At 63.4% G+C, this 57,671-nt stretch carries 41 protein-coding genes, 5 pseudogenes and 1 riboswitch (1 of these 47 running past the window's edge); of the genes and pseudogenes, 31 read left to right on the top strand and 15 right to left on the bottom strand.

Going from position 1 to position 57,671, the window contains the following annotated elements; translation table 11 throughout:
• Both OKW38_RS12195 and OKW38_RS12190 read left to right on the top strand, forming a co-directional pair.
• A protein-coding gene (locus tag OKW38_RS12195; RefSeq protein ID WP_429361672.1) for an acyltransferase family protein crosses the window boundary here: on the top strand, positions 1-1,053 show its 3' portion. The gene continues 204 nt to the left of window position 1, outside the view; only the last 1,053 of its 1,257 coding nucleotides appear in the window; the start codon falls outside the window, past its left edge; it ends in the stop codon at positions 1,051-1,053.
• A gap of 23 nt (positions 1,054-1,076) precedes the next feature.
• A pseudogene (locus OKW38_RS12190) lies at positions 1,077-1,250 on the top strand (ubiquinone-dependent pyruvate dehydrogenase); the annotation flags it as partial.
• A 70-nt stretch (positions 1,251-1,320) separates the two neighbouring features.
• Here OKW38_RS12190 and crcB read toward each other — a convergent pair.
• Together crcB and OKW38_RS12180 are read right to left on the bottom strand one after the other, a co-directional pair.
• Complete coding sequence (gene crcB, locus OKW38_RS12185; protein WP_429361670.1) at positions 1,321-1,701, bottom strand: fluoride efflux transporter CrcB; 381 nt, start codon at positions 1,699-1,701, stop codon at positions 1,321-1,323.
• A 72-nt stretch (positions 1,702-1,773) separates the two neighbouring features.
• Positions 1,774-1,835: riboswitch (Fluoride riboswitch) on the bottom strand.
• A gap of 77 nt (positions 1,836-1,912) precedes the next feature.
• Complete coding sequence (locus OKW38_RS12180; protein WP_090804085.1) at positions 1,913-3,100, bottom strand: ammonium transporter; 1,188 nt, start codon at positions 3,098-3,100, stop codon at positions 1,913-1,915.
• A gap of 432 nt (positions 3,101-3,532) precedes the next feature.
• Here OKW38_RS12180 and OKW38_RS12175 point away from each other — a divergent pair, with 432 nt between their 5' ends.
• Positions 3,533-5,290: a sensor histidine kinase gene (locus OKW38_RS12175; protein WP_429361668.1), complete on the top strand. Its 1,758-nt coding sequence runs from the start codon at positions 3,533-3,535 to the stop codon at positions 5,288-5,290.
• Positions 5,291-5,332: 42 nt separating this feature from the next.
• Here the strand turns inward: OKW38_RS12175 and OKW38_RS12170 are convergent, their stop codons facing one another.
• Both OKW38_RS12170 and OKW38_RS12165 read right to left on the bottom strand, forming a co-directional pair.
• The gene (locus OKW38_RS12170; RefSeq protein ID WP_187610416.1) at positions 5,333-5,656 is read right to left on the bottom strand and encodes a hypothetical protein; all 324 of its coding nucleotides are present in this window, start codon (positions 5,654-5,656) and stop codon (positions 5,333-5,335) included.
• A gap of 173 nt (positions 5,657-5,829) precedes the next feature.
• Positions 5,830-6,012: pseudogene (locus tag OKW38_RS12165) on the bottom strand (SDR family NAD(P)-dependent oxidoreductase); the annotation flags it as partial.
• 214 nt (positions 6,013-6,226) lie between these two features.
• On the opposite strand from OKW38_RS12165, the gene OKW38_RS12160 reads away from it, so the two are divergent.
• The 10 genes from OKW38_RS12160 to OKW38_RS12115 all read left to right on the top strand — a co-directional run bounded on the left by OKW38_RS12160 (position 6,227) and on the right by OKW38_RS12115 (position 18,403).
• Positions 6,227-6,691 carry a hypothetical protein gene (locus OKW38_RS12160; protein ID WP_167368673.1) on the top strand — a complete coding sequence of 155 codons (465 nt, stop codon included), beginning with the start codon at positions 6,227-6,229 and terminating at the stop codon, positions 6,689-6,691.
• 90 nt (positions 6,692-6,781) lie between these two features.
• Complete coding sequence (locus OKW38_RS12155) at positions 6,782-7,231, top strand: Rrf2 family transcriptional regulator (RefSeq protein ID WP_429361666.1); 450 nt, start codon at positions 6,782-6,784, stop codon at positions 7,229-7,231.
• Positions 7,232-7,412: 181 nt separating this feature from the next.
• The gene (locus OKW38_RS12150; RefSeq protein ID WP_429361664.1) at positions 7,413-8,060 is read left to right on the top strand and encodes an NAD(P)-dependent oxidoreductase; all 648 of its coding nucleotides are present in this window, start codon (positions 7,413-7,415) and stop codon (positions 8,058-8,060) included.
• Between the two features lie 1,729 nt (positions 8,061-9,789).
• On the top strand, positions 9,790-11,136 hold the full coding sequence (locus OKW38_RS12145) for an HK97 family phage prohead protease (RefSeq protein ID WP_429361662.1): 1,347 nt from the start codon (positions 9,790-9,792) through the stop codon (positions 11,134-11,136).
• A gap of 54 nt (positions 11,137-11,190) precedes the next feature.
• A complete protein-coding gene (locus tag OKW38_RS12140; protein ID WP_429361660.1) occupies positions 11,191-11,661 on the top strand; it encodes a hypothetical protein in 471 nt (156 codons plus the stop codon).
• A complete protein-coding gene (locus OKW38_RS12135) occupies positions 11,658-11,846 on the top strand; it encodes a hypothetical protein (protein WP_429361658.1) in 189 nt (62 codons plus the stop codon). The genes OKW38_RS12140 and OKW38_RS12135 overlap by 4 nt, the downstream gene beginning before the upstream one ends.
• A gap of 1,899 nt (positions 11,847-13,745) precedes the next feature.
• Positions 13,746-14,192: an HNH endonuclease gene (locus OKW38_RS12130; RefSeq protein WP_429361656.1), complete on the top strand. Its 447-nt coding sequence runs from the start codon at positions 13,746-13,748 to the stop codon at positions 14,190-14,192.
• Positions 14,193-15,124: 932 nt separating this feature from the next.
• The gene (locus OKW38_RS12125; RefSeq protein WP_429361654.1) at positions 15,125-15,346 is read left to right on the top strand and encodes a helix-turn-helix domain-containing protein; all 222 of its coding nucleotides are present in this window, start codon (positions 15,125-15,127) and stop codon (positions 15,344-15,346) included.
• Positions 15,347-16,155: 809 nt separating this feature from the next.
• The gene (locus OKW38_RS12120; RefSeq protein ID WP_429361652.1) at positions 16,156-16,848 is read left to right on the top strand and encodes a hypothetical protein; all 693 of its coding nucleotides are present in this window, start codon (positions 16,156-16,158) and stop codon (positions 16,846-16,848) included.
• Between the two features lie 973 nt (positions 16,849-17,821).
• Complete coding sequence (locus OKW38_RS12115) at positions 17,822-18,403, top strand: hypothetical protein (protein ID WP_429361650.1); 582 nt, start codon at positions 17,822-17,824, stop codon at positions 18,401-18,403.
• Here OKW38_RS12115 and OKW38_RS12110 read toward each other — a convergent pair.
• A complete protein-coding gene (locus OKW38_RS12110; RefSeq protein ID WP_429361648.1) occupies positions 18,393-19,871 on the bottom strand; it encodes a DUF6538 domain-containing protein in 1,479 nt (492 codons plus the stop codon). The two genes, OKW38_RS12115 and OKW38_RS12110, sit on opposite strands and share 11 nt — an antisense overlap.
• A 206-nt stretch (positions 19,872-20,077) precedes the next feature.
• Here OKW38_RS12110 and OKW38_RS12105 point away from each other — a divergent pair, with 206 nt between their 5' ends.
• Complete coding sequence (locus OKW38_RS12105; protein WP_429361646.1) at positions 20,078-22,882, top strand: mechanosensitive ion channel family protein; 2,805 nt, start codon at positions 20,078-20,080, stop codon at positions 22,880-22,882.
• Positions 22,883-22,913: 31 nt separating this feature from the next.
• Here the strand turns inward: OKW38_RS12105 and OKW38_RS12100 are convergent, their stop codons facing one another.
• Positions 22,914-23,582, bottom strand: coding sequence for a cysteine dioxygenase (locus OKW38_RS12100; RefSeq protein ID WP_429361644.1), 669 nt, complete (start codon positions 23,580-23,582; stop codon positions 22,914-22,916).
• Positions 23,583-23,720: 138 nt separating this feature from the next.
• Between OKW38_RS12100 and OKW38_RS12095 the strand changes: the two genes are divergently transcribed.
• Both OKW38_RS12095 and OKW38_RS12090 read left to right on the top strand, forming a co-directional pair.
• Positions 23,721-24,206 (top strand): Lrp/AsnC family transcriptional regulator, encoded by a 486-nt coding sequence (locus tag OKW38_RS12095; RefSeq protein ID WP_090804098.1) that lies wholly within the window; start codon positions 23,721-23,723, stop codon positions 24,204-24,206.
• A gap of 287 nt (positions 24,207-24,493) precedes the next feature.
• Complete coding sequence (locus OKW38_RS12090; protein WP_090804099.1) at positions 24,494-24,703, top strand: hypothetical protein; 210 nt, start codon at positions 24,494-24,496, stop codon at positions 24,701-24,703.
• A gap of 19 nt (positions 24,704-24,722) precedes the next feature.
• On the opposite strand, the gene OKW38_RS12085 is transcribed toward OKW38_RS12090, so the two are convergent.
• Positions 24,723-27,245 carry an FUSC family protein gene (locus OKW38_RS12085; protein ID WP_429361642.1) on the bottom strand — a complete coding sequence of 841 codons (2,523 nt, stop codon included), beginning with the start codon at positions 27,243-27,245 and terminating at the stop codon, positions 24,723-24,725.
• A gap of 213 nt (positions 27,246-27,458) precedes the next feature.
• Between OKW38_RS12085 and recC the strand changes: the two genes are divergently transcribed.
• The 3 genes from recC to OKW38_RS12070 are packed head-to-tail and all read left to right on the top strand — an operon-like array spanning position 27,459 to position 36,669.
• A complete protein-coding gene (recC, locus tag OKW38_RS12080; protein ID WP_429361640.1) occupies positions 27,459-30,851 on the top strand; it encodes an exodeoxyribonuclease V subunit gamma in 3,393 nt (1,130 codons plus the stop codon).
• Positions 30,848-34,573 (top strand): exodeoxyribonuclease V subunit beta, encoded by a 3,726-nt coding sequence (gene recB / locus OKW38_RS12075; protein ID WP_429361638.1) that lies wholly within the window; start codon positions 30,848-30,850, stop codon positions 34,571-34,573. The genes recC and recB overlap by 4 nt, the downstream gene beginning before the upstream one ends.
• Positions 34,570-36,669, top strand: coding sequence for an AAA family ATPase (locus tag OKW38_RS12070; RefSeq protein ID WP_429361636.1), 2,100 nt, complete (start codon positions 34,570-34,572; stop codon positions 36,667-36,669). Before recB ends, OKW38_RS12070 begins: the two co-directional genes overlap by 4 nt.
• Positions 36,670-36,724: 55 nt before the next feature.
• On the opposite strand, the gene OKW38_RS12065 is transcribed toward OKW38_RS12070, so the two are convergent.
• Positions 36,725-37,366 carry a VC0807 family protein gene (locus OKW38_RS12065; protein ID WP_090804107.1) on the bottom strand — a complete coding sequence of 214 codons (642 nt, stop codon included), beginning with the start codon at positions 37,364-37,366 and terminating at the stop codon, positions 36,725-36,727.
• A gap of 198 nt (positions 37,367-37,564) precedes the next feature.
• Here OKW38_RS12065 and arfB point away from each other — a divergent pair, with 198 nt between their 5' ends.
• On the top strand, positions 37,565-37,969 hold the full coding sequence (arfB, locus tag OKW38_RS12060) for an alternative ribosome rescue aminoacyl-tRNA hydrolase ArfB (protein ID WP_429361634.1): 405 nt from the start codon (positions 37,565-37,567) through the stop codon (positions 37,967-37,969).
• 12 nt (positions 37,970-37,981) lie between these two features.
• Here arfB and OKW38_RS12055 read toward each other — a convergent pair whose 3' ends face one another.
• A complete protein-coding gene (locus OKW38_RS12055; protein ID WP_090804110.1) occupies positions 37,982-39,277 on the bottom strand; it encodes a sensor domain-containing phosphodiesterase in 1,296 nt (431 codons plus the stop codon).
• A 492-nt stretch (positions 39,278-39,769) separates the two neighbouring features.
• On the opposite strand from OKW38_RS12055, the pseudogene OKW38_RS12050 reads away from it, so the two are divergent.
• Positions 39,770-39,930 (top strand): annotated as a pseudogene (locus OKW38_RS12050) (putative quinol monooxygenase); the annotation flags it as partial.
• A gap of 80 nt (positions 39,931-40,010) precedes the next feature.
• Here OKW38_RS12050 and OKW38_RS12045 read toward each other — a convergent pair.
• From OKW38_RS12045 to OKW38_RS12035, 3 genes are all read right to left on the bottom strand, one after another.
• A complete protein-coding gene (locus tag OKW38_RS12045; RefSeq protein ID WP_090804111.1) occupies positions 40,011-40,268 on the bottom strand; it encodes a DNA-binding protein in 258 nt (85 codons plus the stop codon).
• Positions 40,269-40,503: 235 nt separating this feature from the next.
• Entirely contained in the window at positions 40,504-40,743 is a 240-nt protein-coding gene (locus OKW38_RS12040) for a hypothetical protein (protein WP_090804113.1), read from the bottom strand.
• Between the two features lie 199 nt (positions 40,744-40,942).
• Positions 40,943-41,662, bottom strand: coding sequence for a YdcF family protein (locus OKW38_RS12035; RefSeq protein WP_429361632.1), 720 nt, complete (start codon positions 41,660-41,662; stop codon positions 40,943-40,945).
• Between the two features lie 265 nt (positions 41,663-41,927).
• Here OKW38_RS12035 and OKW38_RS12030 point away from each other — a divergent pair, with 265 nt between their 5' ends.
• On the top strand, positions 41,928-42,251 hold the full coding sequence (locus tag OKW38_RS12030) for a hypothetical protein (protein ID WP_018418368.1): 324 nt from the start codon (positions 41,928-41,930) through the stop codon (positions 42,249-42,251).
• 371 nt (positions 42,252-42,622) lie between these two features.
• Here the strand turns inward: OKW38_RS12030 and OKW38_RS12025 are convergent, their stop codons facing one another.
• Together OKW38_RS12025 and OKW38_RS12020 are read right to left on the bottom strand one after the other, a co-directional pair.
• Positions 42,623-42,874, bottom strand: coding sequence for a hypothetical protein (locus tag OKW38_RS12025; RefSeq protein ID WP_090804114.1), 252 nt, complete (start codon positions 42,872-42,874; stop codon positions 42,623-42,625).
• Positions 42,875-43,207: 333 nt separating this feature from the next.
• Positions 43,208-43,603: pseudogene (locus OKW38_RS12020) on the bottom strand (transposase); the annotation flags it as partial.
• A gap of 403 nt (positions 43,604-44,006) precedes the next feature.
• Between OKW38_RS12020 and OKW38_RS12015 the strand changes: the two are divergent.
• The 4 genes from OKW38_RS12015 (at position 44,007) to rluB (ending at position 49,592) form a co-directional block, all read left to right on the top strand.
• The gene (locus tag OKW38_RS12015; protein WP_090804116.1) at positions 44,007-44,909 is read left to right on the top strand and encodes a LysR family transcriptional regulator; all 903 of its coding nucleotides are present in this window, start codon (positions 44,007-44,009) and stop codon (positions 44,907-44,909) included.
• A 190-nt stretch (positions 44,910-45,099) separates the two neighbouring features.
• Complete coding sequence (locus tag OKW38_RS12010; protein WP_429361630.1) at positions 45,100-46,320, top strand: pyridoxal phosphate-dependent aminotransferase; 1,221 nt, start codon at positions 45,100-45,102, stop codon at positions 46,318-46,320.
• 389 nt (positions 46,321-46,709) lie between these two features.
• The gene (scpB, locus tag OKW38_RS12005) at positions 46,710-47,753 is read left to right on the top strand and encodes an SMC-Scp complex subunit ScpB (RefSeq protein ID WP_429361628.1); all 1,044 of its coding nucleotides are present in this window, start codon (positions 46,710-46,712) and stop codon (positions 47,751-47,753) included.
• A 63-nt stretch (positions 47,754-47,816) separates the two neighbouring features.
• A complete protein-coding gene (gene rluB, locus OKW38_RS12000; protein ID WP_429336241.1) occupies positions 47,817-49,592 on the top strand; it encodes a 23S rRNA pseudouridine(2605) synthase RluB in 1,776 nt (591 codons plus the stop codon).
• A gap of 302 nt (positions 49,593-49,894) precedes the next feature.
• On the opposite strand, the pseudogene OKW38_RS11995 reads toward rluB, so the two are convergent.
• Positions 49,895-50,361: pseudogene (locus OKW38_RS11995) on the bottom strand (IS110 family transposase); the annotation flags it as partial.
• A 654-nt stretch (positions 50,362-51,015) separates the two neighbouring features.
• Between OKW38_RS11995 and rimP the strand changes: the two are divergent.
• From rimP to truB, 5 genes are all read left to right on the top strand, one after another.
• Positions 51,016-51,474, top strand: coding sequence for a ribosome maturation factor RimP (gene rimP, locus OKW38_RS11990; RefSeq protein ID WP_006052964.1), 459 nt, complete (start codon positions 51,016-51,018; stop codon positions 51,472-51,474).
• On the top strand, positions 51,471-52,946 hold the full coding sequence (gene nusA, locus OKW38_RS11985) for a transcription termination factor NusA (protein ID WP_090804122.1): 1,476 nt from the start codon (positions 51,471-51,473) through the stop codon (positions 52,944-52,946). The genes rimP and nusA overlap by 4 nt, the downstream gene beginning before the upstream one ends.
• A gap of 94 nt (positions 52,947-53,040) precedes the next feature.
• A complete protein-coding gene (gene infB, locus OKW38_RS11980) occupies positions 53,041-55,962 on the top strand; it encodes a translation initiation factor IF-2 (protein WP_429336242.1) in 2,922 nt (973 codons plus the stop codon).
• A 222-nt stretch (positions 55,963-56,184) separates the two neighbouring features.
• Positions 56,185-56,550 (top strand): 30S ribosome-binding factor RbfA, encoded by a 366-nt coding sequence (rbfA, locus tag OKW38_RS11975; RefSeq protein WP_008922231.1) that lies wholly within the window; start codon positions 56,185-56,187, stop codon positions 56,548-56,550.
• 78 nt (positions 56,551-56,628) lie between these two features.
• Positions 56,629-57,564, top strand: a complete 936-nt coding sequence (gene truB / locus OKW38_RS11970) for a tRNA pseudouridine(55) synthase TruB (protein WP_429361626.1) — start codon at positions 56,629-56,631, stop codon at positions 57,562-57,564.
• Positions 57,565-57,671 lie beyond the last annotated feature (107 nt).

The following is a 57,671-nucleotide window of genomic DNA, read 5'->3' as shown; positions in this document are numbered from 1 at the left end:
GAAGCGATGAAGGTTTCGGCATCGAAGTTTTTTATCAACCGTTTTAGCAATATTTATCCCATTCACATCGTTACGCTAGCGCTGAGCGTTGCATTAATGGCGGTAAATTCCCATCCCTTCGACACCGAACTGAGCAACCTCGATTCAGCACCGCCGATTGTGCACACCATGAGCGGTGTGGAAGTGGCGGTCAATGCGGTTTTACAGATCCTGTTATTGCAGGCCTGGAATCCCTTTTATCTGTCATTCAACATTCCGTCGTGGTCGTTGTCGACGCTGTTTTTTTTCTATTTATTGTTTCCGGCGCTCGCGCCACGCCTGCTGTCGATGCGCTGGAAGTCCACGATGCTGATGGCGATGTGGGGCGCCAGCCTGTTGCCGGCCGTGATCGTCGTTGCAGGCGGCTGGTATCAGGGGTGGCCGATCGGTGTGTTGCATACCAATCCGCTGGTGCGGCTTCCGGAGTTTCTGGCGGGCATTCTCGCTTACGGGATATTCGAGGCGAACGTCGAAAGCATTACCGGCATGATCGCGAGTTGCCGGTGGATCATATTCGCCGCTACAGGGGCACTTTTCATCGGCGCCACTTTTCTGTTTACGGCAGGAATGCGTTCGTGGGAGGTACTTCTTCACAACGGCGCACTCTTGCCCGCGCAAGTCGCGGTGATTTTTGTTTGCGCGAGCACACTGCAAAACGCGTCGCCGCGCGTGGCCGCCTGGACGAGACGGCTCGGCAACGCTTCGTTGTCGATCTTCGCGCTGCAATACCCGCTATTTATCGGCTTTCTCAAAGTGCAGAAGCTGCTTGGCATTCCGTATTCGCTGTTGTCATGCGTGCATCGACCGCATGTTTGCCGGGCGGCGGCAAGCCAGGTGCCCGTGCATTTTTCCGCCTATCCGGTCTATCTGATCCTGGTGCTGGTGGCGTCGGTGCTGTTTCAGGAGCGGGTCGTGTTGCCGCTCAGGACCAGGCTGCGCCGCGTGCTGAAGAGTCGCTGGGACGCAGCGCGGCCCGCGCCGCTGCCTGCGACGTCGGTGCCGAAGACACAGTGAGACGCGCTGCCGGCCAGGTGCAGGCGTTTGCGCATCCCGGTCCCGCACTCGTCGATGTGATCGCATCGAAGCATGAGCTTGCCATGCCTCCGAAGGTGGAACTTGCCCATGCGAAGGGATTCAGCCTTTATATGCTGCGTGCGATATTGAACGGACGCGGCGACGAGATCGTCGAGCTGGCTCGCACCGAGCTCAGATGCAAACGGGCGCTAGCCCAATTGCCGACGGCTCGGGCCCGCGTCCGTGATCCTCGTCAACGTGTTCGCCTCAGCGCGCCAGCAACGAAACCGTCGCGATGCCGAGAATCGTCATGATCAGCGAAGTGCTCAGGTGAATCGCCACTTCGCCCGCCGCCCAGCCGAACCGGCCGTCCTGCAGACGCTGCACGACCTCCGCGGAGAACGTCGAGAACGTCGACAGCCCGCCCATCAGACCGGTGATGACGAACAGCCGCCATTCCGGCGTGAGCTGGGGCACACGCGCGAAGCCCGCGACCGCCACGCCGATGAGGTAGCCGGCGATCACGTTGGCGGCGAGCGTGCCGAGCGGCAGATCGCTAAAGACCGGGTTAAGTCGAATGCCGAGGAACCAGCGAACCAGCGAGCCGAGTGCGCCGCCAATCGCGACAGCGAGAAAAGACCAATACATGGAAGAGGATCGAAACCGGAATGTCGACAGACCGGTTGATGCGGGCGAGCTGATGCCGCGTCCGCATAACCGGGCGTAGCAGGCATCATCAGCCCCAAGGGCGGTTAATGGAGAATGCCATCTCCAGCCGCGAAGTCTAACATCGGCGCGCGCATTTGGGGACAGGCGCGTGATTCGCGCCTCTCCCGTTTCCCGCGAGCGCCGCCTTCGTTCACTCCGGCGTTGCCGAAATCTTGTGAATCGACAGATCGGCGCCGTTGTATTCCTCTTCCTGGTCGAGGCGCAGACCGACCGTCATGCGGATCACGCCGTACACGACCGTGCCGCCGAGCCCCGACACGACGATTCCGCCGAGCGTGCCGATGACCTGCGAGGCGAACGACACACCACCCAGCCCGCCGAGCGAATGGATGCCGAAGATCCCGGCCGCGATGCCGCCCCATGCGCCGCACAGCCCGTGCAGCGGCCACACGCCGAGCACGTCGTCGATGCGCCAGCGGTTCTGCACGCAGGTGAACATGTAGACGAACAGCACGCCAGCGATACCGCCCGTGACCAGCGCGCCGAGCGGATGCATGATGTCCGAGCCTGCGCACACCGCGACGAGCCCGGCGAGCGGGCCGTTGTACGTGAAGCCCGGGTCGTTGCGGCCCGCGAACCACGCGCTCAGCGTGCCGCCGACCATCGCCATCAGCGAATTGACCGCGACGAGGCCGCTGATCTTGTCGAGCGTCTGCGAGCTCATCACGTTGAAGCCGAACCAGCCGACCGTCAGCACCCATGCGCCGAGCGCGAGAAACGGAATGTTCGATGGCGGATGCGCGGCGATGCCGCCGTCGCGGTGATAGCGACCGTGGCGCGCGCCGAGCAGCAGCACGGCCGGCAGCGCGACCCAGCCGCCGAACGCGTGCACCACCACCGAGCCCGCGAAGTCATGGAACGGCGCACCGAAAGCCTGCGTGAGCCAGTCCTGGATGCCGAAGCGGTCATTCCACGCGATGCCTTCGAAGAACGGATAGATGAAACCGACCAGCACGAACGTCGCGAACAGTTGCGGATTGAACTTGGAGCGCTCGGCGATGCCACCCGACACGATCGCGGGGATCGCGGCGGCGAACGTCAGCAGGAAGAAAAAGCGCACGAGCGCATAGCCGTTGTGCTGGGCGAGCGTCGCCGCGCTGTCGAAAAACTGCACGCCGTATGCGATCGTGTAGCCGATGAAGAAGTACGCGATCGTCGAGACCGCGAAGTCCACCAGAATTTTGACCAGCGCATTCACCTGATTCTTCTTGCGCACGGTGCCAAGCTCCAGGAAGGCGAATCCCGCGTGCATCGCCAGCACCATGGCGGCGCCGATCAAAAGAAACTCGGTATCGGCGCCGTATTTCAGACTTTCCATCGATATGTCCCGCTTATGCCAAAAAAGTGCGCTATGTGAGCAAGAAGCGGGCCAAAGCTGTGCTGGTCGCGTCGACACGGTGCAATCGGGCACCGGGATGGGTATCTGGTGGGTTCTGAGCCATGCGCCGCCCGAGCGCGTCATGCACCTGAACAGAGAGGAGTGGCACCATACAAGTGCATAAATCGACGCCCTTGCGCAGATTGACCCGGACGAGGGCGAAATATTCGATTTAAATTACATTTTCATTCGGCATCCTGACGCAGCGAGATGCTGGCTGGGCGCGTCGATGCCCATTTCTGGCGCAATGTGCGCGAACGGCAGAAGCTGCCGTCGACGCGTTCGTGTCCCTCTTTCTTTTCCCGCGCAAACGCCGACATAATGTGCCGACCCCGCGCACGATCCGCGGGCCAACCCCTCCCATGGGCACGCATGAGACTGACCACAAAAGGCCTGCTTCTGATCGCGATCCCGGCCGTTTTCGAACTCGCGCTGCTCACCGGTGTCGTGAAGGCCCAGACCGATGCGATGATGGCGGAGCGCTGGACGATGCATAGCGAGGAGGTGTTGCGCCAGACCACGGAGATTCTCGATCCGGTGCTGGCCGAATCGGTCGCGCTGCGGGGCGCGGTGCTCGCCAACGACGCGCATTTCACCACCCCGATCGCGGTATGGATGGACGTCGACCGGCGCATCGACGAGCTCGCCGAACTCGTCGCGGACGATCCGGCGCAGGTCGAGCGCGTGGTCGAGGTGCGCCAGGCGGTGCAGGCGTACCGCCAGTGGTCCGACCGGATCCAGGACATGCTGCACGCCGGGCGGACCGGCGAGATTCTCGCGCGCTTCCACGCTCTCGCCCAGGCCGACGTGCTCGATCATTTCCGTGTGGAGGTGACCGCGTTCCAGGCCGAGGAGCGCCGTCTCGATAGCTCGCGCTCGAATGCCGTCGCCGCCGTGCGCGAACGGGAACAGACGCTGATCGTCGCGGCCGCGTTGGGCTCGCTGGTGTTCGTCGCGCTCGCCGTCTGGATGTTCACGCGCGGCGTGCGCGGCCGGCTCGCGCTGCTGTCCGACAACGCGGGCCGGCTCGCCGGCAACGAGCCGCTCGCGCCGCTCGGCGCGGGTAGCGATGAAATCGCGCGGCTCGATCTGACCTTGCACGAGACGAGCCGCCGACTGCTCGAAGCCGAGCGCATCGAAGCTCGCTTTCACGCGGACCTCGAGCGGCGCGCCGCCGAGCTCGCGCGCAGCAACGAGACGCTGCGCCAGCAGACCCAGGAAAACGAAATGTTCATCTACAGCGTGTCGCACGACCTGCGCGCGCCGCTCGTGAACCTGCAGGGATTTTCCAGGGAGCTGATTCGCGCAAGCGACGAGTTGCGCGACGCGGTGCGCGGTTCGTCGCTCGCGATCAGCACGCGCGAGCGGATCGAGCGCATCGTCGACGAGGACATCGGCGAGGCGCTGCATTATCTGCAGACCGCGGTGCTGCGCGCGTCGCACATCATCGACGCGCTGCTGCGGCTCTCGCGGGTCGGGCGGGTCGAGTACCGGCGCCAGAATGTCGATGTGCGCGACATCGTGCAACCTGTCGTCGATGCGATGCAGGGCTCGATCCGTGCGCGGCGCGCGCGCGTGACGGTCGGCGAACTGCCCGCGGTATGGGGCGATCCGACCGCGCTCGAACAGATCTTCGCAAACCTGATTGGCAACGCGGTCAACTATCTGGACCCGGCGCGCGAGGGCAGCGTCGAAATCGGCACGACGCCTGCGCCGCCGGGCGTGCATTCGCTGCGGATCTTCTACGTGCGCGACAACGGCCTCGGTATCCCGGCGATCGCGCTGCCGCGCCTGTTCACCGCGTTCCAGCGGCTGCACGGCAATGCCGCGGCCGGCGAGGGCATCGGCCTCGCGCTCGTGCGGCGGATGGTCGAGCGACATGGCGGCCGCGTGTGGGCGGAATCGAAGGAGGGGGTAGGCACGACGTTCTATCTGTCGCTGCCAGAGGCGGGTGCCGCGGGCGCGAAACCGGCCGCGGCTGGCGCGGCTGCGCTCGCCGCGGCGGGTCCGGCTCCGGCGGCGCGCGGTGCGCGTCAGAGTGTGCCGGGCGCTGCGGGACCAGGCTTGGGCGCAGGCAGCGGGTCGTCCGCACGTTCGGTCCACGCGGTGCGAGGAATCAGCTCGCGGTAGGGGGCGCTCGATCGTGCGGCGCGGATGGCGCTCGCCCGCGCGTCAACCGGCGAAAATCCGCCGCGGCTTCAGCAGTCTTCTGCCGCGCACCGACCAGTAGCAACCGCATGCCAGCAGCACGGCGATGCCGGCGAACGTTTCGGCCGGTGTTGGCTGAATGCCGGCAAGACCCTCGACGGCAAACAGGCCGTGCGTGACACCCAGCAGCGCCGCCCACAGTGCACACGCAGCCTGCATCAGCAAACGGGTCCCTTTCATATGCCGAGCGCGGGTGTCGTGCGACCAGGTGGGCAGCCGGCGCGCGCAGAAAAAAACGATCGCCATCAGCATGATGACGAGGGTGACGATCCAGTCGATCAGTTTCATCGAAACAGCACTCCCCAAAAGCAGCCGCGACACTATACGGAGGTGTTTCGCCTGCAACTGTCGGAAGATTCTGAATTGTGGGGCGCTGTTGAGCGATGTTGAGGCGAGCGCCGCTGCAAGTCGACGCTCGTTGCTGCACGTGGTCTCGGGACTCGGTGCGCGATCCGCGTGCCGACTGTCGCGTGAATGCCCAGCGGTCTCAACTCGGCATGCAACGCTTCCGTGATGCCTTCGACGGCGAACTTCGTCGACGAATACACGCCAAAGCCCGCCGCGGCACGATAGCCGCCAATCGATGAAACATTGATCACGTGGCCCGAGCGGTTCGCGCGCATGGTCGGCAATACAGCGAGCGTGGGCTTCGCAATACTGCCGCGGCAAGAAGCGCGCGCCGAAGACGATCGTTGAGGGAAGGGCCGCCTTTTGAATCGCGCGGACGTCAGCTCCATCGGGTTCGACAGAACCGCGACCAACTCGCTGGGGCGATCCGAAGCGGGCGCGCCGCGCAACGGCGGTATCATGGGCACGTCTTCGCATGTGCGAGCCGCCCGACGCGGCTCCTTCCAGATCATGATTTCATCTGTTTCCTCATCGTTATTGCACCGCGCGGCGGTCGTGGTCCTCGTGTTCGGCGCGCTGGCCGCGTGCCAGAAGAACGACGCGTCGGCCGGCCAGGTCGCGGGCAAGCTGAACGACGCCGCGCAGCTTGCCGGTCAGAAGCTCGATCAGGCCGCGAGCTACGTCGGCCAACAGGTCGATGCGACCAAGGACGCCGCGCAACAGAACCTCGACTCGGCCTCCGCGCCGTCGCTCAAGATCGACCCCGCCGCGCTCGCGTCGAGCGCGCAGGCCAACCTGCAGAACGCGGCGAGCGCGGCCAACGCGCAGCTCGGCAAGGCCGCGTCGATCACGGGCCAGGGCCTCGAAACGGCGGGGCGCAAGCTGCAGGCGTGGTCGGCGCAGAATGCGGGCGCGTCGGCTTCGTCGACTGCATCGACCGATTCCGCCGACGCGCAGAAGCAGATGGATAAATGACTCGCGCCGTTCGATCCGGTTTCGCCGTTTGACATTAGCGTTATATGTAATTATGATGGTTACACATTATCGTTTCGGGACGGATCTGCCGTGAACACGAGTAGCCGGTTTGCCTTTGCCGTGCATGTGCTCGCGCTGTTGTCGCTACAGGGCGGCGTGCCGTTGTCGTCGGAGATGATCGCGGGCAGCGTGAACACCAATCCCGCGCTCATTCGCCGGCTTCTGACCATGCTCTCCGACGCCGGCCTCACCACCTCGCAGATGGGCGCCGGTGGCGGCGCGTTGCTTGCGCGGCGGCCGGAACGGATCACGTTGCTCGAGGTCTATCGCGCGGTGGAAGACGCGCAGTTGTTCGCGTTGCATCGCGAGGAGCCAAATCCAGCGTGCATGGTGGGGCGCAATATCCAGAGCGTGTTGAGCGGGATCATCGACGAAGCGCAGCAGGCAATGGAAGCGACGCTGGGCGCGCGCACGCTCGCCGACGCGACCGCCGACGTGGTCCGCTCGGAGAAGCAGCGCGAGCGCAAGCGCCGTGCTTGAGCGTGCCTTCGCGCGCAAGACGCGTCGGCGGTGAACGATAGAAGCACAGTGTCGTAGGGCGCGGGTCGAACTAGTCCGGCACGCGTGCCAAACAAAGGAACGGGGGTGAGCGCCCCGCTTTTTTTCTCGTTATATGTAACTATAAAAGTTACATATAAGACAACCTGAGGAGTACGCTGATATGAGCAAGCAACTGAAGATCGCCCTGTTTGGCGCGACTGGCATGATCGGTTCGCGGATTGCCGCGGAAGCCGCGCGTCGCGGGCATCAGGTGACGGCGCTGGTGCGCGATCCGGCGCGCGTGCCGGCCGGCGTCGCGAATCTGCATGCGGCGCAGGCCGATCTGCTCGACGCCGCGAGCGTCGGCGCGGCGGTGCGCGGTCAGGACGTGGTCGCAAGCGCGTATGCGCCGCCGCAGGGCGATCTCGCCACCCTGACGCAAGCGACACGCGCGCTGGTCGAGGGGGTGCGCGCGGCGGGGCTGAAGCGCGTCGTCGTGGTAGGCGGCGCGGGCTCGCTCGCAGTCGCGCCGGGCAAACAACTGGTCGATACCGACGGCTTTCCGGACGCGTACAAGGGTATTGCACTCGCGCACCGCGACGCCTTCGAGTACTACCGCGGCGTGACCGATCTCGACTGGACGTTCTTCGCGCCGGCCGCGCTGATCGCGCCGGGCGAGCGCACCGGCAAGTTCCGCACGGGCGCGAACACGCTGATTGCGGACGCGGACGGCAACAGCCGCATTTCGGCCGAAGACTACGCGATCGCGTTCGTCGACGAACTGGAGCAGGGCCGCTTCATCCGCCAGATCGCGACGGTCGCGTACTGACGAGCGGCGGTTCGAATTCGCCGGCCGCGCAAGCGTACTAACATTCGGTTAAGCGACTATCAATAAAATCAAGTACTTAGCGCTGTGTGGTAAGTCCGTAGGAGCATACCACATGCTCCCTTCACCGGCGTATTCAGCTTTCGTCGGAGACCCCCAATAGCTCCCGCTGGTCAATCGCTCCGGGCCTCGCGGAGCTTTCCCTTTGCTTTGTACCGACGCACTCGAACCTAGCGTAGATACGGTCTCTCTGGGTAAGGCTTTGCGCAGGGATCTGCGATTAAGCGTTAGGCCAAGCAGACGGGGCGCGCTCAAACTCTTCCCAGTAGCCCGTTTGTCGGATAGTACTTTGGAGAATGTCGAGGCGGTCACCCTCAGGCCAAGACCTAAGGCACTCCTCGATATACCTGTCCACTAGCTCTCGGATAACGTCACTGGCGGTCCGATCCTCCTGCGCGGCAATTTGCTTTAGCACTTTGATCTGTGCCTTGAGCATGCGTACCTGTACGGGCTGAGTGTCCCGCTCCGTCTTGACCCCGTTCCGAATAGCCGAGGACGGCAAAGGCTTCGCGGGCAGCATACTCACGTCTGGTTCGTTCCTAGACGGCTCCGAGCTTTCCGCAGCGAGCCGTTCAATTTCCTTGGATTGTCCCGCCCGGTTGATAGTTTTGCGCATAGTTCCTCCTTTGTTGGTAGTGTAGCACGTAAGCTACGGAGCAACAAAAACTTCAAAAAGTGCTTGTTGGTAGTGTAGCTTGCTGTCATACTCCGTTTCGCGTTGGTAGTGAAGCTTGCTACCAACTCATCCGGTAACGAGTTCCGGTGGCATGCAAAACGACATGGTTACGGCCTACCAGGCAGGCGTGTAAGACCCGGCAACGGGCGAAAACTGCATAAAGAGTCGGGAGCGCTGGAGACAATCAATCCGGGAAGGTGGGCCGGTTGAAAACGAAGGCGCAGCGAGCGAGGCGGTATCTCCCCAATACCAACGACGCAAGCCCGATCCAAGATCGCATTAGCTACGGACAAAAGTGCGTACCTGACCGATTTCGAGACGGTGAATGAACTTCGGTTCGTCAAAGGGATTCGGGCGAGTCTCTTTGCTTAACCGAACAACGGCGGACGCGGAATGAGCAAAACAATTTTTATCGAAGTACCGGGGTTTGATGCACACGCGGCGCACCGGTTGGTAACCGCTACCTTGACTCACTATGGTTTCCAGCTAGTGCCAACGCGAGACGCTTACACGAAACAGAGTAGGGGAGTTGCGCGTATGCGGGTTGTAGCGCGTCACTGTACAAACGATACCGAGGCGGCGGGGCGCGAGGCTGTATGCGCTTTGCCGGTCGGTACGCGTATGCGGATAGATCGCCGTACCCCGTCCGTCTTGTAACGCGGAGTCGTCTACCAATTTCCGATTTTCTAAAATTACATAGGAGTACACAGTGGCACGTAATGGAGCGATGCCGGAAGCACCTTATACGAACGACAAGGTACGTGTGCTTAGTACCAAGGCCCCGCCTGAGCTTGTTAGGCAGGTGCGCGAGCTAGCAGTAGCCAAGGACTGCACGGCTAGCGTGATAGTTAAGGCAGCTATCGAGCAGTACATTAGGGAAAACCACTGAGAAGTTGTGCGTAAGCGGGCCGCCTTTGCGACTTACGGCCTAGCTGGTAGATAACAAAGCCGCAAACTCTAAGCAGTTTCATTAGTAACTCTAATCATAAGGAATTGATGGAAAAATCGTTTTCACAGATTGTCGTTAAGGCAATCTCAGAGGAGCAACGAGAAATTGAGGGTATTGCTAGTACGCCCGCCGTGGACCGCGTAAATGACATTGTTGACCCAATGGGCCTTACGTTCCAGAAGGAGGCGCCGTTGTTGCTCGGGCACGACCACGCGCAGCCGGTGGGGACCGTGACGTTTGGAACCCCCACGGCTAAGGGTCTCCCGTTTCGCGCTCGTATCGCCAAGGTGGACGAGGACGGCGAAGTAAAGACTAGAACCGATACCGCTTGGCACAGCGTCAAGAGCGGCATTATCAAGGGCGTAAGTATTGGATTCCGGCCCGTCAAGTCACAAGCGTTATCCAACGGCGGAACGCTGTACAGCAAAGCGGCCGTACATGAGCTAAGCCTAGTCGCTGTCCCGGCAAACCCGGATGCCCGTATTACCGCTTTCAAATCTCTCAATCTCTCGAACGGAAACACCATGAATCAAATCGCTATCAATCAAATCCGTAAGGCCCTCGCTATGTCGCCTATGGATGCTGCCGTTAAGTCTGCTGTCGCTCCGGCCACTACCGCTAACAATCCTAATCTAGTTTATCCGTCGCAACAGAGCGGCGTAACGATGCTGCAACCGGTTGTTACCCGCAGCGTGATTGCTCAGCTAATTGACCTTGGCGCGCCTCAATTGCCTCCTAACGTCCGTGCATTGACCCAAGCGGCTAACCTGGTTGCGCCGGAAGTGCCTGAGGGTGCGCGCGCCCCGGCGATTGCGCCCAGTACGGCGGTTGTCTTGGAGACGTCCCGGAAAGTAGGGTTGGTCATCGTGGCCAACGCGGAGTTGGTGGCGATTGGCTCGGATGAGGTTATGTCCTATCTAAACACTAACCTTGAGAACGCTGCCAATAACGGCGTTGACCAAATCGTTACGAGCGAATTGCTCACGCTGGCCGGTACTCCCAAGACCACGATTAAGGACGCTATCGAGGCATTCACGGGCGACATTCGCACCGCTTGCTGGTTGGGTAACCCAGAGTACTTGGCTACGCTCCGTAGCGCCCAAGAGAACGAGGTAGGGCCGAACGGTGGTCGCTATTACCAACTCCCGGTTTTGCCCGTGCTCGCCATGCCGGTTGGTACGCTGTTGCTCGTTGACGCTAAACGCATGGCCGTATTCGATGGCCCTAAGTTCATCGACCGCAGCACGGAGGCCGATCTGACGATGGATACCGACCCCGAACACGCGGAGGGCGCACAGGTGTACCGGCTGTTCCAGGAAAACGGCGTTGGCCTCAAGGTCTCGAAATATTTCGACTATAGCGCGATGACGAACCCCGTCGCCGCCTCTATCTAACTCACCCATTGAACCCAAGGCCGCTATATGCGGCCATTCTCCTGAGGACTACATATGTTTGAAAAACTTGCATCTAAGCTCACTAAACCCAAGACCCCGGAGTCCCTTGACGACTTGATGGCAAAGGGAGCGCGTCTCCAATTCAACTTTCCCGTAAAAGACGCTCAGGGGCGCGTAATGTCGGCGGAGGAAGTCAAGGAGATGCACCGCGCGTCCGCCCGCGCACAAATTCAAGGTCATGAGCGGACCATTGAAAAGGCCGCCGGTTTGCGCAGTCTTGAGGATATTGCGCCAGACTACAAGGCAGGGGGCGACAAGACGGCGGCGGCGCGCAAGCATTGGGAATTAATGAAGCGCCGCTATTTTGGTGGTATGGCTGAAATGCCCGATGTTGAGCAAGCGCAGCACGCTTTTAACGTAGCTGTCGAGGCGGGCCGTGACGTTGGCCTGGAATATGCAAAAGTTAAGGCCGCTGATGCGGCGCGGGCGGAGATTGAGCGTATTTGTAAGGAATTCAACGTATGAAAATGGAATTCGATTACTCGGGCATCCTTGCCGGTAAAGACGAGCAGGGGCTTGCCGATCTTATCGAGGGCGCTGACCGCGATAACGTAACTGCACGCCTAGTAATTGCACGTAACGATATGATTAAGGCGATGGCTCAGCATAAGCTTATCGGGTTGCAATTGCAGCAGGCAGAACGTGAATGAGCGCGCCGTCGCACGCTACACGCCGCTCTCGTTCGTTCGAACGCAGCGAAGCTATGAGTCGGCACGAGCAGGCGTCAATTAGGAAATACATGCGACGCGACTTAAGAGAGAAGTTGCGAGAATTGAAGGAGCGTCCTCGTTGAGCGCAGGTCTCCAGATTTTCAACGCGTCCGGGGTTTTACTCCTGGACTCGTCCGACCGCGTGGGGAGGATTAAAGGCCGTGTCCAAGTGCTCGGTCACGCGGGGAGCGTTGCTTGTGATATGTCGGACGGAATCCCGTTTTGGTCATTCCAACCGGATTTTATGTTTGCGCACATATCCAACCAAACACCCCCGCCTATTATCACCATTGACTCTAACGGAATCTATTGGACCTACAGTAGCACTTCTGGCCTGAATTACCCCAATCCTATTACGGGTTGGTTGTTCTTCGGGGTGTACTGAGGAGGATTGAAATTAGCGATAAAAAGAGTAGCCGCCTAGCGCGGCTCATAAGGTGGAGCGAATCGAACACGAATCCGGAGGCACGAAGATACGTACGTCGCGCCCTGCAAGGGGAATTCCGGAGCCTATATGCACTGATTAATCGGTTGTCAAACGAGGAGAGTGCCCGATTCATTCTGGAAATGTACCGCGTAAGGGCTCCGCGTGTTCCGTTTCGGTACTTGCTGCGCGACTTCTGGATTAGGCAACACGGTACGTTGATCGGGGCGGCAACTGCACTGCCTGCCGTTATCGGCATGTTCCGTTACGCGGCGTTTCCAGTGCCCGCAAACCTTGGTCCTACCGTTAGGGCATACCGGGGAACGCGCGGTATCTCAGCATGGGAGAGCGCAGCAACCGGCATGAGTTGGAGCCTCAATAGAGACATCGCGTGTTATCACGCAGTCCCTGACATGGACGACGACTGGCGGGAGCCTGTAGTAATAGAGGCTGAGATACCGAGGGACCAAATCTTAATGTACGAACCGGGCACGCTCCTTAACGAGATTGTTGTTGTTCCCATCGCGACTAACCCACGCATCGAGTACGGGCTATCTTTGCCCGATGAGGACTGGCTGGACAGCCGTAAGCGCTTTCTGTCCGCTCGAAGCGAGTCCCGAATACTGATGCAGCTAGACACACAAAACCTTAGCCCCGTAGACCGAGAGCATAGGCGTACTACTCTTGAGCGCCTGCTCGGACTGAGTTTAAAGGAGATAAATTAATGGCAAGCAAAAACGTACACCTAGCCGCAATTCTGGCTCAGCGATTGTCTTGGACCCAAGCGGACCGATTACAGGCAGATAGACTAGCAACCGTGCGGAGCCAGATTGATAAGCTCGATAGAGCATTAGTCCGCGAGGGTTTCACGGTAAAGACCGCAGCCGGTACGGATAAGACTAACCCCAAGGTATCGGCCAAGGATAAATTTACGAGGGAGGAGGGGCAACTTACTAGGCGTTTGCAGCTTGGCGCACAACGGGTAACTGATAACGGACGTAGCTATCAGGTCGCAGCCTCCCCGGTTGAAATGCGGGCTCAGCTTTGGGAGGAACATGGCGACACTTGCCGCACTAACCTTATCCCCGGCCTGTGGCGCTACTTGGTCCGTGAGAACAAATGCGAGATTGACGAGGACCAACAGTACACAACGGATAACCCAATGGAGTTACCCGTAGTCCCTCAGAGCTAGGGCCATAAATTTACAGACCAATTTTGGCTGGAATCCTTGCCTAGCTTGGGTTTCAAGCCGATTTTGGCCTTAAAAAGTTGTTAACTTGGGCTTATGATTTAAATACGGTGAACCTGTCGGCGCTGCGGGCTTTGACCTCTGCAATTTGGCATACCCCCCATAGCCCTACGCGGTCCATCTGTCAACCCGCTAGACCCCACACGGACACAATTTAGGAAAACGAATGATTGATCATAGATATGAATGCGTTAGACACAAGTGGCCCGAACCGGGCTACGCAGGTATGGAGTGGCGTTGTCCTGGGTGTGCTGTAAGTAACTCGGTCAAACGCAACGGCAAGCCATTAACGACCAAGCAGAAGCAACGCTTAGCAGCAACGAATGCACCACGTATCGATGACCTTAGCGGCCACGCCTGGGGAAAGATACGGGATCGAATCAAGCAGCGAGACCAATATACATGCCAAGCATGTAAGCGGGTGGACCTACGTGGGGTAGTAGACCACGTTAAGCCATTAGAGCAAGGCGGGTCTAATGATGACGATAATTTGCAATACCTATGTAATCCATGCCATGTGGATAAGACCAATAGAGACAGAGGATTCAAGGTAAGAACAGGTATGGACCATGATGGTTATCCAACTAATCCTAGTCATCATTGGAACCGGTAGACCACATGAGATTAACCGGATGGAAGATACGTTGTGATAGTCCTTTACTTGGATCACAGGTATTCAGTAGCAGGAAAGCGGCTAAGACTACTGCGGATTGGTTCTATGAGGTTAGACCATATACGAGGATGACAGATAGACCGTATCGTTTGACCAAGACACACTGTACGATTCCTTGAACCAATACAGTAGACGCAGACCAGGTCAGCGAGCGAAAGCGAGCAAAGACCGGGTATGCTCCGGGTATGATTTGGATAAGGATAGGCAAGTAAGGGCTAGGGCAAGATTTGAGAGTATTTCATTAGGTGATGCAGTAGCTAAGTATTGTGCCGGTTATAGCAATGCTACTAATAGCCATTCAAGTTACATCGCTAGGGATAAGATAGAAATCGTTGAGAACGTAATCCTAACTGATAGAGAGATAGCGATTCGTTCAAAGATTGATAACTACGATTCCGATACTAATTCTGACCTTGTGTACTCTAATCCTATCCTATATCAAATTCTCAGGAGATACGTAGTCTCAGGGATGACGAGCGAGCTAGCGAAAGCTAAGCGAGCAAGGCATATAGGTAATGTGATTAATCATGTTGAGCTTATGTCTAACGATCCTCGGTACGTCCTTGTAGTTGTTGATGCTGATCTTATAGATAGTATTCCATACTAACTCGGTCTGCTAACGCATCCCGCCATGCGACCAATCCGGCCCGCTGGCGCGAGCCTCTTGGCCTTATGGTTACCGTGGTCTACCGGGAGTTATCCCTTGATTATCTACAGTCTGCTACGGGAGCCCTAAGGGGACCAACGTGCGACAAGGGTTTGCGGGCGGTTCGGCTTCGTTGCTTAAAAAATGGTCAAGCTCTGGCGCGGGTTTGCGGGCGGTCGAATGCTTACAGTTTCATTCGTTGTATATTTTTTAGCCACGGAGATTTATGGGGATTCCTACTATCGAGCAAGCGGTGCGGTTTCGGCTTGGGTTGTACTTGAAGGAGCTTTACGGGCAGGCCCCACAGGGCGTCTATGACATGGTTGTAAAGGCCGTAGAGCGTCCCGTTATAGAAATGATGGTCGAGCATGCCGGAGGCAATCAGGCGCTTGCAGCGGAGTATTTGGGCATTAATAGGATAACGCTACGCAAGAAACTGGCAGCCTGACCGCCTTAGAATCGTACGCCGTTGTAGCTATCGTGTATCACCAAAAGGCTACGCATGCGCTCCCGAATCTCCGCGTTTCCTGCAACCGCTTCGGCCCACCTATCTACCGCGTTTGCTACGTCCAACGAAAAGATATCGACCTGAAGTTGCAAGGTGTTATCGGCTCGGTTGCAGTGGACCTTGTTCCCGTTCGGTGGTGGCGTAATGAAGTGGAACCGGTCTAGTGCCTCGCGTGCGCGCTGATGTTCGATATTTCCTGCGCCTTCATGCAGGTAGCTGCATCGAAGCGCATAGCAGTCGTTACCATTGAGGAATATCTGTCGTACTCTCGTCGGGCCTACATGGTATGTGTAGGTGGGTTCTAGCCACGTAGCAAACCATGCTGTGTATCTGGCCTGCGAACCGCCGTTGAGGTTTTCTAACTTCCCACACACGTCCGGGAGGGTTAGGGCTAATGTCAAGGCCCCGTACCAATTCTGGTTTTGCACAGAATCTCTTATGGCATTGGTAAACCGTTGCATTCTTCCTCCAATTACTGGACGGTGTAATTGCAATCGTTGAGCGAGAGGCCGGTTATTGTTGTGTCGGGAAACCGGTAAACCCCGCAGCGGCAGCCCATCCCGTTTTCGCCCTGGCGGATGCGGATGCAGTCTTTCGGGTCCGCCATCTACATAATAACGCATGAGCCCGCGCTAATCGCCACTATGATGCCGTCAACCTTTGCACAAATATATTGACAGGATTCCTGAGATATAGACTGGTGCCTTGTATGGCGCTACTCTGTGCTTTCTGTCGCGGAGTCAATCAAAATGGACCCACGGGTACTACGGCTGGTCGATAAGGCAATTGAGCAGGCTAGGCGGAAACGCATACGCTCCGAGAGCGGCTACGTTCCGCCCGCTACTGGCTATGCATATGCCCGTTTCGTTGGTTACTATGAAATGGGCAAGCATGAGGAGGAGTTTGAGGGTAGGAGACGCATTACGGACAAGGTTAATCTTGTCTTTGAGCTTTCCGGCCCGAACCACCAACCGCGCGTTATCGAGGACGGAACGGTTATCCCGCACCGCGTTACTGTCCAGGAGGCGCTATCCGGTGAACATTGGTCAAATTTCGACAAGCTCTTTACGATGATGAACGAGGCTCACGGCGGGTTTGCCGTTCACATGGCGGAATTACTAGGCAGACCGTTCATCGTTGAGGTATTCCACCGCAAGAGCAAAGACAAGGTCTACGCAAACCTTAAGGGGCCACTCGGCTACAACGTGCAAGCAACAGGCGCTGTCAAGGTGGACGAGGCGGCCACAGAGATTAAGGCGTTCATTTGGGACGTAGCGGATAAGGCTATGTGGGACGATATTTATATCCCTGGCTACTACGAGGAGGAGGTTAAGGACGAGGATGGCAACGTCGTTACGCCCAAGCGGTCAAAGAACGTCATACAAGAGCGCATTATGTCGGCTGTCAACTGGCCGGAGCTAAGCGCTAGGCTTGGGATATAAGGGCGCTCCTTGGTTATCCAGCGGGCCGCTATAGACGGCTAGTTCACGACACGCGAGGCTAACCAAGCCAACAATTCGCTAACAACGTGTAACGAAAAGTCGTGCTACTCTTGTGCTGTTAAATCCCGGCCCTTTCCGGGGCCGGGGGTTGACTAGCAGTTAGCGAATGCTATCGAGGAACATCAACAGATAGACAATCGCGATCAGAAGGTACAACGGCGCATGGTCGTTCATGCGTACACCTTTGTTGATTAATTGCTAATTGAGGGACCCACCTGTTAGTCCGGGAAGATTAGCCAGGTCGGGTCCCTCGCCGTTTGCGGCATAAACCTTCAATTGCACGCCGCAGCACCAATCATACAGCGTTGTCTAGATGGTCCTGAGCAAGTGAAGAAAACCGGGACCGCGCCCCTTCACTTTTCATCCATCATTTGATTGGTGAGGTTCGTTAGGATTCTCTCTTTGGGCTTATTTGTAGAATCTTTTACTCATCAGGGGCGCGCACGTAGGAGACGAAACACCTGGTCGATGATCTCGCCGCATCCCCGACTACACCGGCGAGATCATAAAGTGCTGTCTTCATTACCACCTCGTCGATGATGATTGCGAACCTCGAACAAATGGGGCCTGTGTCTCGTCATCAATACCGATAGCACGGACCCAAAACGCGCACCCCGACTCGGGCAACGCCTGTACTTGCGTCCCGCGCCGTAGGCAAACCGCCTGGCCCGCGTCCGTATCGCCTCCCCAATGCTCACAACGGCGGCAATGGTGCGCCTCGCCGTCTATCTGGAATAAACCCATGATGCGCCCCGGAATACTGTACGGGTATACAGTACAGAGCCGCGTTGCCCCGTGCCCCTCGATGCTCTCGCGCAGTTTGGTAATGTCCTGAAAACCCGTGAGTCGTTTAGCCTCTGGCAATCGCACCTAGCTGTAGAATCTGCCAACGAATTTATGCGAGGTCGAGACCGTGACCAGAGAAAGCATCTACTCGACGATTTTTTCGGCTTTCGTTACATTCGTATTCACCCTGATAGTCAAACGGCTTGAGGGAAAAGCTCGACTTGTATACTGGCTGCCCCACACATTTTTATTTCACGTTCCACAAGATCCGAACCCGGCGCAACCGGATCAACCGAACGTGTTTGCCATTCAGACAAACACGTTGACCATTCAGAATCGCGGTAGTAAGGCGGTTGAGAAGCTCGAAATTATTCACCAACGCCGTCCGGATCATATGCAGTTCGCTGAGGGTATCGTCTACGAGGAGTCACATCTTGCAAACGGTCACCATGCCATCAAGATTGACGCGCTTGGCCCAAAGGAGTTAGTGACGCTGCAATTGCTCAGCTACCGTAACCTTCCTGTGTTAATTGCGATTCGATCAAGGGAGGGGCCCGCAAAGCGGATACAGATTCTCATTTTTAAAAAACTTCCTAGCTACGTCTACGTATTCGCACGGGCGCTTATGTTCATCGGCTTCTTTACGGTGCTCTATCTGCTTTCTCGCCTTTTGCTGTACGGACTTGGCTTGCTTTCGATCAGCGCGTAGTCCCTTTCCTGCTATGCGAATCGCTAGGCGGGCATTCCAGACCGTGATAGCTGACTCGCTCTATAGCCTCTACGAGCGGGCGGACCGGCCAGTAATCGTCTCCGTAGCTGCGAGCTGCGCTGCCCGTGCTGTGGCCCGTCAAGGCGTCGCTAACGTCCTCCGTAACGCCCCCCTCCCGGAGAGCGTTTTTAAATCCGTGCCGGAAACTGTGGAACGTCTTACGCGCGTCCGTGATTTTGCATACTTCCCGTAGACGCTTGCCAAATGTCTGAGAGTACCGCGAGGTAATCCGTCCGTACTTGTCCATTTTCAGTTCAGGGAATAGCCGCGCCTCGCCGGAAACGCTCCGCGCGTATTTCACAAATCCTAGCCGCTCTAGCTCCGGGTGTACCGGGATACGCCGCTTGCTGGATTGACTCTTGAGGCTTTGCTCGTCGCCCTCGTCGGTTGCGTAGATAAACGGGACGCTGTGACGCTTACCGGCCGAGTCGGTGTAATGCTCGATTTTTATATCGTTCGCTCGCAATTGGCCGATTTCCATCATGCGCATGCCGGTGAACATCGAAACGAGAGGGAGCCAGTAGTTAGACGGCTTGGCGTCATCGTTGCGGAGACTGGACACGATAACGTTTAGGTCCGCAGTAGAGAACGGGATACGTGCCTTTACGCTTCGCTGTTTCGCTGCATCCAGTTTTACGACGCTGGCCGGATTTGAAGCTAACAAGTCATCGGACACGCACGCTGAGAACAGCGCTTTGAGCAACGAGAGGTAAGACCGTTGCGTAGCCCTAGAGAGCGTGTCGAGCGAGTCCAAGAACGCGGTTACATGCTGCCTCGTGATAGCGGTAAGTGCTAGCGGCATACCGGACCGACGCGCAATTTCGATAACGCGTTCCATCATGTTGATGGATGCCCGGGTAGGGTCGCGCCGACGCTTCCACGCCGCCAAAGCTTCCACTAGCGTTGCTCCGGGCGCGCCAGTTGTGGGGGCAGTCAAAGGTGTGGCGAAACGCGCGGGAGCGTCTATGCGCGCTGTGGACGCCACTACTCTAGACACAATCTGCGTCATCACGTCGCGTAGAAACTCTTGTCGGCGCTCTTGTCGAACTTGGCGCGCGGCGATCTTGTCCCAAGAGGCCGCTTCCTCCTCGTCCGACTCACAAAGCGCGGTGCGTTGTGCCTCCTCATGCTCGTCCCGCCGCCGTAGATAGTCCTCGTTGGCCGGAGACATGGGGCGCGTTTGTTCCATGGGAGGACGGACCTGAACGAGGCCCCCGGATTGGCGCGCCCGGGCGAATAGCTCGTCTACCTCAACGTCAACCTTGCGGCAGCGTACGCGGGCCTCCGAGGGGTCGGCGGTGTTGAGAGCGCGGGTAATCTCGGGCTTGCCGTCCAACGCCTCTACGAGCGCTTTGGGGACTCTGCGGCGGTAGTAGTAGCGTGCACCTTTGCGAATCAAATGTTCCATATCTTTCTCTTACGCGCATATACCACGTGGTATAGCTATGTAACATGAGGGAGGTCGGAATGCCCCGGAAAACCGCGCCAAGCTTGCCCATCAACGATTATATGACTTTCCCATGTGGGAAGCGCGAAACATTCGGTTACGCATGTTCGGCCGCGCCGGGCGAAACTGCGGCTACACTGGCGTCTGCCGTTTTCTCACGGATTGCCATGCAGTCATGCCCGTCGCAGCGTGAGTCCGAGGCTGCGCCGTCTGGCGGCGGGCAGCAGCCGGCGATTCTCAGCGCCCCCCATCTCTCCTCCGCTCACACCGCTCGCGACACGGCCAGCGGCGACGCCCGCCCGCGCGCGAGCACAGATGCCGTCGGTTGGTTTGCCGCGCTGCTGTGCGCCGCGCTGATTCTGTGCCTCGGCGCGCTGCCGCGCATGGCGCAAGCCGCGGGCCCCGCGGTCGGCGGCGGCACGCCGGTGATCCCGGCATTGCAGAGCCTGATCAACAGCGCGACGGTGAACGCGACGCCTGCGTCCGCGGCATCGGGGGCGTCGGCGCCCGAGGCGGCGTCGGCGCCGTCGCCCGCGAGCCAGGCGGAGCTGGCGCGCTCGCTCGACAGCGTGATCGCCACGCTCGACAACGACCGCCAGCGCAGCGCGCTCGTTGCCCAACTGAAAAAGCTGCGCGACGTGTCGCAAAGCGCCGCGCAAACCGTCGGGCCACCTGCGCCCGCGTCCGCGCAACCTAGCCCGGGCCTGCTCGGCGCGATCGCCTCGGGCATCGCGTCGTTCGAATCCGACGTGCATCAGGGCCGCACGCCGGTGCGCTACTGGAGCGGGCGCGTGACCGCGGCCGGCAACGAGCTGTACACGATCGTCTCGGGCCAGGGACACGAGGGTGTCGGCACGATCCTGTTGGCGATGCTGGGGATGCTGGCCGGCTGGGGCGCCTGTGCCGGCGCGCTGATCTATCTGCAGCAACGGCTGCACCGGCGCTTCGGTGTCGAGCTGGTGCTGCGGCCCAATCCCACCACGCGCGAGCTGCTGATCTTCGCGTTGCGCCGCGTCGGTCCGTGGATCATCGCATTCATCGCGGCGCTGCTGTTCATGCGCGCGATGCCCGATTCGCTCGGCCGCACGCTCGGCATGGTGGTCGCGTATGCGATCGTCGCGGGCGCGGTGTTTTCCGCGATCTGTCTGATCATGTTTTCGCTGTTCGGCTCGGGCCACCGCCGCGTCGCGGTGCGCCTCTTGATCGATCACGCGCGCCGCGTGCTGTTCGTGATCGGCGTGTGCGGCGCGCTCGGCGACGCAGCCGTCAATTACGACGTCGAGCATCAGCTCGGCACCAACCTCGCCGCGCTGATTTCGACCGCGGCCAACATGACGGCCGCCGTGCTGACCGGCTATTTCGCGCTCGCGTTTCGCCGGCCGGTCGCGCATCTGATCCGCAACCGGCCGTACGAACAGCGCAACGACCACAAGGCCGCGACCGAAGCGTTCGAGGTGCTCGCCGCGCTGTGGCACGTGCCGGTGCTGGTGCTCGCGACCGCGTCGGTGGTCGCGACGCTCGGCGGCTCCGGCTCCAGCGAAAACGTGCTGCAGATCTCGATCGTCACCGCGCTGCTGCTGGTGCTGGCGTTCTTCCTGTCGGCGATCGTGCTGCGCATGACGCGGCCGCGCAGCGCCCGCGCGCGGCGCCGCTCGCCGTATCTGACGCGGCTGCTGCGCTTTTGCGGCACCTTGCTGACATTGTTCATCTGGCTGTTTTTCTTCGAATCCGCGGCGCGTCTGTGGGGCGTGTCGCTGGCCGCGGTGATCGAGAGGAACGTGGCGGCGCGCGGCGTCGCGCATGCGATGACGGCGATCGTCGCCACCGTGTTCATCGCGTGGCTGCTGTGGATTCTGGTCGACACCGCGATCACCGAGACGCTCAATCCGGGCAGCCCGCGCAACAAGGCGCGCAGCCCGAGCATGCGCGCCCGCACGATGTTGCCGCTGGTGCGCAACGTGTTGCTCGTCACGATCATGACGATCGGTGGGATCGTCACCGCCGCGAACCTCGGCATCAACGTGACGCCGCTGCTCGCGGGCGCGGGCGTGATCGGTCTGGCGATCGGTTTCGGCGCGCAGTCGCTGGTGACCGACCTGATCACCGGCCTCTTCATCATCATCGAGGACACGATCTCGGTCGGCGACTGGATCGACGTCGATGGCGGGCATGCGGGCACGGTCGAGCATCTGTCGATCCGCACCGTGCGGCTGCGCGACGGGCAGGGCGCGATCCACGCGATTCCGTTCTCGCAGATCAAGATCGTGAAGAACCTGTCGCGCGATTTCGCGTACGCGGTGTTCGAGGTGCGCATGTCGTTCTCGACCGATGTCGACGAGATCACGCAGCTGATCCGCGAAGTCGGCGCGGAGCTGATGGCCGACTTCCGCTACCGGCGCGAGATGCTCGGGCCGATCGAGGTGTGGGGCCTCGACCGCTTCGATCCGAACTGGATGGTCGTCAAAGGGCAGATCAAGACGCGGCCGCTGCAGCAATGGAGCGTCGCGCGCGCGTTCAATTTGCGGCTCAAGCGCAAGATGGACGAGGCCGGCATCGAGATTCCGGTCGCGCAGATGCGGGTGTACACATCGTCGAAAGATAGCGAGGGCGAGCCGCTGCGCGACGATGAGATGACCGGGTTCGTCGCGCCTGTGAATGCCGGTGCCGATGACAGCCGGCATGCGCATGGCGAGGCGCAGCAGCGGGCGCGGGACGGCGAGCGCGGCAAAACCCATCAAAGGGCGCGTGAACCCGCTCGCGAAAGAGACCGCGAAGGGCCGCACGAGTATCCGCGCGAAGCTGAGTATGAGGTGGGCGTCGTTGGCCCGTCGGCGCGCGCGTCGACACAGGTGCCGCTTGCGCCCGCCCGTGACGTGTCGCACGAACCGCGTCCGGCGCCGCCGACGACCGGACAGACCGCGCCGATTCCGCCGCAGATTCCGACGGCGGGTGATGTGGGTGGGAAGAATTGAGGCGGGGGTGTGTTTGGGGGCCGTGCAACCGTCAAACCATCTCCGCCGCGTCGGCCATGCGCACGATGTCGTTCACGTGCGTGCCGATCTGCGCGCCTTCGACGCCATAGATATGCAGCGACACCGCCGGCGCATCACTGCTGTTGCCAAGCCGATGAATCGCAGCACGGCCGCCGCGCACGAACGACACTGCGCCGCGTTTGCGCGTCTGAGCGCGCAGCGCGCTCGCGCATTGATGCGCGTCGTCCCATTCGAAGACCGTTTCGCTCAGCTTGCCCTCGACCACCGCGTAACCGCACCAGGTGTGATGCGCGTGCACGGGGCTCGCCTGGCCGGGCTGCCAGACCAGCGCTGCAATCGCATAGCGGCCTTGCGGATCGGCGATGAGCAGATGGCGCCGATAGGTGTCGGCGGAACCTTCGCGTTGCATCGGTGCGAGCAGCGCCGGGTCCGCGGCCGCCTCGGCGAGCGCGAGCCGCATGGTGCGCGCGAAGAATGTCGAATGCGACGGCTCCGGAAATTTCGCGCAGGCTTCGAACATCGCATCGAGCGTCTCGCACAGGCGCTCGAGCGGTGTGCGCCCGATCTCGCCCAGCGTTTGTGTCGGTAACGCGGCCACTTCAAGTCGGGCCGGGTCCGGCAGCGACTTCAGGTAGTCGGGAAGGTGCTCGAAAGCGGTGGCGCGAAGGTCGTCGCTCATGGTTTTATTGCAGCGCGGGCGCTGCTGTTCGGCAATTTTCGGTATCGATATTTATACCGGTTTGCCCGGAGAAAGAGTTTCCATATAATTCCCTCGACCGTCAGAAAAGTAGAATAATTTCCTATGAGGGGTGGTGGTATGAGTATGGATATCATCGATCGGAAGCTGCTCGAATTGCTGCAGGCAGACGCGACGATGCCGATCGCCGAACTCGCGCAGCGCGTGAACCTGTCACAGACGCCTTGCTGGAAGCGGCTGCAGCGCCTGAAGGAGGCGGGCGTGATTCGCGCGCAGGTGGCGCTGTGCGACGCGCGCAAGCTCGGGGTCGGAACCACGGTGTTCGTGGCGGTGCGGACGAATCAGCACACGGAGACATGGGCCGCCGCATTTACGCAGGCGGTGCGCGATATTCCGGAAGTGGTCGAGGTCTACCGGATGAGCGGCGAGACCGACTATCTGCTGCGCGTGGTGGTCTCCGATATCGACGACTACGACCGGATCTACAAACAGTTGATCACGGCCGTGCCGCTGTACGACGTGAGTTCGAGCTTTGCGATGGAGCAGATCAAGTATTCGACGGCATTGCCGGTGCGGCCGGCTGTGACTGTCACAAATAACGGCTGACGCGCGACATGCAATGGGGCGGTGACGAACGAACGGAACACGGGTTCGCTACGATGGCGACGTGGTCGATGCATTTAAGGCGACGGGAGAGCACAGACCAAAATCACCCGCAGCGACACGAGGCAGACCGGGTGCCGTCAGGAGCGCCGCTTGCTGCCTCGACAGTAAACGCGCCACAGCGCATCCATACCGCTCCCCTCGGCTGCAAGCCGCGTGCAAGCCCACTGGGCGTAGAATGCCGCCTTCTCCGACCCATCCGCGACTGCTTCGCGAACCGAGCCCGCTTCATGACCAGACCGCCGCGCAAGAAGAATCCGACCTTTGGCATCTCCGTCTTTATCGTGGTGGCGATCCTGCTGGTGATTGCCACGCTGTTCTATAACGCGATCCGCGAAAAGCACGAGTTCGACAGCCAGCCCACGCAGGTGCCGCCAGTGGCTTCGCAGGCAGCCGCGGCGGCCACCGCGATGAAACCGGCGAGCGGCGCCGCGCAATAACGCCCGCGCGCTTCCTGCTTCACTCCTCCGGTAGCCGGATCATGCTCGCGTCTTTGCGAATCTGCGCGGACGCCGCGAGCATCTGCTTGCATTGATGCGCGAGCAGCTTCGTGTCATGCACGGCATCGGCCGTATAGTCCGGCGATTTCTCCGTTTCGACGACCATCGCATCGAGCTCGCGACTCATCAGTTTGATCTGCTCGCCCTGCTCGGCGGGCAACGCGGTGCCGGCTTCGGCGGCGCTCAGGTTGTCGCGCACGAGGCTCAAAGCGCGCTGCAGCGGCTGTAGCGAGATATCCTCGACCTGGTGCTGCTGTTGCGCGGAAGTGCGCAACAGCGGCGCGGCGGCCGTGATCTGCGACGCGAGCACATGGCTGCGCACCAGCAGACCGTTCAACTCCGGCACGAACTTCTGCGCGGACTTCGGTTCGAGCATCATCCGCTGGAACGCCTGACCGAGATTCGCGAACGCAACGTGAACGTTCTTGCGCGCGAGCCGATAACGGTAATCGCGGTCGAGCGCGGTCGCCGCGGCGGCAGCGGCGACCGATGCACCGCTTGCCGGGCGCGCGGTCGCGTTGCGGATCGTGGTGGTGTCATGGCTGGCCTCGCCCGCGTTCGCCTCGGCATTGGCGTCGGCGACCGGCTGTGCCACGCCGGCGCGCCCAGCGCCGCGCGCACCGACGCCACTCGCCACTTCGGCTCCGGCGCCGGAGCCGGCGACGGCGAGCGCCGGGCCGCCAAAGCCGATCGCCGGATCCGCCATCGCCGCCGCCGGCGCGCGCGCGCCCGCTTCGGTCACGGCCGCGACCACCGCCGCGGCCGGTTTACCGCTCCACCACCAGCTCGCTTCGAGATACTGCCGCGTCGCGCTGATCATGTTGTTGACGAGTTTGCCCATCAAGCGGTACTCCCAGTACGGGAACAGGTGGCTCGCCGCGATCGCGATCGCGCAGCCGACTACGGTGTCGATCGCGCGCTCGCCGATGATGCGCATGCTGCCCGGCGCGAGCAGATGGAACAACAGCAGCACATACGATGACGTGAACACGACGCTCGCCGTGTAGTTGAACAGCAGCAGGCTGTAGCTCATCACCATCGACGCGAACATCACGACCATCAGGATGTGCGGCTCCTTCACGAAGATGGTCAGCGCGATGCTCGCCGCGCAGCCGATCAGCGTGCCGATGATCCGCTGCCCGTTGCGCTGCTTGGTCAGCGAGTAGCCGGGCTTCAGAATGATCACGGTGGTCATCACGATCCAGTACGCGTTCGTGAGCGGCAGCAGGCGGCCGAGCCAGAAGCCCACGGCGACCGCGATCGTCACGCGCAACGCGTGTCGAAAGCTCGGCGAGGCCATTGTCAGATTCGACAGGATCTGCCCGAACGGCACGCGCCGGCTCGACACGAAACGGCTCAGCGCCTGGTCGATGCGCAGTTCGGTTTCGGTCGGGCTCGGCTCGGCGGCAAGGCTTCGGCGCATCTTGTCGATCAGCCGCGTGGCGCTCCAGATGCGGCGGAAATTCGACGACACGGCCGAATACGCCTCCGGGTTCTGCGTCGGCAGCTCCTGCTTGCGCATCAGTTCGATTTCATACTCGATCGCGCGCAATTCCGCCTTCACGTTCACGCGCATGCGCGGCGCCTGGTTCTGCAGCACCGCGAGGCCGATCTCCTCGAGATCTTCGGCCGCCTTGCGGATCAGATCGCGATAGAACACCAGCAGATCGGAGCCGCCGAACGTGCTGCGCACGAGCGTGTAATCGGTTTGCGCGCCGACGAACAGCTCGTGCAGATCGACGCTATTGATGAACAGGTTGTAGAGCATCGCGCGGCGTGGTTCGAGCTTGCCGCGCTTCAACCTGGGCAGATTGCGCAGCACCATGTCGCGGGCGGCGTCCTGGCGATCGACCGCGGAGATCTGCTTGTCGACGAGGTTGCGATAGCACTCGTCGAGATCGTTGTCGAGATCGTAGAAGGCGGCGCGCGCGAGCAGATAGTCCGCGCACGCGAACACGCTTTCGGCGAGCGCCTGCTGCTCGATCCGATGCATCATCCAGCGGCTCACGAAGGTCGACCAGTACGTGTACCAGAGACCGCCGAGCAGGATCCACGACGCGTTGGCGAGCGCCTGCAAGGGCGTGAAGTGCTCCTCCAGCGTCATGATCATCATGAACAGCGTCGCGAAGCTGATCTGCGGCCAGCGATTGCCGTACACGACGATTAGCGACAGCACGAACGTGAGCGGCACGACCGTGCACCACAGCGCGAGCGGATTGACGGTGGCGAGGCCGGTGGCGAGCGCGGACAGAAAGCCGATCACCGAGCAGGCCAGCATCTCGTTGTGCTTGTACTTGAGCGGGCCCGGCATGTCGACGACGCAGGCGCCGAGCGAGCCGGTCGCGATCGTGAAGCCGAGGTCACGATTGTGAAACACGATCAGGCACAGGATGGCCGGTAACGACACGCCGACCGCGATGCGCAGGCCGCCATAAAAATACTGGCTATAAAGGAATTTTCTTATTTCGACCGAATAGCGCATCGACTACCTGAATCCATTCACCGAGAAAACCGTAGTTGGAAAGACAGCGCGAAACTGCCGTCGAGTCTAACTGATTTTGCGCGCGTTCTGACCTCGCCCATTCGGCCGGGTTATGCCCTGGGGATGGGTTTGTTATGCTGTCGCTTCAATGTCCGCCGTGGCTCGTGCGCATCGTTCGCGGGCCATCAGCGTGCCAAATGTGATCTGGAATCCATGCTTCAGCTCTTCTACTCGAACCGCTACGAAACGCTGGTGGGCGCGCTGCTCGGCGACCTCGCGCAAGCGCCGTCCGACCCGTGGACCGCGCGGCCCGTGATCGTGCCGAGCGCGGCCGTGCGCCGGCGGCTCGAGCTCGATATCGCCGCGCGCCAGGGCATCTGCGCGAACGTTAACTTTGGTTATCTCGCGCAATGGCTGTGGGCGCAGATCGGCGGCGTGATCGAGGTGCCGAAGCATTCGCCGTTCGCGCCGGACCGGCTCGTGTGGCGCTGCTACCGGCTGCTCGACGACTCAGACGAAGCGCTGCCGTGGAACGCGTCGCCGCGTCTGCGCACCTATCTCGATGCGGCCGACGCGTCGATGCGCTACGAACTCGCGCGGCGCGTCGCGACCGTGCTCGATCACTATCTGACTTATCGCCCCGAATGGCTGCTGCAATGGCACAAGGGCGGCTCGATCTTCGCGAGCGGCGCGGCTGACGACACCGGTCCGCGTCTGACCGGCGCGAGCGACGCGGCGCGCGAGGACGAGCGCTGGCAGGCGGCGCTGTGGCGCGCGGTGCTCGCCGAGCTCGCGCAGGCCGGCGGTCATGCGCAAACATCCGCGGCCGCGCTGCCGCCCGCGTATCGGTTCCTCGATGAAATCGCGGCGCTCGATCTCGAGGCGATCTCGAACGCGCGATGGCCCGAGGCGGTCAGCGTGTTCGCGCTGCCCACCATGCCGCCGCTGCATATCGCGTTGCTGCGCGCGCTGTCGCGCTGGATCGACGTGCGTCTGTACGTGATGAACCCGTGCCGCGAGTTCTGGTTCGACGTGGTCAGCGAAGGGCGCGTGCAGGCACTCGACGCGGCGGGGCAGCTCGACTATCAGGAAGTCGGTCATCCGCTGCTCGCCGAATGGGGCCGCCAGACTCAGGCGCAGCTGCATATGCTGCACGAGCTGACCGAAAGCGCCGCATCGGCCGAGACCGGCGACTTCACCGAAAACCCGGAGCCGAGCTGGCTCGCCGCCGTGCAGAACGGCATTCTCGCTTTGCGCAATGAGGCCGATGCCGACGAGTTGCCTATCGAGCGCGGTATCGAGGTGCACGTCTGTCATAGCCTGTCCCGGCAGCTCGAAGTGCTGCACGATCGCCTGCTCGGCTGGTTCGACGAATTCGACGATCTACAGCCGCCCGACGTGCTGGTCGCCGTGTCCGATCTCGCGGCGGCCGGTCCGCTGATCGATGCGGTGTTCGGCACCACGCCCGCCGGCGACACGCGTCGCATTCCGTACCGCATTACCGGCCTGCCGCCGTCGCAGGCCAATCCGGTCGCGCGTCTGTTGCTCGACTGGCTCGCGCTGCCCGAGAGCAGCGTCGGCGCGCCGGATCTGATCGAATGGCTGCGCGTCGACGCGGTCGCGGTGCGCTACGGCATCGATGCGAATTCGCTCGAAGCCGCGCAGGAATGGCTCGCGGCCGCCGGCGCGCGGCGCGGGCTCGCGCCGCTCGAACCGTTGGGTGAACACGTGCCGGTCGCGCGTCATACGTTCGCCGATGCGCTGACGCGCCTGTACCTCGGCTACGCGATGCCGGCAGGCGGCGAGCCGGTCGATGCGTGGCTGCCGGTCGAAGGCGCGGGCGGTTCGGATGCTGAACTGCTCGGCCGTCTGTCGCGTTTCGTCGACGACATCGACAGCTTCGCGGCGAGCTGCGCGATCGAGCGCACGCCGTCCGACTGGTCGCAACTGCTGCTCGAAACGCTCGGGCAGTGCTTCGACGGCGGCGTCGAATTCGCCGATTCGCTCGCGGCCGTGCGCGACGCGCTCGATGCGATGAGCGCCGCGATGCAGGCCGGCGCGCATGATGTGTTGCTGCCGGCGTCGGTGGTGCGCACCGCGCTCACCGAAGCGCTCGACGACCCCGCACGCGGCGGCGTGCCGTGGGGCAGCGTGACGTTTTCTTCGCTGACGAGCTTGCGCGGTTTGCCGTTCCGCGTGGTCTGCCTGCTCGGCATGGACGACGGCGTGCTGCCGTCGCTCGCGCATGCCGACGAGTTCGATCTGATGGCCGCGTTCGGTAAGGCCGGCGACCGTCAGCGCCGCGACGACGAGCGCAATCTGTTCCTCGATCTGCTGCTCGCCGCGCGCGAGCGGCTCTTCATCGCCTACACCGGCCGCAGCATTCGCGATAACGCGCCGCTGCCGCCGGCCGCGCTCGTCGATGAACTGCTCGATCATCTCGCGCAGGTGTCGGCGGGCGAGGACGCGAGTCCGGCCGTGGTCGACAGCGCGCGGCGCGAGTTCATCGTCGAGCATCCGTTGCAGGCGTTCGCGTCGGACTACTTCGCGGCGAAGCCCGACCTGTTCACCTACGACGCCAATCGCGCCGAGCTGGCCACGCTGCTTGCCGAACCGCAGCATGCCGCCGCCACGCCGTTCTTCGATCAACCGCTGCCGCCGGAAGACATGCACGAGGTGGCGTTCGACGACTTCGTGCGCTTCTGGCGTCATCCGGCGCGCGCACTGCTGCGCGACCGGCTCGGTATCGCGTTGTCGGATGCGCAGGGCGAGTTGCTTGACACCGAGCCGTTCGATCTCGACTATGCGGGCCGCGACGCACTCGCCGAGCGCCTGCTGCCGGTCCTGCTAGACGCCGGCACCGACGACGAGGTGATCTATAGCCGCGTGCAGCGCGTCGCCGAGGCGAGCCCCGAGTTGCCCGGCGGCGCGACCGGTGCGGTCTGGCGCGCGCGCGAGCTGTCCGCGCTGCGGCAGTTGGCGCAAAGCGTGCGGCGCGAAGTGGCCGCGGGCGTCGAGCGCTTGCCGTTCGTGCTCGACGTCTCGCCGCGCTGGCCGCAAGGCGGCGCTGGCACCGACAGCGCCGTCTCCCTGTTTGGCGACTACGACGCGCTGCTGCGCGAGTCCGCCGAAACGCCGCTGCATTTGCGCGGCACGTTGAACCTGCTGACCGGAACGGGACAAGTGATCTTTCGTTATGCCAAAGCCAGCGCGCGCGACTATCTGTCCGCGTGGCTCGCCCATCTGGTCTATTGCGCGGCGCAGCCGGACGGGCCGCGCCGCACCGTATGGCACGGCAGCGGCGAGAGCTTCGAGCTCGCGCCCGTCGCGGCTCCGCTCGACGAACTCGCGCCGTTGGCTGCGCTCTTCAATGCCGGCCGCCGGCTGCCGCTGCGCTTTTTCCCGAAAAGCGCATGGGCGCGGCTCAGCGAAAGCGAATCGGCGGCGCAAGGCGTATGGGTCAACGACCGCGTGCGCGGCGAATCCGACGACCCCGCGTTGCGCATCGCGCTGCGCGGCACACCGCTCACGCTCGACGAACCGTTCGGCAGCCTCGCCGCGATCGTCTTCAAGCCACTGATCCAGCATCTGCGGAGCGCCTCATGAGCGACGCGCTGCGCCATCAAAGCCTCGCCGCCGACGAACTCGACGTGTTCGCATGTCCGCTCGACGGCGTGAACCAGATCGAAGCGTCGGCGGGCACCGGCAAGACGTGGAACATTTGCGCGCTGTACGTGCGGCTGCTGCTCGAAAAGAACCTGAACGCGGATCAGATTCTCGTCGTCACGTTCACGAAGGCCGCGACCGCGGAGCTGCACGAGCGCATACGCGGCCGTCTCGCGGAACTGCACCGCGCGATCGAGATGGACGACGACGGCGACGATCCGTTCATCCGCCGGCTGTTCGAAACGACGCTCGCGCCGGAGCGCGGTATCGAGCGCGAGGCCGCGTTGAAGGTCGTGCGCCGCGCGCTGCGCACGTTCGATCAGGCCGCGATCCACACGATCCACGCGTTCTGTCAGCGCGCCTTGCAGGAAGCGCCGTTCGCGGCCGCGATGCCATTCGCGTTCGAGATGGAAGCCGACGACGCGGCGCTGCGTTTCGAACTCGCCGCCGATTTCTGGCGCGAGCAGGTCGAGCCGGTCGCGCATGCGCATCCGGCGTTCGCCGCGTGGCTGGTGGCCAAGCGCGCCGGTCCCGCGTCGCTCGACGAGCAACTGGCACGGCGCCTGAAAAAGCCGCTCGCGCAATTGCGCTGGGGCGGCGTCGACGCGGCCGGCGCAAGCGCCGATCAGCAGGCCGGCTTCGATGTCGCGTGCGCGATCTGGCGGGCCGAACGCGACGCGATCGTCGCGCTACTGGCCGAGGCACAGGAGCGCCTGAGCAAGACCACGCACAAGCCCGATCACGTGAGCGCCGCGATCGCCGCGTGGACCGACTACTTCGCGCAGGGCGATCGCCATGCGCCGCCGCCGCGCGCCGCGCTGAAGCTGACGGCGTCGGCGTTGAAGAAGGCAACCAAGGTCAAGTTCGAGCCGCCCGCACATCCGTTCTTCGAGCATGCCGACGCGCTGGCCGCGGCCGTGGTCGCCGCCGAGGCCGCGCAGCGCGCGCGCTGGCTCGCGCTGGTGCAGACATGGCTCGACTACGCGCCGGCCGAGTTGGTGGCGCGCAAGCGCACGCGCCGCGTTGTATCGTTCGACGATCTGCTCGCGAATCTGTATCGCGCACTGGCCGCGCATGCCTGGCTCGCCGATGCATTGCGTAGCCGCTATCCGGCCGCGCTGATCGACGAGTTCCAGGACACCGATCCGCTGCAATTCGCGATCTTCAGCCGCATCTTCGCGCCGGCGGGACCGCTGTTCCTCGTCGGCGATCCGAAGCAGGCGATCTACAGTTTTCGCGCGGCGGATCTGCATACGTATCTCGCGGCGCGCGAGTCGGCGTCCGCGTGCTACACGCTCGCGGTCAACCAGCGTTCGACCGCACCGATCGTCGAGGCGTGCAACCGGATCTTCGAAGCGAACCGCCAGGCGTTCGTGCTCGACGGGCTCGACTATCAGCCAGTGCGTGCGGGTGAGCGGCGCCGCGCGCCGTTTACCGATCCCGACGCGAGCGGCGGCGATTTCCGCATCTGGACGTTGCCGCGCGGCGCAACGCCGCTGGACAAACGCAGCGCGCAGCGCGCCGCGAGCGAAGCGTGCGCGGCCGAGATCGTGCGGCTTTTGCGAGGGGCGCGCGAAGGTGTCGTGACGATCGGCGACAAGCCGCTCGCACCGGGCGATATCGCCGTGCTCGTGCAGACGCACAAGCAGGGCAGCCTCGTCAAACGCGTGCTCGCGGCGTGGGGCGTCGGCAGCGTGGAGCTTGCGCAGGCGTCGGTGTTCGCGACGCTCGACGCCGAGCAGATCGAGCGCGTGCTGGCCGCCATCGACACGCCCGGCGATCTGCGTCGCCTGCGCGCCGCGCTCGCCACCGACTGGCTCGGGCTCGATGCCGCCGCGCTGTGGCGTCTCACGCAGGTCGCCGATGCGCCCGCGGCCGAGGCTGTTGACGAACCCGCGCCGGCGCTCGACGTCGCCGACGCGATGGGCTGGGTCGAGCGTTTTTCGCGCTACCGGATGCTGTGGCACGAACGCGGCTTCGCGGTGATGTGGCGCACGCTGGTGCGCGAGCTGCGCGTCGCGCAGCGGCTCGTCGCGGGTGTCGACGGCGAGCGTCGGCTGACCAACGTGAACCATCTCGCCGAGCTCGTACAGGCGCGCGCGGCCACCCAGCCCGGCATCGCGCCTACCTTGCGCTGGCTCGCCGCGCAGCGCGAGCAGGGCGGCGGCGACGAGGCGCAACTGCGGCTCGAGTCGGATCGCAATCTCGTGCAGATCGTCACGGTCCATAAATCGAAGGGACTCGAATACGCGGTCGTGTTCTGTCCGTTTCTGAACGATGGCGGCTTGCGCGAGCCGCCCTCGTCGGGCTTGCCCGATGCGCGCGAGTATCACGACGACAGCGGCGACGCGGTGCTGCACTACGGTTGCGACGAAGAGGAAGCCGAGCGCGCCTCGCGTTACGCGGTGCGCGAGCAGGCGGCGGAACGCGCGCGGCTCGTCTATGTGGCGCTCACGCGCGCGGTGTATCGCTGCTACCTGGTCGCGGGCACGTATCTGTCGTCGCGCTCGACGAAGGAGTCGCGGCGCAGCGTGCTGAACTGGCTCGTCGGCGGCAGCGGCCACACGTTCGACGCCTGGCTCGCCGAGCCGCCCGACGAAGCCGCGCTCGCGGCGAGCTGGCAGGCGCTCGCGGGCGGACCGGTCACGTTGCGGGCGCTGCCCGAAGTGACGCGCCGCGTGCCGCTCGAAAGTCTGCGGGATCAGGGCGCGCATCTGCACGCGCGCGCGAATCGGCGGCCGTTGCGCGATCAGTGGCGCATGGCAAGTTTCAGCGGGCTGATCGCGGCCGGCGGCAGGAGCGCGGATGCGCACGTGCACGCGCCGCAGGAAGACGTGCGGCCCGACCACGATGAAATCGCCGATGCGCTACCCTCCGCGCCGCTGCTCACGCCGCTCGCCGCGTCGAGCGCCCCGGCGCATGCCGACGACGACATCCTCGGGTTCCCGCGCGGCGCGGCGGCCGGCGATTGCCTGCATCGGATGTTCGAACTCGCCGATTTCACCGAGGCGCGCACCTGGCCCGACGCGATCCGTGGCGCGCTGCGCGAGCGTCCAGCGCCGGCCGCGCCCGAGCTCGCCGTGCGCTTGCCCGCGATGATGCATCGGATGATCGCCGACGTCGTCTCGACCGAACTCGTGCCGGGCATGACGCTCGCGCGGCTCGATCCGCGTCGGCGCCTGAACGAACTCGAGTTTCTGTTCGCGGCCCCGTCGCTGGATTTTCCGGCGCTGCGCGAGCTGCTGATCGAATACGGCTATCCCGACGTCGCGCTGGAGCCCGGCGTGCTGCGCGGGTTCGTCAAAGGGTTTATCGACATGATCGTCGAGCACGACGGCCGCTTCTGGATCGTCGACTGGAAGTCGAACCATCTCGGCGACAGCGCCGCCGACTACGCAGCCGCGCCGCTCGAAGCGGCGATGACGAGTCACGCGTACCACCTGCAGGCGCTGCTTTATACGGTCGCGCTGCATCGCTATCTGAAGACGCGCGTGCGCGACTATGCATACGACACGCATATCGGCGGCTACCTGTATCTGTTCGTGCGCGGCGTGCGGCCCGACTGGCGCGATGTCGACGGCGCCGCCGGTGTGCACAGGCGGCGTGCGCCGTTCGAACTGGTGGCGCTGCTCGACGCGGCGATGATCGGAGGTGGCGCATGAGCACGCCCGGCACGCTTGATGAGCGCGCGGCCGCGCCGCTCGGCCTCGAAGACATCGGCGTCAACCTGCCCGCACCGGCCGATTTCAGCATCGCGCTGGCCGAAGGGTTCGCGCGCCGTATCGGCATGCTCGCGCGGCGCGGTGGCGCATCGACCGAGGTGGTGAAGTGGGCCGCGCGCGGCGCCTTCGCCGCGAGCCGCGCGACCGCCGAAGGGCACGTGTGCGTGCCGCTCGCGACGCTCGCGCGCCGCTTCGACGCGTCGAGCGCCGAAGTGCGCGCGGCGCTGCTCGCGAGCGGCATGGCAAGCGAGGGCGCAGCGGACGCGGCGGGCGCGGCGGGCGCGGCGGCGTTGCGCCCGCTCGTGATCGACGCGCAGGGGCGTCTCTATCTCGCGCGCTACTACGACTACGAGCGGCGCCTGGCCCACGCCCTGGTCGCGCATGCGACGGGCGAGGCGAGCACCGCGAAGGCCGACGCCGACACCGCCCCCGCCGCTTTGCGCGAACGCCTGCTGCGCTACTTCGGTCCGCCGCGAGACGACGACGTCGACTGGCAACGCGTCGCGGCCGTGATGGCGCTGTCGGGGCGGCTGACGATCGTCAGCGGCGGCCCGGGAACCGGCAAGACCACGACCGTGGTCGGCGTGCTTGCGTGTCTGCTCGATGCGCGGGCCGATTTGCGCATCGCGCTGGCGGCGCCGACCGGCAAGGCGGCGCAACGGATGCAGGAAGCGTTGCTCGCGCGCGCGGGCGAGCTGCCGCCCGAACTCGCCGCGCGTTTGCCGCAGACGTCGTACACGCTGCATCGCTTGCTGGGGTCGGGGCCGGGCGGGCGCTTCCGGCATCATCGCGATAATCCGTTGCCGTATGACGTGGTCGTGATCGACGAGGCGTCGATGATCGACGTGGCGATGGCCACGCATCTGCTCGACGCGATCGGGCCGCAAACGCGGCTCGTGATGCTCGGTGACAAGGACCAGCTCGCCGCGGTCGAAGCCGGCGCGGTGTTCGCCGAACTCAGCGCGCGGCCGGCGTTGAGCGCGCGCGGATTGCAATGGGTCGCGCAGGCGCTCGACATCGACGAGGCGCGGCTCGCGCGGGCTTTGCCGCGCGCGTTGCGTGAAGTCGATGAAGCACCGTTGGACGATTTATTTGAGCCGCCCGAGACGCCGCAAACCTTCGAGCCACCCGCGTCGGGCGATCCGTTCGGTGACGGCGTGACATCGGCGACTGGCGAGCAGGCGGATCGCGATAAGCGATCGGCGATCGAACGCAACCCGCTCGCGGACTGCGTCGTCTGGCTCGAGCGCAATTACCGGTTCGGCCTCGAGTCGCCGATCGGCCGTTTGTCCGTCGCGATTCGCAACGGCTCACCGAGCGCGGCGCTCGACGTATTGCAGATCGACCCGACCGAGGTCTGCGCCGCGGCGCTGCACGAGGACGCTCACACGACGCTGGCCGAGCGCACCACCGCAAGACTTGCCGGTGGCTTCGCGCCGTACGCCGACGCGCTTGCCAGGGCGCTCGCCGTCGATATGCCCGATCCAGTGCCGCTCTTCGACGCGCTCAACCGCTTCCGCATCCTCTGTGCGACGCGGCTCGGACCTCGCGGCGTCGATCAGGTCAACGCGGCGATGGCGGCTGAGGTGCGCCGCGCCGCGGGCGTCACGCTCGCGGTCGGCGCGCAGTGGTTTGCCGGACGTCCGGTGATGGTGACGCGCAACGATTACGCGCTGGGTCTGTTCAATGGCGACATCGGCATTGCGCTGCCGGGCGCGGGCGGCGCGCTGCGCGTGTACTTCCGCACCGGCGACGGCGGTGTGCGCGCGGTGTCGCCGGCCGCGCTGCCGCCGCACGACACCGCGTTCGCGCTGACGGTCCACAAGTCGCAAGGTTCGGAGTTCGAGCAAGCGGTGCTGGTGCTGCCGTCGGCGTTCAGCCGGGTGTTGTCGCGTGAGCTCGTGTATACGGCGATTACTCGCGCGCGCGAACGTGTCGAGGTGATCGGCGCGCGGGCCGTGCTCGCGCAGGCGATCGCGACGCCGACGCAGCGTGATTCGGGGCTGGCCGCGCGGATTGCCGAAGCATCGCGTTGATCGCGCGGCAGCAGGCAGAAAGAGCGAAGTGGCGGACTTGTGGTGCGAGCGGCGCTCAACCGGCAACCCCGCTCGCCCGCTCGATGGCCTCGACGCGGCTGCGCATCGTCCTGCGATACCACAGTGTCCACAGCGCGAGTCCCGCGTAGATACCGTAGCCGATAAACGGCGACACGACGAGGAAGCGTTCGATCGGCCACGTCAGCGCCATCCACGCGCGTAGCGCGGTTTCGGCGGTCAGCCCGATGCCCCACACGAGCGTCATGGTTCGCATCGCGGTGGCGAGACCGGGGCGCTCGCGCCATAGCGCCTCGAAATGCGCGGCGCCGCCTTCCATTTCGCGCGCGACCGTCGCGCGCGCGAGGTAGAAGATCAGAGGACGACGCATCGGCAGCGACAGCAGGAACACGACGCCGACCGCGCCGGACACCAGCGACTCGCGCAACAGCAGCATGCGCGGACTGCCCCCGAGCGCCATGGCCGCGACCGACAGCACGATGCCCGCCACCACCATCACGCTGAGCGCATCGACGCGCCTGAAGCGCGCGAGCTCGATCGCGCTCCACACGAGCGGCGGCACGGCGGACGCGATTAGCGCGCCGGTCTCGCCGACCCGCGGCAACGCGAGCCGGTAAGCAAGCCACGGCAGCAGAAAGTTGACGGCCAGTTCGAGCACGAAACCGGGACGGATTTTCATATGAATTTACGCCGTAAGCGAAAGAACCAGTATCGATGAACCGGTCGGGCCGACGCAAATGGTTTTTTTCGTAGCGTTCGCGAGCCGGTGGCGCCGGTGGCGCCGGGCGCCGCACCGGGCGCTCCGCCGCCTTCCCGCGAGTTCGGGCATTTCGCGTCGAGCGCTTGTACACTGACGCATCTTCCTTCCCGACCACCCATGACATCCCGCTATCCGGTCCCGCCCAACGAAATCGAATTGACCGCCGTGCGCGCGCAGGGGGCGGGTGGTCAGAACGTCAACAAGGTGTCGAGCGCGATCCATCTGCGTTTCGACGTGCGCGCCTCGTCGCTGCCGGAAGTGCTGAAGATGCGTCTGCTCGCGCTGTCCGACCACCGGCTCACGCGCGACGGCGTCGTGATCATCAAGGCGCAGGAGCATCGGACCCAGGAGATGAACCGCGCGGCGGCGCTCGCGCGGCTCGATGAACTGATCGAAAGCGTCAGCGTGACCCGCAAGCATCGGGTCGCGACGCGGCCGACCCGCGCGTCGAACCTGCAGCGGCTCGACAGTAAGGCCAGGCGCAGCGAGGTCAAGTCGGGGCGCGGCCGCATGCACGAGTAGCGGCGTGGGTCGCTAACGTCTCGCGCCGCGTCTGCCGGTGCGCACATCCGGCGGCGACGCCTCCGGCACGAAGTCGACGCACAGCACGTGCGTGCCGTCGCGCTCGAACGCGATCGCCGCGGTGTAGCAGTCCTGACCATCGGCGAGCGAATAATGCGGCCCCATCATCGCGACGCGGCCTGGCGCCGCGAGCGCGTGCCGGAAATACGCGCGACGCGACCAGTTGCTGCGCGTCTCCGTATAGAGCGGCGCGAGCCGCTTCGGAGGCGGCGGGACCGACGCCGCCGTCACCGAAGGCTGGGTCTGCTCGCCCAGGCCGTCGGTGAGGAACACGCGGCGCGCTTCGGGCAGATGCCAGACCTTTTGCGCGGCCTGTTCGAGGTCACCGGTCGCCTTGTAGGTGTCGGCGGCGGCCAGCACCGCTTCCGCGAAGCCCTCGAACCCGAGCCGCTGGTGGCCGGCGTTCGCACGCTCGTATTCGGCGAACTTGCTCCAGATCGACGCGACGAGCTCAGGCACCTTCGTGCAGGCGGCCAGCACGCTGCTCTTTGGCTGACCGAACCAGAACCCCTGCACGAAATCGACGTCGGCCTGCATCAGGATCATCAGCTCTTCATCGGTTTCGACCCCTTCGGCGAGCACGAGCGTGCCCGACTGATGGAGCATCGCGATCAGATGGCTGATCATCGATTCGTCGCCCTCGCGCTTGCCCGCGCGCGCGACGAGCGAACGGTCGAGTTTGACGATGTCGGGGCGGAAGCGCCACACGCGATCGAAGTTCGAGAAGCCGGTACCGAAGTCGTCGATCGCGATCAGAAAATCGCGCGGCTGCGAGGCGGCGAGCATGCTGGCGACGGCGGATTCATCGTCGGCGGGCTGCTCGAGCACTTCGATCACGATGCGCTCCTGCGGCAGCCCGAAATGCGCGGACAACTCGTCGATGAAAGCGCGCTGCGGCCAGCCGGTTTCGAACACCTGCGGGCGCGTGTTCAGAAACAGCCACCCGGTGCTGATGCCTTGCTCCATGAAGTTCGCCACATGCAGGCAGCGCGCGATGCGATCGAGTTCGCGCGCTTCGGCGGCCGAGCGCGTGCCGGAGAACAATACTTCGGGCGAGACGGGCAGACCGACCGGATCGAACGCGCGCAACAGCCCCTCGTAGCCGACCACGCACTGATGCGTGACCGACAGCACCGGCTGGAACACGCTGTGCAATGTCAACGCGCGCCAGGTCGCGGTCCAGCCCGACTCGCCGCGGACCAGGTGCGGGAGCAGGCCGCTCACGGTCAATTCGCTGACGGATGGCATAGAAGCGGGCATGAAAGCTGACATGGGATCGTTGCGGCAAGGGAATGAAGGGGCGCGCAAACCCATTCGGCGCGTAGCGCTCGCACACCCGGAGCGTCGCCGGAACGAAACGAATGCGTCCCGCGAACACGGAGGGCGGTGCCAGCCACGCTGGACTCCGGCGAATTGGTCAAAATGAGTCTAGCAGTTCGCAGCGCGCGGCAATGTGCGGGTTATCACAAACGCATGGGCGCGAAAATTGTCTGCAAAACGACTGCCTACGGCCGTGCGGCAATCCGTTGCGGTAATGCGTCGGAGCGTCCCGCGCGCTTGCCACGCGCGACACCGATTCCCAATCGCAATGAGTTACCGTACCACGCCGAGGGTAGCAGGGCGCCCGGTGGTCGCCCGCCAAACTCCAGGCCGACGGTGCTCACGTGCTAGTGCCGCTGTAGGCGCTGATGCGGCCATTCGGGCGGCGGGCTTGGCACTGCTCTGCCGGGCGGATTCTGGCGCGACGTGCAGGAGCCGCGCCGGTTCGTGTCATTGAGCGATGGGAAAGCCAGGATGCGCTCGCGGCGCATGCGAAATCCGCGCATATCCAGGCTTATAAGAAGGCGGCCGCGGATTGGATCGAGCACGCGGAGATTCGCGTGGTGTCGAAGATCGCCTGAATTCGGGCGCGGGCGTCAGCGGCGCGCGGACACGCTGGACAGGTGGGGCGGCCCCGAGGCCGCCGGCGCGCCGTCAGCGGTCAGTGGGTTGCTTGCGGGACATCGAGAATCAGGATGATGGTCCAGTCGGCGTCGCCGTCATGGTGATACTGGCGCTCCGCGACAATGAACGGCTCCTGCTTGCCAGCCGGGCCGAGAAACAGCACGTCGCCTTCCATCGGCAGGCATTCGACAGGCGGCAGGGCGAGGTACGCTTCCTGACCGCCACGCGGCATCAGTTTTTCGATCTTGCGAGATGCTGCTTCGGTCCATTCGATATCAAGCTGGATGTTGCTCATGCTGTCCTCCGCACCAGGGTGCGCACGGGTTAGGGGATGCCGGCGGCTCGCCGGTCGGTGCGCGACTTTAGCATACAGAGAGCAGAGCGCCGGCGGCTTGCCGGGCCGGTGCGCGCTCGGAGTGCCTTGCCAACAGCGAGCGGGTCGCACAAATAAAAAAAGCCGAAACCGGCGCTGCCAGCTTCGGCTTTTTCACCTTCACGAGGAGGCCGCGAGGCGAGATCCGCGAAGTCGTTCAGGTGCCCGACGCGTCGGCACCCTTCTTCGGATGATGCGGAGCCATCTTGTGATGCTTGGCCGGCGCGGCCGGTGCGCTTCCCATCGACTGCTCGCGGTTTTGCAAATCTTGCGCACGCTGCTCGACGTCGGCGGCCTTCGCCGGATCGGTGCTCGTCGTGATGCCGTTGTCCTGCGCGTGAGCCGCGCCGGCTGCGGCACACAAGGAAACCAGGATCGCCATGGACACTTTCTTCATCGTTACCTCCGTAGAATGGTGGTGGACCCGAGTATTGCCTGTCCAGTGGGAAAGACAATGCATTCTATCGAGCAAACTCTTCTCTAGCCGATGGCTTTGTAACCGTGCTCAACACTTGTTACGTTTTGTAATAACTGGACGCTGGTCGAATAAACCGCGAGGTCCTCGAGTGCCAGAGCGCAGCGGCCTACATCGTTCGTTAGAACCAGCCGATCGCGCGATACAGGTGAAATTGCGCGAGGCCGATCAGCTCATGCAACGCTATCTCCGCGGCCACGAGATTGGCGAAGCGCGGCAGCACGCCGATCCGCGCGCGCCGCGCGCTCGAAATCTGCGGCTGCGGCTCGACGCCGAAGCGCTGAAAATCGAGCAGCGCACGCGGCATCTGATACGCGGAGGTGACGAGTATCAACGTGTCGTAATGTGATTGACCGACAATAGCCGAGACGTTGCGCGCGTTCTCATAGGTCGTGCGGCTGCTTTGTTCGAGCACGATGTCCGAGCGCGCCACCTGCTGACGCAGCAGATAGGGCAGGTAGGTGTCGGCTTCGGTCGCGCTATGCCGCTGCGGATTGCCGCCGCTGACGATCACCCGGCACGTGCTCGCCGTGCGCTTGCAGGCCGCGTAGTTCTGCGCGCTGACCTCGATGCGCGAGAGTACGTCGCGCGGTGGCACCAGCACATGGTCGTGGTCGTAGACCGTGCCGCCGCCGAGCAGGATGATCGCGGTGCGTGGCGCGAAGGTGGCGGCCGTGGCGCTCTGTCGTTGCGGCTGCGCCAGATCGAGCAGTGGCGCGGTTAGCCAGCCGGCCGCGAGCAGCCAGAACAGCGCGATCATGCAGAAGATGAGCGGCCGGCGCGCACGTTTCCATAGCACGATTGCTGCAAAAAAAAGCGCTAATAAAGTGAATAGAATCAATTTAAATGGGGTAACGTATGTCTTTCGGGACAAATCCACGGGCCTGCCATCGCGCCGCGGCGGTTGCATCGTCGGTTCATGGAGAGAACGCTAACATGCCGTTCTGACGGGGGTTCCGAAAACGAGACCAGGCAGCACCTGGCGGAAATCCGCCGTCAGACAGGCGGCGAGCTTCCGACCAGGCGCGGGTGCTACGCGCGTCGCCGGTGGCGCAGTGACGCGTGGGCATGAATGTGTCATAGCTGCACTTTAAGAAAGAAGTGAGATGACCACGTATTCCAACGAAGCGGTACTTGAAGCGCTGCGGCGAGCGCAATATCGTCAGGTTCCCTGGGCCAGAAGGCCGGGTGTCTTCCAATATCTTCGCGCGCTGGGGCTGATGGACACCGTTCGTCAGCGAACCGTCGCACCGGCGCCAGGCTTTCATGCTCCCGTCGACATCGCGGTGCTCACCGAACGGGGCAAAGCGGAGTTTGCGCGGCTCGAGCACGACGAGCGTCTGCTCACATGGACAGCGCAACGCATGAACGATTATGTTCTCGGCGCGGCCGAACCGCAGTCCGCCGCGACAGCCGAAGTCAGATCTTAGCTCCAGGTTCATCGCTTACCTGAACTGAGTCACTGTCCGCCCGGGCCTGTCGCCCCTCGGCGGGCCGTCGCTGACGTCGACCGGTCGCCGTGCGCGTCCGCGGGCGAATCTCGGCTTCCCATCGACAAGGCGGCGACGCGATCCGCGCAGGTCGTTGCCGTTGCGCGCCTTTCATGCCATCAACGCCTCGAGGGCGAAAAAAAGCCCGTATCACGAAGATACGGGCATACCGGAATTACTACTGCCACGCTGTGCTAATGGCGTTGAGTCAGACTGGTGCCGCGTCCGGTGGTTCCCCGATCGTAAGTGCGCAATGCAAGATAGTGGGCACCGCGTCGTGCGACGCGCCGTCGGAGCGACGACTTGGCAAATCAACGCCGCCGCTGATCCTCACGCGGCGCATCGGGCCGAGCCCGCACATTGCTGGCGATATCGCCGCGCAGATCGCCACGCGGCGTCGGCGGCGTGAAGTCGCGATTATGGGCCTCGCTCTGCTGCCACGCTTCCAGCGTGGCTTGGCGGTCCGGGCGCCAGTTCCACCCTTGCGGGCGTTGTTGCGCAATTGCGGGCGCGGCCATCGATGAAATCACAATGCCGCACAACACCAGTGACATTGGTTTCATTCCGAAATCCCCCTCAACCTCGAGCCCCTCGACTCAAGGCCTGTTTGCATAAGTATTAACGTATGCCGGAGGACGAAAGCACGCTGTAATTAATAGTAAATGGATGTTTCACCCGGAGCTATCGGGTAGTTTGGCAGTCTGAGGCAGCGCGCAAGGAGCGCTGTGGCGGTTGTGCGGGAGGCGCGACGAAGGGGCGCGCGAAGCGGAGAAGACAGCGTCTCGCGGCGACCGTCAAATGCTGGCGGGTCGTGGGCGCGCACGCAATCGTGGAAAAGTGGCTGGATAAAAAACCGGGCGCCTACAGGCGCCCGGTGACCGCGTAGTTTAGCGTCAGGCCATCTTGACCGGCGCGCGCCACGATTCCGGATTGGTCCAGAACGCGCCGCGTAGGCGGTCGCGGCTCGGCGGTGCCGGCGGTTTCGCGGCCGTTGCGCCGATCCGGCCGCGCAGCGAGATTTCGCGGCCGCTCGTGCCAAGCCGTTTCACAATTTCAGCGAGCGTGCCATCGGCTTGCCACTCGTCGAAGCGCCGGCGGCAAGTCGGGGGGGACGGGTAGCGGCCCGGCAACTTGGACCAGCCTTCGCCTGTCGACAACACCCAAAGCACGGCGTTGACCACCGCCCGAGCTTCCACGCGCGGTCGACCACGCCGTTCGCTGCGCGCCGGCTCGGCGCAGAACAAAGCCTCGACCAGCGCCCATTCGTTATCTCTCAAATCGTCGAACAGCATCATGTTTCACCTCAGCGAAGCTAACTCCGGTGCGCTGCCCCGCGCCGCGCACTCTTCACGCACTCGATAGGCGAGTGCCAAAGGGGACGGGCTTGCCACGGATTGCCATCGGAAATCATGGCGCCCTCCCTGTGCGTTTCACAACGCACGAAGTGTGCCAATCTGCTGCCGATTGCCTGAAAGCCCCGTAGCGGCGGGCCAACGCGGGCGCCAGCCAGGGCCGTATAAGAATCCAAAAAACCCATCTCGCAAATCGGGACAATCACCAATCTGGGGCAGAAAAGCCCGACCGGCGTGCGTTCGCGCTTTTTTGCTGCATTGCAGCGGCCGCGTGGACGGTGCTTTGCCGCATGTATTTGGTCGTACAATGCGCATCAAGCTGCGCTATTGATGAGGTAAACAAATGAATGTGACGCTGCGACAGCTCAGGGTTTTCATCGAGGTGGCGCGCTTGCAAAGCTTCAGTCGGGCCGGCGCCGAAATCGGCCTCACGCAGTCGGCGGTCAGTCGCTGCGTACGCGAGCTCGAAAGCGAGATCGGCCTGAAGCTCATCGATCGCACGACGCGCGAAGTGCAACTAACCGACGTAGGCGGCAACCTCGTGGCGAGTGTGTCGCGACTGCTGGGGGATCTCGACGACGCGTTGCGCGAGATCCGCGAAATCGGCGAGCAGCGCCGCGGACGCGTGGTGGTCGCGGCGAGCCCGACCGTCGCGTGCCGGCTGATGCCGCGCGTAGTCGCGTCGTGCGGACAGCAGTTTCCTTATGTGACGCTTGGGCTGCGCGACGACGTGCAAAGCGACGTAGTGCGCAAGGTGAAGTCGGGTGAAGTGGACTTCGGCGTGATCATCGGCCCGTTCTCCGACGACGATCTGCTCAGCGAGACGCTGATGACGGACTCGTTCTGCATCGTGTCGCGTGACGATCACCGGCTCGCCGCGCGCAAGCAGGTTACGTGGAAGGACCTCGACGGCGAGCAACTCGTGATGCTCGATTATGCGTCCGGCAGCCGCCCCCTCATCGATGCCGTGATGCAGGCGCAGGGCGTGAACGCCACCGTGGTGCAGGAACTCGGCCATTCGGCGACGGTGTTCGGGCTCGTCGAGGCGGGCGTCGGGATCAGCGTGCTGCCGTGGCTCGCGCTGCCGCTGCCGGCGGGGGCGTCGCTGGTCGCGCGTCCGCTGGTGCCGCGCGCGGAACGCCTCGTCGAACTGGTGCGGCGGCGCGACCGGTCGCTGTCGCCCGCGGCCGAGGCGGTGTGGAATCTGATCCGCCAGTTGCCGGCCCGGGCCGAGGAGTTGAATTAACGGGCGGGATCGCGTGCGATCCGTTCGACTGGTGGATCGGCGCCGGGCGCGGCCCGCCGCCCACACGCCGCCTGCCGCTACTCGCTGCGCCGCTGTCCGGTTACCCGGCGCGCTAAACTACCATCTTCATCGCGCACGCCTTCGCGGTTGCGCTTCGAGCCTCTTATCCTTCACCCACCCGGAAGCCTCGATGAGCGAATTGGACCTGCCCGTGCCCTCCATCCCGAATGCGCGCGACGCCGTACGCGCGCTGCGTCCATCGCAAATCCGTGAAGTCGCGAACGCCGGTTTCGGCGTCGACGACGTACTGCCGTTCTGGTTCGGCGAGTCCGATCGCGTCACTCCCGCATTCATTCGCGACGCCGCGAGCGCCGCGCTCGCCGCCGGCGCGACGTTTTACACGCACAATCTCGGCATCGCGCCATTGCGCGCAGCACTTGCGGGCTACGTCAGCGAGTTGCACGGGGCGACGTCGCCCGAGCACGTCGCGGTCACGAGCGCGGGCGTCAACGCGCTGATGCTCGCCGCGCAGCTGGTGGTCGGCGGCGGCGACCGCGTCGTCGCGGTGACGCCGCTATGGCCGAATCTGGTCGAAATCCCGAAGATTCTCGGCTCGCATGTCGAAACCGTCGCGCTCGGCTACGGCGAACGCGGCTGGGAGCTCGACGTCGGACGATTGCTGACCGCGCTGACGCCTGACACGAAGATGCTGATGATCAACTCGCCGAACAACCCGACCGGCTGGGTGATGAATCGCGACGACCAGCGCAGCGTGCTCGAACACTGCCGGCGGCACGGCATCTGGATCGTCGCGGACGAGGTCTATGAGCGGCTCTACTATCCCGGCGATGACGCCGCCCAGGCGGCCGGTGTGCGCACCGCGCCATCGTTTCTCGACCTCGCGACACGCGACGAACGCGTGATCTGCGTGAATTCGTTCTCGAAAGCCTGGCTGATGACGGGGTGGCGGCTCGGCTGGATCGTCGCGCCGACCGCGTTGATGGACGACCTGGCGAAGCTGGTCGAGTACAACACGTCGTGCGCGCCGTCGTTCGTGCAGCAGGCGGGCATCGCGGCGCTCCAGCAGGGCGAGCGTTTTACGCAGCAGTTGGTGCGTGACCTGAGGACATCGCGCGATCATCTGGTGCGCGCGCTGTCGGCGGTTCCCGGCGTCGATGTGAAGGCCCCGCTGGGCGCGATGTATCTGTTCTTCTCGATGCCGGGCTCGACGCGCAGTCTCGATTTGTGCAAGGCGATGGTGCGGGAGGTCGGGCTCGGCGTGGCACCGGGCAGCGCGTTCGGGCCGCAGGGCGAGGGGTTCGTGCGCTGGTGCTATGCGTGCGATACGGTGCGGCTCGATGCCGGCGTCGAGCGCTTGACGCGGTTTCTGGCGCGCCACGCCGGCGCCTGATCATGCGGCCTCGTACGCCCCCCCGCTTCGTGTTGACGCACCGCGAGCGGCGAAAAGCCGCGAATCGTGAGAATCTTCTTGCTGTCGACTCGACTCGACTCGACTCGACCCGGGCGGGCGCGCCTACACCGGTCGGCGCCGCAGCAGAAGATGCACGGCAGATCGCGGCTTTACGCCCCGGTCGTTTTTGCGTAATATGGCGCTCAGTCACGCGATTCCTTTCAGGAATATCGCCGCTCCGTCCGGCTGGGTCTGGCTCGATAAGTCTGTTCGCCACCTCCCGGTGCGTGCTCCCATCAATATGACCGATCAGAATCGGGCGAGCGCGTCTTCAGTTCCACATCGTCTGTTTGATCCGGTTCTTTGACCACAGGGTCTGACCTAGCTGCATGAATACCCAAGAGGCGAAGATCGTCCTCGAGACTGCCTTGATCTGCGCGCAGGAGCCGTTAAAGCTCGGCGAATTGCGCAAGCTCTTTGCCGACGGCGTGTCGGCGGACACTGTTCGGACCTTGCTCGAAGACCTGAAGCGGGACTGGTCTGGGCGCGGTGTGGAGCTGGTCGGGCTGGCGTCGGGCTGGCGGTTTCAAAGCAAGCCCGCGATGCGTTCGTACCTGGATCGGCTGCATCCGGAAAAACCGCCGAAATATTCGCGCGCGGTGCTCGAAACGCTCGCGATCATTGCCTACCGGCAACCGGTGACACGGGGCGATATCGAAGAAATTCGCGGTGTGACGGTGAATACGCAGGTCGTCAAGCAGCTCGAGGATCGCGGCTGGATCGAGGTGATCGGTCATCGCGACGTGCCGGGGCGTCCGGCGCTGTATGCGACCACGCGCCAGTTCCTCGACGACCTTGGTCTAACGGCGCTTGACGAGTTGCCTCCGCTTGCCGATCCGTCCGCACAACTGAACGCGGATCTGCTGGGTCAGCACGCGATCGAGTTTGCCGAGGGCGACGCGCAAAGCATGCAGCAGCCGGTGCAGGATGCCGGGCACGACATCGCAGGTGAGGCTGGCGAGCCGGCTCCGCCGGAAGCGGCGCAGCACGCTGCGTCGGGATTTGAAGCAGCGCCGCCCGAGACGGTAGCCGAGTCGACGCTCGAACCGGAGCCCCGTGCGGAAGCGACCGGGCAGGCCGGCACGTCGAGTGCGTCAGACGCGTCGAGCGCGCCGCACGACATGCAACAACAGCCCGAACCGGCACCCGCGGCAGCGCATGCCAGCGTCGCCGGCTCGGCACAGCATTACGATCCGGTCGCCCAGACCGATCCGGCAACACCCGCGCACGGCTCGGGCGCAGCTCGCAATACGGAGCACGCCGCCGAGCCGAACCCGATCGAGGCGGCGCGCGACGATCCCGAGGATCGCCGCGATGCCGCACAGGACGCAGGTTTTCTGACCGACGACGAAACCGAGTCGCGCAGCGCCTGACGTAACCGAACTTTTTTGCCGCGCCCGCAACGGGCGCGCGCGACCTGACATTTTGAGGTTGTTTTGACACATACCCACGACACCGATTCGTCCGAATCCGAGCGCCCCGTGCCGTCGGCGCGGACCGACGAACGCACTACGCAAGCGGCGACAGGCGAGGGCGAGCGCCCGGCTCATGGCGCGGAAGCAGAGGGCGAAGAGCGCCCCCGCCGCGGTCTGCGTCGCGGGCCGCGCAGCCTGATCGCGCGACGCCGCGCCGGCGCGAAGACGAAGGCAGCCGAGGGCGCGCCCGCGCAAGGCGCGCCGGTCGTCGCCGAAACGCCGCCGGACGGCGAGGTCGTCGCCCAGGTGCGCACGCCGCGCAAGGACGCGGGCGCGAAACAGGGCGGGCGTCGTAACGCTGGCGGTGCGAAGCGCGAGGGCGCATCACGCGAAGACCAGCGCGAACGTCAGCCGCGCGAAGGTCAACGTGAGGGCCAGCGCCAGAATCGCCGCGGCGCCGATGCGGCCGCGGAGTCAGCTCAGGACGATCTGTTCTCATACGTGACGTCGCCCGCATTCGATGCCGACAACACCACGACTGGCGGCGTACGCGCGCCGATGCTGCGCCATGGCAAGGCAGCGGCCCCGAAGCGCGTGCTGTCGCCCGATGACGACGCGCCGAAGCTGCACAAGGTGCTCGCCGAGGCGGGCATGGGCTCGCGTCGCGACATGGAAGAGCTGATCATCGCCGGCCGCGTGTCGGTGAACGGCGAACCGGCGCACATCGGCCAGCGCATCATGCCGACCGACCAGGTCCGCATCAACGGCAAGCCGGTCAAGCGCAAGGTCGCCGGCAAGCCGCCGCGCGTGCTGCTGTACCACAAACCGACCGGCGAAATCGTCAGCCACGCGGACCCGGAAGGCCGTCCATCGGTGTTCGACAAGCTGCCACCGATGAAAACCGCCAAGTGGGTCGCGGTCGGGCGTCTCGACTTCAACACTGAAGGTCTGCTGATGCTGACCACCTCGGGCGATCTCGCGAACCGGTTCATGCATCCGCGTTATAGCGTCGAGCGCGAATACGCGGTGCGTGTCGTCGGCGAACTCGCCGAGGGTATGCGTCAGAAGCTGCTAAACGGCGTCGAACTCGAGGACGGCCCGGCGAATTTCTTGCGCATCCGCGACGGCGGCGGCGAAGGCACGAATCACTGGTACCACGTCGCGCTCGCCGAAGGGCGGAATCGCGAAGTACGCCGCATGTTCGAAGCGGCCGGCCTGATGGTCAGCCGGCTGATCCGTACGCGCCACGGCCCGATCTCCCTGCCGCGTGGTCTGAAGCGCGGCCGCTGGGAAGAACTCGAGGACAATCAGGTGCGCGCACTGATGGCATCGGTCGGCCTGAAGGCGCCGACTGAGGAGCGCGGTAGCCGCAATGCGGCGCCGGAGCGTCGTCAGCCGGATCCGATGCAGACGTCGATGGGCTTTATCAACCGCGAGCCGGTGTTGATGTCGCACAGCCGCTTCGAGCAGCAGCCGCGCGGACAGGGTCGCCGTGGCGCGGCGGGCGGTGGCTTCGGCGCGGGCATGGGGGGCGGCACTGGTTCTGGTGTCGGTGTGGGCAATCGTGGCGCCGGGGGGCAGCGCGGCCGCGACGTCGACGGCAATCGCGCGTCGTCGCCCAACGGCAACCGTGCGCGCACTGGCGGCAAGCGTGCCGGCGCGTCCGGCGACAGCGGCGGCAATCGCGGGCCGGGCGGCAATCGTGGCGGCAACGCCAACCGTGTCGGCGGCAACGCGGGTTCGGGCGGCGCGAATCGTGGCGGCGGCACGGCGCGCGGTCGCTCGCGCGGCCGTTGAGCGGAGCGCTGTACCGCGTTTGAGGGGTGGCCGTTGAACGGCCATACCCTTTGGTGCAGTTCGCATGACCTGCCAGGCTGATATGACTTCCGGTGTCAATCGGGATCGGGTTTTTAGTTTCTCGAATTCATGTTGCCGGAATTTCCTCAGGGCGGTGTAGCAGTACATTTCGGCGGTGGATCAAGCTGATATCCGCGGGTTGGGTACCGCACTACAGATGTCCGCCCAATGAGCCTGCCGCTATCTGGAACCGCAAGTCGGATGCAGTAGTCCGTTGCGTAGCCTGGTCGCGGCTTACTCGTCCCAAGCGAGAGTAGAAAGGCCTTCACGCGTTGCCGTGCGCGCTTCAGGTCGTCTTTGGCGCCACCCACGTCCGTGCCAGATCGCGGAACGCTTCGTCGTCGCTCGGCACGTACACCGCGGAGAGGTCACCGGCGCGCAAAGACCGCACAAGCTTGATCGCATCACGCCGCTCAGTCTTGACCCGTTCACCCGGTTTTTTCGGAATCAGCGATCGGGCGCACACGATGCACCCGAATCCCTTCTGCACGAACTGCCGGTAAAGTCCGTAGCCGCATGGACCGGCCTCGCAGACAACGCAGATGTGCCGCACTTTCGACTGCAGGCGCCTGCACAGGTGATCGATATCAGTCTGCGTCATACCGATCTTGCCCAGCAGTTCGACTTCGCCCGAGCCCGGCGCATACGCGACTGTGATCGAGTCCTTGTGTACATCGAGACGGACGCACAGCGTGCTATCGTCTTCCATGCTGGCCTCCGTGCCGGAAATCGCCGGGAGCGGCCGTGTCCGCACTGTGCTGCTCTGGCTGCAATGCTAACCCGCGCTTGATTCCTTACGGCGGGCCAGCCATTGCCTCACGGGAGTCATACTGCATACTGATTAGCAATGTCGAGTGCTTCCCGGCCGAGCCGTTTATCGTTTTTGGCGATTTTATGCCGCCTCTTGTTTGCCGCGTTCGCATGGCGTTCCGATGCGTCAAACGCCGTGCGAAACTGCGCTGAAGACCGACAGGACGCATCGCCGCAAAGTGTTGACGTAGCCCGTCCGGCTCCCCTTCCCGACGGCTCGGGCGACCTTGCAAAAGCCCGGATTTGCCGCGACATTGTCGAAAGATTCCTATCAAATCAAGCGGAAATGCGCATCGCCCCGCGTTCCGCGGATTGCGTTTGGGCCGGAAAATGGCTACAATCGCGAAGTCGCTGGGCGTACGGTTTCATGTGCGGCTCAGGTGCGACCACCGGCAATAAGATGATGGGCGTTCAGCCCATTTTTTTTTGCCGCTCAGTTCATCGTGGTTCGGCATCTCGGGTTCGCACGAACGTGCGCCGGCTTGGCGCGCGGCCCGCATTGGTTGTTTGCAGAAGAGGCGAGGCTCGCTGCGCGAACATCTAAGAGGGCACTGTGCAACTGACGGAACTGATTGAAACCACGGTCGTGGGACTCGGCTACGAGCTCGTCGATCTCGAGCGCACCGGGCGCGGCATGTTGTGTATCTATATCGACCAACCAGCCGGCATCGCAATCGAAGACTGCGAGAAAGTCACGCGTCAGCTCCAGCACGTTCTGACGGTCGAAAATATCGATTACGAGCGGCTCGAAGTATCGTCACCCGGTCTCGATCGCCCGCTGAAGAAACTGGCGGATTTTGAACGTTTCGCGGGCAGCGAAGCGGTTATCACACTGAAAAAGCCATTGGACGGTCGGAAATCGTACCGGGGCATTTTGCATGCTCCGCAAGGCGAGACGATCGGTCTGGAATTTGAAGGAAAAGAAGGGGCCGCGATGCTCGATTTCACGCTCGCGGACATGGACAAGGCGCGCCTTGTTCCGAAAGTTGACTTTAGGAGCCGCAAACAATGAGTCGCGAAGTGTTGATGCTGGTGGATGCGCTGGCACGCGAGAAGAATGTCGATAAGGACGTGGTATTTGCCGCGCTCGAAGCGGCTCTCGCTTCGGCCTCCAAGAAACTCTTCGAAGAAGATGCGGATATCCGCGTCCACATCGACCGTGAAAGCGGCGTGCACGAAACGTTTCGCCGCTGGAAGGTGGTGCCGGACGAAGCAGGTCTGCAGGAACCGGATCAGGAAATTTTGCTGTTCGAGGCGCGCGAGCAGCAGCCCGATATTCAGCTCGACGAGTTCATCGAGGAGCCGGTGCCGTCAATCGAATTCGGCCGTATCGGAGCGCAGGCCGCCAAGCAGGTGATCCTGCAGAAGGTGCGCGACGCCGAGCGCGAGCAGATCCTGAACGACTTCCTCGAGCGCGGCGAACACATCATGACCGGCTCGGTGAAGCGCCTCGACAAGGGCAACTTCATCGTCGAATCGGGCCGCGTCGAAGCGTTGCTGCGCCGCGACCAGCTGATCCCGAAAGAAAACCTTCGGGTGGGCGACCGCGTGCGCGCGTATATCGCGAAGGTCGACCGCACCGCGCGTGGTCCGCAGATCGAGCTGTCGCGTACGGCGCCGGAATTCCTGATGAAGCTGTTCGAGATGGAAGTGCCGGAAATCGAGCAGGGCCTGCTCGAGATCAAGGCGGCGGCTCGCGATCCGGGCGTGCGCGCGAAGATCGGCGTGGTGGCTTATGACAAGCGCATCGATCCGATCGGCACCTGCGTCGGTATTCGCGGCTCGCGCGTGCAGGCCGTACGCAACGAGCTCGGTGGCGAAAACGTCGACATCGTGCTATGGTCGGAAGACCCCGCCCAGTTCGTGATCGGCGCGCTCGCGCCGGCAGCCGTGCAGTCGATCGTCGTCGATGAAGAAAAGCATTCGATGGATGTCGTCGTCGACGAGAACGAACTCGCGGTCGCGATCGGCCGCAGTGGCCAGAACGTGCGGCTTGCCAGCGAGCTCACCGGCTGGCAGATCAACATCATGACGCCGGACGAATCTGCGCAGAAGCAGAATCAGGAGCGTGGCGTCCTGCGCGACCTGTTCATGGCGCGTCTCGATGTCGACGAGGAAGTCGCCGACATCCTGATCGACGAAGGCTTCACGAGCCTCGAAGAGATCGCCTACGTGCCGCTCAACGAAATGCTCGAAATCGAGGCATTCGACGAAGACACCGTTCACGAACTGCGCAACCGCTCGCGCGACGCGCTGTTGACGATGGCGATCGCGAACGAAGAAAAGGTCGAGAATGTAGCGCTCGACCTGAAGAGCCTGGACGGCATGGACGCCGACCTGCTCGCGAAACTGGCCGAACATCAGATCCAGACGCGCGACGAACTCGCCGAGCTGGCCGTGGATGAACTGGTCGAGATGACTGGGATGGGAGAGGATGCCGCTAAGGCGTTGATCATGAAAGCACGTGAACACTGGTTCCAGTGAGAAATGACCATGGCGCACTGAATTGAACGCGGCCGTCAGGCCGCATGACCCGATGCTAACCGCAAGGAATCGGTCCTTGCATTAAGAGGAATGAATGGCGAGTAACAACGTAGCCCAATTTGCCGCGGAACTGAAAATGCCTGCAGGCGTGCTGCTTGAGCAGCTGCAGGCAGCTGGCGTCACAAAAGCGAGCGAAGCCGACTCCTTGTCCGAAACGGACAAGGCGCGTCTGCTCGACCACTTGCGCAAGTCTCACGGCTCGACTGATGCAGACAAGCGCAAGATCACGCTGACGAAACGGCATACGTCGGAGATCAAGCAGTCCGATGCGACGGGCAAAGCTCGCACCATTCAGGTCGAGGTGCGCAAGAAGCGCACGTTCGTCCGCCGCGACGAGACTGTCGTGGAAGGCGGGGATGCATCGAATCATGTGGCCGAGAACGCGGACGCAGAAGATCTCGAACTGCAGCGTCGGGAGGAAGAAGCACGTCACGAAGCTGAGCTGCTCGAAAAGCAGGCGCAGGAGCTGAAGGCGCGCCAGGAACAGCTCGAGCGCGAAGAAGTCGACCGTCAGGCGCGCGAGCAGGCCGCGGAAGCCGAGCGTCAGCGCGCGGAAGAAGATGTAAAGAAGCGCGCAGCGGCTGCGGCCGAGGCGGCGGCTCGCGAGAAGGCCCAGCAGGCGGCGGCGAAAGCCGCTGCACCGGTTGCCGAGAAGGCAAACGAGCAGGACGACGAACGCGCGGCAGCGGAACGCGCCGCGCAACGCGAAGCCGCGAAGAAAGCGGAAGACGCCGCGCGTGTGGCCGCCGAAAAGGCGCGGGCCGAACAGGAAGAAATCGCCAAGCGCCGCGCGGCGGCCGAAGCCGAAGCGCGCGCGATTCGCGAAATGATGAACACGCCGCGCAAGGCGCAGGTGAAGGCGCCGGAACCGGCACCGAAGCCCGCCGAGCCGGCCAAGGCGGCCGAAGCCAAGGGCACGCTGCATAAGCCGGCGCGTCCGGCTGGTGAAGCACCGGCGCGCCCGGCAGCGAGAAAGCCGGCAACCGCCGCGACTCCGGCGCCCGCGAGCGCACCGTCGGCGGGCGACAAGAAGAAGCCGGGCGGCGGTAAGAGCGGCTGGCAGGACGACGCAGCGAAGCGCCGCGGCATCAAGACGCGCGGCGATTCGAGCGGCGGCGTCGATCGTGGCTGGCGCGGCGGTCCGAAGGGGCGTGGCAAGCATCAGGAGCAGAGCACCACGTTCCAGGCGCCGACCGAACCGATCGTGCGTGAAGTGCATGTGCCGGAAACCATCACGGTCGCGGATCTCGCGCACAAGATGGCGGTGAAGGCTTCGGAAGTCATCAAGGTGATGATGAAGCTCGGCCAGATGGTCACGATCAACCAGATGCTGGACCAGGAAACGGCGATGATCATCGTCGAGGAACTGGGCCACCATGCGCTCGCGGCGAAGCTGGACGATCCGGAAGCCATGCTGGTCGAAGGCGAAGCGAGCGACGCCGAAGCGCTGCCACGTCCGCCGGTCGTCACGGTGATGGGCCACGTCGACCACGGCAAGACCTCGCTGCTCGACTACATCCGCCGCGCGAAGGTTGCGGCAGGCGAAGCGGGCGGTATTACGCAGCACATCGGCGCCTACCACGTCGAAACGCCGCGCGGCGTGATCACGTTCCTCGACACGCCGGGTCACGAAGCCTTTACGGCAATGCGTGCCCGCGGTGCGAAGGCGACCGATATCGTGATCCTGGTGGTGGCCGCCGACGACGGCGTGATGCCGCAGACGAAGGAAGCGATCTCCCACGCGAAGGCTGGCGGCGTGCCGCTCGTCGTCGCGATCAACAAGATCGACAAGCCGGAAGCGAATCCGGAGCGCGTGAAGCAGGAGCTCGTCACGGAAGGCGTCGTGCCGGAAGAGTACGGCGGCGACTCGCCGTTCGTGCCGGTGTCGGCGAAGACCGGCGCGGGCATCGACGATCTGCTCGAAAACGTGCTGCTGCAGGCCGAGGTGCTGGAGCTGAAGGCACCGGTCGAATCGCCGGCCAAGGGTCTCGTCATCGAAGCGAAGCTTGACAAGGGTAAGGGTCCGGTCGCAACGATCCTCGTCCAGTCAGGTACGCTGAACCGCGGCGACGTCGTGCTGGCAGGCAGCGCCTACGGTCGCGTGCGTGCCATGCTCGACGAAACCGGCAAGCCGACCAAGTCCGCGGGTCCGTCGATCCCGGTCGAAATCCAGGGTCTGTCGGAAGTGCCGCAGGCTGGCGAAGAAGTAATCGTGATGCCGGACGAGCGCAAGGCGCGTGAAGTTGCGCTGTTCCGTCAGGGCAAGTTCCGCGACGTCAAGCTCGCAAAGCAGCAGGCCGCGAAGCTCGAGAACATGCTCGAGCAGATGGGCGAGGGCGAAGTGCAGTACCTGCCGCTGATCGTCAAGGCCGACGTGCAGGGTTCGCAGGAAGCGCTGGTGCAGTCGCTGCAGAAGCTCTCCACCGACGAAGTACGCGTGCAGATCGTGCACGGAGCGGTCGGCGGCATCAGCGAGTCGGACGTCAATCTCGCGACGGCGTCGAAGGCGGTCATCATCGGCTTCAACACCCGCGCGGATGCGCAGGCTCGCAAGCTCGCGGAAGCTAATGGCGTCGACATCCGCTACTACAACATCATCTACGACGCCGTGGATGACGTGAAGGCGGCAATGTCGGGCATGCTGGCGCCGGAGAAGCGCGAAGTCGTGACGGGCACGGTGGAAGTACGCCAGGTATTCAAGGTGCCGAAGGTCGGCACGGTGGCCGGCTGTATGGTCACGGACGGTTTCGTCAAGCGCTCGTCGTCGGTGCGCGTGCTGCGCAACAACGTCGTCATCTTCACGGGCGAACTCGATTCGCTCAAGCGGTTCAAGGACGATGTGAAAGAAGTCCGTCAGGGCTTCGAGTGCGGTATGTCGATCAAGAACTTCAACGATATCGTCGAAGGCGATCAGTTCGAAGTCTTCGAGGTCACCGAAGTCGCGCGTACGCTGTAATTCGCGCGGCACGGCACAACGGGCGGAACGGGCTTGACGCCCGCTCCGCCCGTTGTTTTTGAGCTCGCATTGTCGAGTTTGTTGCTGGCTTGGCTGCCGCGTTCGTCGCAAATGGACTCTCACCCCGCCGCGGCGACCGCGACGCCGTCGTATCGAACCAATATCGAACACGGCTCGTGCGAACCAATTTTTTGCATCCGTGTTAGCGGAGCACACAACACCATGCCTAAGAAACGTACTACTCCCAATCGCAACGTGCAGATCGCCGATCAGATCCAGCGCGACCTGGCTGAGCTGCTGCGCGAGGTCAAGGATCCGCGCATCGGCATCGTCACATTTCAGAGCGTCGAGCTGACGCCCGACTACGCGCACGCAAAGGTCTACTTCACGACGCTGACGGGCGACCCGCAGCAAACGCTCGAAGCGCTGACGCACGCTGCCGGCCATCTGCGCAATCTGCTGTTCAAGCGCCTGCATATCCACACGGTGCCGACGCTGCATTTCCACTACGACAAGACGATCGAGCGCGCCGTGGAGATGTCGCGTCTGATCGACGAGGCAAATTCCACGCGCGCGAAAGACGACTGAGCGTCTGCCATGCCGTGGCGTTCCATGTAGCGCGCGGCGCCGTTTTTCGCATTTCCCGAACGCTCTGCCTCCCTCGACATGACCGCACCTCAACGCCCCCGCGTGCCGCGTCGCGCGCTCGATGGCGTGCTGCTGCTCGACAAGCCGCTCGGCCTGTCGAGCAACGACGCGCTGATTCGCGCGAAACGTCTTTATCTGGCGAAAAAGGCGGGCCACACCGGCACGCTCGATCCGCTGGCAACTGGCCTGCTGCCGCTGTGTTTCGGCGAGGCCACCAAGTTTTCGCAAGACTTGCTCGAAGCCGACAAGACCTACGAGGCGACGATGCGCCTCGGTATCCGCACGACCACCGGCGACGCCGAAGGCGAGGCGTTCGACATCCGCGCCGTCGACTGCGACGAAGCGGCGGTGCGGGCGGCTTTGCCGAAATTCATCGGCGAGATCGTTCAGATTCCGCCGATGTACTCGGCGCTCAAGCGCGATGGCAAGCCGCTGTACCAATACGCGCGCGCCGGCCAGACGGTCGAACGGGAAGGGCGGCAGGTGACGATTCGCGCGCTCGAGCTGATTGCGTGCGCGTTGCCGGATGTGACGTTTCGCGTGACGTGCAGCAAGGGCACCTATGTGCGCACGCTTGCCGAGGATATCGGCGAAGCGCTCGGCTGCGGCGCACATCTGGTCGCGCTGCGGCGCACGGGCGTCGGCGCGCTGACGCTCGAGCATTCGGTCACGCTCGACGCGTTGTCCTACGCGACCGAACTCGAACGCGACGCATGGCTGCAACCGGTCGACGCGCTGCTGTCCACGTTCCCGCAGGTCTGTCTGAACGACGATGACACGCGCCGCTTCCTTCACGGCCAGCGCCTGAAGCTGTCGTCGCTGACGATCGCCGCCGACGCGGTGAATGCCCCGCGCGTGAGAGTGTACTCGGCGCAGGGGCGGCTTCTGGGGGTCGCGAAGCCGGGCGAAGGCGTGCTCGCACCCGACCGTCTGATCGTGACGACGGAGAGCTAGAGGTCGCCGTTTTGCCAGCCCGGCGCGGACAATAAAAAAAAACGGGATCGCCATCGAGCGATCCCGTTTTGATCATGCCCTCCGGTGGAGCGGTGTCGAACTAAAGC

This window comes from Paraburkholderia sp. MM5496-R1 (genome assembly GCF_050436205.1).
Taxonomy (GTDB): domain Bacteria; phylum Pseudomonadota; class Gammaproteobacteria; order Burkholderiales; family Burkholderiaceae; genus Paraburkholderia; species Paraburkholderia tuberum.
This window is presented reverse-complemented; position numbering and strand designations above follow the sequence as displayed.

What these genes read in the sequence shown, in the direction of transcription:
- crcB (WP_429361670.1), bottom strand. Translation starts at nt 1,701, where the DNA reads ATGTATTGGTCTTTTCTCGCTGTCGCGATTGGCGGCGCACTCGGCTCG.
- OKW38_RS12180 (WP_090804085.1), bottom strand. Translation starts at nt 3,100, where the DNA reads ATGGAAAGTCTGAAATACGGCGCCGATACCGAGTTTCTTTTGATCGGC.
- OKW38_RS12175 (WP_429361668.1), top strand. Translation starts at nt 3,533, where the DNA reads ATGAGACTGACCACAAAAGGCCTGCTTCTGATCGCGATCCCGGCCGTT.
- OKW38_RS12170 (WP_187610416.1), bottom strand. Translation starts at nt 5,656, where the DNA reads ATGAAACTGATCGACTGGATCGTCACCCTCGTCATCATGCTGATGGCG.
- OKW38_RS12160 (WP_167368673.1), top strand. Translation starts at nt 6,227, where the DNA reads ATGATTTCATCTGTTTCCTCATCGTTATTGCACCGCGCGGCGGTCGTG.
- OKW38_RS12150 (WP_429361664.1), top strand. Translation starts at nt 7,413, where the DNA reads ATGAGCAAGCAACTGAAGATCGCCCTGTTTGGCGCGACTGGCATGATC.
- OKW38_RS12145 (WP_429361662.1), top strand. Translation starts at nt 9,790, where the DNA reads ATGGAAAAATCGTTTTCACAGATTGTCGTTAAGGCAATCTCAGAGGAG.
- OKW38_RS12140 (WP_429361660.1), top strand. Translation starts at nt 11,191, where the DNA reads ATGTTTGAAAAACTTGCATCTAAGCTCACTAAACCCAAGACCCCGGAG.
- OKW38_RS12135 (WP_429361658.1), top strand. Translation starts at nt 11,658, where the DNA reads ATGAAAATGGAATTCGATTACTCGGGCATCCTTGCCGGTAAAGACGAG.
- OKW38_RS12130 (WP_429361656.1), top strand. Translation starts at nt 13,746, where the DNA reads ATGATTGATCATAGATATGAATGCGTTAGACACAAGTGGCCCGAACCG.
- OKW38_RS12125 (WP_429361654.1), top strand. Translation starts at nt 15,125, where the DNA reads ATGGGGATTCCTACTATCGAGCAAGCGGTGCGGTTTCGGCTTGGGTTG.
- OKW38_RS12120 (WP_429361652.1), top strand. Translation starts at nt 16,156, where the DNA reads ATGGACCCACGGGTACTACGGCTGGTCGATAAGGCAATTGAGCAGGCT.
- OKW38_RS12110 (WP_429361648.1), bottom strand. Translation starts at nt 19,871, where the DNA reads ATGGAACATTTGATTCGCAAAGGTGCACGCTACTACTACCGCCGCAGA.
- OKW38_RS12105 (WP_429361646.1), top strand. Translation starts at nt 20,078, where the DNA reads ATGCAGTCATGCCCGTCGCAGCGTGAGTCCGAGGCTGCGCCGTCTGGC.
- OKW38_RS12100 (WP_429361644.1), bottom strand. Translation starts at nt 23,582, where the DNA reads ATGAGCGACGACCTTCGCGCCACCGCTTTCGAGCACCTTCCCGACTAC.
- OKW38_RS12095 (WP_090804098.1), top strand. Translation starts at nt 23,721, where the DNA reads ATGAGTATGGATATCATCGATCGGAAGCTGCTCGAATTGCTGCAGGCA.
- OKW38_RS12090 (WP_090804099.1), top strand. Translation starts at nt 24,494, where the DNA reads ATGACCAGACCGCCGCGCAAGAAGAATCCGACCTTTGGCATCTCCGTC.
- OKW38_RS12085 (WP_429361642.1), bottom strand. Translation starts at nt 27,245, where the DNA reads ATGCGCTATTCGGTCGAAATAAGAAAATTCCTTTATAGCCAGTATTTT.
- recC (WP_429361640.1), top strand. Translation starts at nt 27,459, where the DNA reads ATGCTTCAGCTCTTCTACTCGAACCGCTACGAAACGCTGGTGGGCGCG.
- recB (WP_429361638.1), top strand. Translation starts at nt 30,848, where the DNA reads ATGAGCGACGCGCTGCGCCATCAAAGCCTCGCCGCCGACGAACTCGAC.
- OKW38_RS12070 (WP_429361636.1), top strand. Translation starts at nt 34,570, where the DNA reads ATGAGCACGCCCGGCACGCTTGATGAGCGCGCGGCCGCGCCGCTCGGC.
- OKW38_RS12065 (WP_090804107.1), bottom strand. Translation starts at nt 37,366, where the DNA reads ATGAAAATCCGTCCCGGTTTCGTGCTCGAACTGGCCGTCAACTTTCTG.
- arfB (WP_429361634.1), top strand. Translation starts at nt 37,565, where the DNA reads ATGACATCCCGCTATCCGGTCCCGCCCAACGAAATCGAATTGACCGCC.
- OKW38_RS12055 (WP_090804110.1), bottom strand. Translation starts at nt 39,277, where the DNA reads ATGCCATCCGTCAGCGAATTGACCGTGAGCGGCCTGCTCCCGCACCTG.
- OKW38_RS12045 (WP_090804111.1), bottom strand. Translation starts at nt 40,268, where the DNA reads ATGAGCAACATCCAGCTTGATATCGAATGGACCGAAGCAGCATCTCGC.
- OKW38_RS12040 (WP_090804113.1), bottom strand. Translation starts at nt 40,743, where the DNA reads ATGAAGAAAGTGTCCATGGCGATCCTGGTTTCCTTGTGTGCCGCAGCC.
- OKW38_RS12030 (WP_018418368.1), top strand. Translation starts at nt 41,928, where the DNA reads ATGACCACGTATTCCAACGAAGCGGTACTTGAAGCGCTGCGGCGAGCG.
- OKW38_RS12025 (WP_090804114.1), bottom strand. Translation starts at nt 42,874, where the DNA reads ATGAAACCAATGTCACTGGTGTTGTGCGGCATTGTGATTTCATCGATG.
- OKW38_RS12015 (WP_090804116.1), top strand. Translation starts at nt 44,007, where the DNA reads ATGAATGTGACGCTGCGACAGCTCAGGGTTTTCATCGAGGTGGCGCGC.
- OKW38_RS12010 (WP_429361630.1), top strand. Translation starts at nt 45,100, where the DNA reads ATGAGCGAATTGGACCTGCCCGTGCCCTCCATCCCGAATGCGCGCGAC.
- scpB (WP_429361628.1), top strand. Translation starts at nt 46,710, where the DNA reads ATGAATACCCAAGAGGCGAAGATCGTCCTCGAGACTGCCTTGATCTGC.
- nusA (WP_090804122.1), top strand. Translation starts at nt 51,471, where the DNA reads ATGAGTCGCGAAGTGTTGATGCTGGTGGATGCGCTGGCACGCGAGAAG.
- infB (WP_429336242.1), top strand. Translation starts at nt 53,041, where the DNA reads ATGGCGAGTAACAACGTAGCCCAATTTGCCGCGGAACTGAAAATGCCT.
- rbfA (WP_008922231.1), top strand. Translation starts at nt 56,185, where the DNA reads ATGCCTAAGAAACGTACTACTCCCAATCGCAACGTGCAGATCGCCGAT.
- truB (WP_429361626.1), top strand. Translation starts at nt 56,629, where the DNA reads ATGACCGCACCTCAACGCCCCCGCGTGCCGCGTCGCGCGCTCGATGGC.